Origin of the sequence: Winogradskyella aquimaris (assembly GCF_042676105.1) — a bacterium.
Taxonomy (GTDB): Bacteria; Bacteroidota; Bacteroidia; order Flavobacteriales; family Flavobacteriaceae; genus Winogradskyella; species Winogradskyella aquimaris.
In genome coordinates, this window is record NZ_JBHTJQ010000009.1 from 115343 (window position 1) to 173013 (window position 57671).

At 34.7% G+C, this 57671-nt stretch carries 54 protein-coding genes and 1 tRNA gene (2 of these 55 running past the window's edge); 26 read left to right on the forward strand and 29 right to left on the reverse strand.

Translation table 11 applies throughout. The features are described from left to right. The 3 genes from ACFQ1K_RS07405 to bshC form a co-directional block, all read right to left on the reverse strand. Positions 1-1708, reverse strand: partial view of a LysM peptidoglycan-binding domain-containing protein gene (locus ACFQ1K_RS07405; protein WP_320555582.1) — the 5' portion only. It extends 197 nt beyond the left edge of the window; the window shows 1708 of its 1905 coding nt (coding positions 1-1708); the start codon lies at positions 1706-1708; its stop codon lies beyond the left edge, outside the window. A gap of 58 nt (positions 1709-1766) precedes the next feature. Beyond that, positions 1767-3302, reverse strand: coding sequence for a glutamine-hydrolyzing GMP synthase (gene guaA, locus ACFQ1K_RS07410; RefSeq protein WP_320555583.1), 1536 nt, complete (start codon positions 3300-3302; stop codon positions 1767-1769). An 85-nt stretch (positions 3303-3387) separates the two neighbouring features. After that, positions 3388-4986, reverse strand: coding sequence for a bacillithiol biosynthesis cysteine-adding enzyme BshC (gene bshC, locus ACFQ1K_RS07415; protein ID WP_320555584.1), 1599 nt, complete (start codon positions 4984-4986; stop codon positions 3388-3390). Positions 4987-5127: 141 nt separating this feature from the next. Here bshC and ACFQ1K_RS07420 point away from each other — a divergent pair, with 141 nt between their 5' ends. Genes ACFQ1K_RS07420 through ACFQ1K_RS07430 form a run of 3 tightly spaced genes read left to right on the forward strand, consistent with a single transcriptional unit; the run spans position 5128 to position 10856 of the window. Beyond that, on the forward strand, positions 5128-7608 hold the full coding sequence (locus tag ACFQ1K_RS07420; RefSeq protein WP_320555585.1) for a M14 family metallopeptidase: 2481 nt from the start codon (positions 5128-5130) through the stop codon (positions 7606-7608). A gap of 21 nt (positions 7609-7629) precedes the next feature. Continuing rightward, positions 7630-10473: a M16 family metallopeptidase gene (locus ACFQ1K_RS07425; RefSeq protein WP_320555586.1), complete on the forward strand. Its 2844-nt coding sequence runs from the start codon at positions 7630-7632 to the stop codon at positions 10471-10473. Positions 10474-10484: 11 nt separating this feature from the next. Beyond that, complete coding sequence (locus ACFQ1K_RS07430) at positions 10485-10856, forward strand: VOC family protein (protein WP_320555587.1); 372 nt, start codon at positions 10485-10487, stop codon at positions 10854-10856. A gap of 14 nt (positions 10857-10870) precedes the next feature. On the opposite strand, the gene rimO is transcribed toward ACFQ1K_RS07430, so the two are convergent. Further along, the gene (gene rimO, locus ACFQ1K_RS07435) at positions 10871-12178 is read right to left on the reverse strand and encodes a 30S ribosomal protein S12 methylthiotransferase RimO (protein WP_320555588.1); all 1308 of its coding nucleotides are present in this window, start codon (positions 12176-12178) and stop codon (positions 10871-10873) included. Positions 12179-12282: 104 nt separating this feature from the next. On the opposite strand from rimO, the gene ACFQ1K_RS07440 reads away from it, so the two are divergent. Beyond that, positions 12283-13362: a serine hydrolase domain-containing protein gene (locus tag ACFQ1K_RS07440; protein ID WP_320555589.1), complete on the forward strand. Its 1080-nt coding sequence runs from the start codon at positions 12283-12285 to the stop codon at positions 13360-13362. Here ACFQ1K_RS07440 and ACFQ1K_RS07445 read toward each other — a convergent pair. The 6 genes from ACFQ1K_RS07445 to ACFQ1K_RS07470 all read right to left on the reverse strand — a co-directional run bounded on the left by ACFQ1K_RS07445 (position 13359) and on the right by ACFQ1K_RS07470 (position 18257). Continuing rightward, a complete protein-coding gene (locus tag ACFQ1K_RS07445; protein ID WP_320555590.1) occupies positions 13359-15044 on the reverse strand; it encodes an amidase family protein in 1686 nt (561 codons plus the stop codon). The genes ACFQ1K_RS07440 and ACFQ1K_RS07445 overlap by 4 nt on opposite strands. Positions 15045-15176: 132 nt before the next feature. Beyond that, positions 15177-16151 (reverse strand): signal recognition particle-docking protein FtsY, encoded by a 975-nt coding sequence (gene ftsY / locus ACFQ1K_RS07450; protein ID WP_320555591.1) that lies wholly within the window; start codon positions 16149-16151, stop codon positions 15177-15179. Between the two features lie 141 nt (positions 16152-16292). After that, on the reverse strand, positions 16293-16445 hold the full coding sequence (locus tag ACFQ1K_RS07455) for a DUF4295 domain-containing protein (RefSeq protein WP_115817435.1): 153 nt from the start codon (positions 16443-16445) through the stop codon (positions 16293-16295). Between the two features lie 6 nt (positions 16446-16451). Continuing rightward, entirely contained in the window at positions 16452-16634 is a 183-nt protein-coding gene (gene rpmG / locus ACFQ1K_RS07460; protein ID WP_320555592.1) for a 50S ribosomal protein L33, read from the reverse strand. Between the two features lie 23 nt (positions 16635-16657). Further along, entirely contained in the window at positions 16658-16894 is a 237-nt protein-coding gene (gene rpmB, locus ACFQ1K_RS07465; protein ID WP_320555593.1) for a 50S ribosomal protein L28, read from the reverse strand. A gap of 115 nt (positions 16895-17009) precedes the next feature. Beyond that, positions 17010-18257 carry a competence/damage-inducible protein A gene (locus ACFQ1K_RS07470; RefSeq protein WP_320555594.1) on the reverse strand — a complete coding sequence of 416 codons (1248 nt, stop codon included), beginning with the start codon at positions 18255-18257 and terminating at the stop codon, positions 17010-17012. Between the two features lie 95 nt (positions 18258-18352). On the opposite strand from ACFQ1K_RS07470, the gene ACFQ1K_RS07475 reads away from it, so the two are divergent. Further along, entirely contained in the window at positions 18353-19387 is a 1035-nt protein-coding gene (locus tag ACFQ1K_RS07475) for an acetamidase/formamidase family protein (RefSeq protein WP_320555595.1), read from the forward strand. Here ACFQ1K_RS07475 and ACFQ1K_RS07480 read toward each other — a convergent pair. Genes ACFQ1K_RS07480 through ACFQ1K_RS07490 form a run of 3 tightly spaced genes read right to left on the reverse strand, consistent with a single transcriptional unit; the run spans position 19382 to position 21111 of the window. Beyond that, positions 19382-19723, reverse strand: a complete 342-nt coding sequence (locus ACFQ1K_RS07480; RefSeq protein ID WP_320555596.1) for an Hpt domain-containing protein — start codon at positions 19721-19723, stop codon at positions 19382-19384. The two genes, ACFQ1K_RS07475 and ACFQ1K_RS07480, sit on opposite strands and share 6 nt — an antisense overlap. Next, on the reverse strand, positions 19724-20335 hold the full coding sequence (locus tag ACFQ1K_RS07485; RefSeq protein WP_320555597.1) for a fumarylacetoacetate hydrolase family protein: 612 nt from the start codon (positions 20333-20335) through the stop codon (positions 19724-19726). Further along, on the reverse strand, positions 20335-21111 hold the full coding sequence (locus tag ACFQ1K_RS07490) for a 3'-5' exonuclease (RefSeq protein ID WP_320555598.1): 777 nt from the start codon (positions 21109-21111) through the stop codon (positions 20335-20337). The genes ACFQ1K_RS07485 and ACFQ1K_RS07490 overlap by 1 nt, the downstream gene beginning before the upstream one ends. A gap of 110 nt (positions 21112-21221) precedes the next feature. Between ACFQ1K_RS07490 and ACFQ1K_RS07495 the strand changes: the two genes are divergently transcribed. After that, a complete protein-coding gene (locus ACFQ1K_RS07495; RefSeq protein WP_320555599.1) occupies positions 21222-22301 on the forward strand; it encodes an NADH:flavin oxidoreductase in 1080 nt (359 codons plus the stop codon). A gap of 56 nt (positions 22302-22357) precedes the next feature. Here ACFQ1K_RS07495 and ACFQ1K_RS07500 read toward each other — a convergent pair whose 3' ends face one another. From ACFQ1K_RS07500 to ACFQ1K_RS07515, 4 genes are all read right to left on the reverse strand, one after another. Then, positions 22358-23704, reverse strand: a complete 1347-nt coding sequence (locus ACFQ1K_RS07500; RefSeq protein ID WP_320555600.1) for a dihydrolipoamide acetyltransferase family protein — start codon at positions 23702-23704, stop codon at positions 22358-22360. An 86-nt stretch (positions 23705-23790) separates the two neighbouring features. Then, entirely contained in the window at positions 23791-24888 is a 1098-nt protein-coding gene (locus tag ACFQ1K_RS07505) for a glycosyltransferase family 2 protein (protein ID WP_320555601.1), read from the reverse strand. Positions 24889-24895: 7 nt separating this feature from the next. Further along, the gene (recR, locus tag ACFQ1K_RS07510; RefSeq protein WP_320555602.1) at positions 24896-25513 is read right to left on the reverse strand and encodes a recombination mediator RecR; all 618 of its coding nucleotides are present in this window, start codon (positions 25511-25513) and stop codon (positions 24896-24898) included. An 84-nt stretch (positions 25514-25597) separates the two neighbouring features. Further along, positions 25598-28132 carry a T9SS type A sorting domain-containing protein gene (locus tag ACFQ1K_RS07515; protein WP_320555603.1) on the reverse strand — a complete coding sequence of 845 codons (2535 nt, stop codon included), beginning with the start codon at positions 28130-28132 and terminating at the stop codon, positions 25598-25600. A gap of 76 nt (positions 28133-28208) precedes the next feature. Here ACFQ1K_RS07515 and ACFQ1K_RS07520 point away from each other — a divergent pair, with 76 nt between their 5' ends. The 3 genes from ACFQ1K_RS07520 (at position 28209) to ACFQ1K_RS07530 (ending at position 34358) form a co-directional block, all read left to right on the forward strand. After that, positions 28209-29666, forward strand: a complete 1458-nt coding sequence (locus tag ACFQ1K_RS07520) for a sodium:solute symporter (RefSeq protein WP_320555604.1) — start codon at positions 28209-28211, stop codon at positions 29664-29666. A 106-nt stretch (positions 29667-29772) separates the two neighbouring features. Beyond that, positions 29773-33018, forward strand: a complete 3246-nt coding sequence (locus ACFQ1K_RS07525; protein ID WP_320555605.1) for a VCBS repeat-containing protein — start codon at positions 29773-29775, stop codon at positions 33016-33018. Positions 33019-33026: 8 nt separating this feature from the next. Then, the gene (locus tag ACFQ1K_RS07530; RefSeq protein ID WP_320555606.1) at positions 33027-34358 is read left to right on the forward strand and encodes a vanadium-dependent haloperoxidase; all 1332 of its coding nucleotides are present in this window, start codon (positions 33027-33029) and stop codon (positions 34356-34358) included. Between the two features lie 3 nt (positions 34359-34361). On the opposite strand, the gene ACFQ1K_RS07535 is transcribed toward ACFQ1K_RS07530, so the two are convergent. Continuing rightward, on the reverse strand, positions 34362-34724 hold the full coding sequence (locus ACFQ1K_RS07535) for a CoA-binding protein (RefSeq protein ID WP_320555607.1): 363 nt from the start codon (positions 34722-34724) through the stop codon (positions 34362-34364). Positions 34725-34825: 101 nt separating this feature from the next. Here ACFQ1K_RS07535 and ACFQ1K_RS07540 point away from each other — a divergent pair, with 101 nt between their 5' ends. Beyond that, positions 34826-37285 carry a TonB-dependent receptor domain-containing protein gene (locus tag ACFQ1K_RS07540; RefSeq protein ID WP_320555608.1) on the forward strand — a complete coding sequence of 820 codons (2460 nt, stop codon included), beginning with the start codon at positions 34826-34828 and terminating at the stop codon, positions 37283-37285. Between the two features lie 461 nt (positions 37286-37746). On the opposite strand, the gene ACFQ1K_RS07545 is transcribed toward ACFQ1K_RS07540, so the two are convergent. Further along, positions 37747-38256: a hypothetical protein gene (locus ACFQ1K_RS07545; protein ID WP_320555609.1), complete on the reverse strand. Its 510-nt coding sequence runs from the start codon at positions 38254-38256 to the stop codon at positions 37747-37749. A gap of 310 nt (positions 38257-38566) precedes the next feature. After that, positions 38567-39577, reverse strand: coding sequence for a 3-oxoacyl-ACP synthase III family protein (locus tag ACFQ1K_RS07550; RefSeq protein WP_320555610.1), 1011 nt, complete (start codon positions 39575-39577; stop codon positions 38567-38569). Between the two features lie 205 nt (positions 39578-39782). Between ACFQ1K_RS07550 and htpG the strand changes: the two genes are divergently transcribed. Together htpG and ACFQ1K_RS07560 are read left to right on the forward strand one after the other, a co-directional pair. Then, positions 39783-41690, forward strand: coding sequence for a molecular chaperone HtpG (gene htpG / locus ACFQ1K_RS07555; protein WP_320555642.1), 1908 nt, complete (start codon positions 39783-39785; stop codon positions 41688-41690). Between the two features lie 199 nt (positions 41691-41889). Next, positions 41890-42465 (forward strand): Crp/Fnr family transcriptional regulator, encoded by a 576-nt coding sequence (locus tag ACFQ1K_RS07560; RefSeq protein ID WP_320555611.1) that lies wholly within the window; start codon positions 41890-41892, stop codon positions 42463-42465. A 219-nt stretch (positions 42466-42684) separates the two neighbouring features. Here the strand turns inward: ACFQ1K_RS07560 and ACFQ1K_RS07565 are convergent, their stop codons facing one another. From ACFQ1K_RS07565 to ACFQ1K_RS07575, 3 genes are read right to left on the reverse strand one after another with little or no spacing between them, the layout of a single operon-like run. Then, on the reverse strand, positions 42685-43854 hold the full coding sequence (locus ACFQ1K_RS07565; protein ID WP_320555612.1) for a hypothetical protein: 1170 nt from the start codon (positions 43852-43854) through the stop codon (positions 42685-42687). Beyond that, positions 43838-44350, reverse strand: coding sequence for a hypothetical protein (locus ACFQ1K_RS07570; protein ID WP_320555613.1), 513 nt, complete (start codon positions 44348-44350; stop codon positions 43838-43840). The genes ACFQ1K_RS07565 and ACFQ1K_RS07570 overlap by 17 nt, the downstream gene beginning before the upstream one ends. Then, entirely contained in the window at positions 44334-44897 is a 564-nt protein-coding gene (locus tag ACFQ1K_RS07575) for an RNA polymerase sigma factor (RefSeq protein WP_320555614.1), read from the reverse strand. The genes ACFQ1K_RS07570 and ACFQ1K_RS07575 overlap by 17 nt, the downstream gene beginning before the upstream one ends. Before the next feature lie 112 nt (positions 44898-45009). Here ACFQ1K_RS07575 and ACFQ1K_RS07580 point away from each other — a divergent pair, with 112 nt between their 5' ends. Then, positions 45010-46326, forward strand: a complete 1317-nt coding sequence (locus ACFQ1K_RS07580) for a hypothetical protein (RefSeq protein ID WP_320555615.1) — start codon at positions 45010-45012, stop codon at positions 46324-46326. Here the strand turns inward: ACFQ1K_RS07580 and ACFQ1K_RS07585 are convergent. Continuing rightward, positions 46323-46727, reverse strand: coding sequence for a hypothetical protein (locus ACFQ1K_RS07585; RefSeq protein ID WP_320555616.1), 405 nt, complete (start codon positions 46725-46727; stop codon positions 46323-46325). The genes ACFQ1K_RS07580 and ACFQ1K_RS07585 overlap by 4 nt on opposite strands. Next, a complete protein-coding gene (locus ACFQ1K_RS07590; RefSeq protein ID WP_320555617.1) occupies positions 46714-47298 on the reverse strand; it encodes an RNA polymerase sigma factor in 585 nt (194 codons plus the stop codon). The genes ACFQ1K_RS07585 and ACFQ1K_RS07590 overlap by 14 nt, the downstream gene beginning before the upstream one ends. A gap of 140 nt (positions 47299-47438) precedes the next feature. Between ACFQ1K_RS07590 and ACFQ1K_RS07595 the strand changes: the two genes are divergently transcribed. The 4 genes from ACFQ1K_RS07595 (at position 47439) to ACFQ1K_RS07610 (ending at position 49398) form a co-directional block, all read left to right on the forward strand. Further along, complete coding sequence (locus tag ACFQ1K_RS07595) at positions 47439-47783, forward strand: DUF6249 domain-containing protein (RefSeq protein WP_320555618.1); 345 nt, start codon at positions 47439-47441, stop codon at positions 47781-47783. A gap of 100 nt (positions 47784-47883) precedes the next feature. Next, on the forward strand, positions 47884-48870 hold the full coding sequence (locus tag ACFQ1K_RS07600; protein ID WP_320555619.1) for a hypothetical protein: 987 nt from the start codon (positions 47884-47886) through the stop codon (positions 48868-48870). Continuing rightward, positions 48863-49216 (forward strand): DoxX family protein, encoded by a 354-nt coding sequence (locus ACFQ1K_RS07605; protein ID WP_320555620.1) that lies wholly within the window; start codon positions 48863-48865, stop codon positions 49214-49216. Before ACFQ1K_RS07600 ends, ACFQ1K_RS07605 begins: the two co-directional genes overlap by 8 nt. 11 nt (positions 49217-49227) lie before the next feature. Beyond that, the gene (locus ACFQ1K_RS07610; protein ID WP_320555621.1) at positions 49228-49398 is read left to right on the forward strand and encodes a hypothetical protein; all 171 of its coding nucleotides are present in this window, start codon (positions 49228-49230) and stop codon (positions 49396-49398) included. Here the strand turns inward: ACFQ1K_RS07610 and ACFQ1K_RS07615 are convergent, their stop codons facing one another. Then, positions 49399-50079 (reverse strand): M15 family metallopeptidase, encoded by a 681-nt coding sequence (locus ACFQ1K_RS07615; protein WP_320555622.1) that lies wholly within the window; start codon positions 50077-50079, stop codon positions 49399-49401. Positions 50080-50111: 32 nt separating this feature from the next. Here ACFQ1K_RS07615 and ACFQ1K_RS07620 point away from each other — a divergent pair, with 32 nt between their 5' ends. From ACFQ1K_RS07620 to ACFQ1K_RS07660, 9 genes are all read left to right on the forward strand, one after another. Then, positions 50112-50714 carry an alpha-ketoglutarate-dependent dioxygenase AlkB family protein gene (locus ACFQ1K_RS07620; protein ID WP_320555623.1) on the forward strand — a complete coding sequence of 201 codons (603 nt, stop codon included), beginning with the start codon at positions 50112-50114 and terminating at the stop codon, positions 50712-50714. A gap of 405 nt (positions 50715-51119) precedes the next feature. Further along, positions 51120-52046 (forward strand): alpha/beta hydrolase, encoded by a 927-nt coding sequence (locus ACFQ1K_RS07625; protein WP_320555624.1) that lies wholly within the window; start codon positions 51120-51122, stop codon positions 52044-52046. A gap of 282 nt (positions 52047-52328) precedes the next feature. Further along, positions 52329-53189: an SPFH domain-containing protein gene (locus ACFQ1K_RS07630; RefSeq protein WP_320555625.1), complete on the forward strand. Its 861-nt coding sequence runs from the start codon at positions 52329-52331 to the stop codon at positions 53187-53189. 1 nt (position 53190) lies between these two features. Next, positions 53191-53373: a hypothetical protein gene (locus ACFQ1K_RS07635; RefSeq protein WP_320555626.1), complete on the forward strand. Its 183-nt coding sequence runs from the start codon at positions 53191-53193 to the stop codon at positions 53371-53373. Between the two features lie 2 nt (positions 53374-53375). Then, complete coding sequence (locus tag ACFQ1K_RS07640) at positions 53376-53534, forward strand: DUF4177 domain-containing protein (RefSeq protein ID WP_320555627.1); 159 nt, start codon at positions 53376-53378, stop codon at positions 53532-53534. Further along, positions 53534-54043 (forward strand): hypothetical protein, encoded by a 510-nt coding sequence (locus tag ACFQ1K_RS07645; RefSeq protein ID WP_320555628.1) that lies wholly within the window; start codon positions 53534-53536, stop codon positions 54041-54043. Before ACFQ1K_RS07640 ends, ACFQ1K_RS07645 begins: the two co-directional genes overlap by 1 nt. Further along, on the forward strand, positions 54036-54215 hold the full coding sequence (locus ACFQ1K_RS07650; protein WP_320555629.1) for an Arc family DNA-binding protein: 180 nt from the start codon (positions 54036-54038) through the stop codon (positions 54213-54215). Before ACFQ1K_RS07645 ends, ACFQ1K_RS07650 begins: the two co-directional genes overlap by 8 nt. A 62-nt stretch (positions 54216-54277) precedes the next feature. Beyond that, entirely contained in the window at positions 54278-55585 is a 1308-nt protein-coding gene (locus ACFQ1K_RS07655) for a DUF819 family protein (RefSeq protein ID WP_320555630.1), read from the forward strand. 21 nt (positions 55586-55606) lie between these two features. Further along, on the forward strand, positions 55607-56317 hold the full coding sequence (locus ACFQ1K_RS07660) for a DUF4369 domain-containing protein (RefSeq protein WP_320555631.1): 711 nt from the start codon (positions 55607-55609) through the stop codon (positions 56315-56317). Positions 56318-56378: 61 nt separating this feature from the next. Here the strand turns inward: ACFQ1K_RS07660 and ACFQ1K_RS07665 are convergent. The 3 genes from ACFQ1K_RS07665 to ACFQ1K_RS07675 all read right to left on the reverse strand — a co-directional run. After that, positions 56379-56452 (reverse strand) — tRNA-Thr (locus ACFQ1K_RS07665). A 47-nt stretch (positions 56453-56499) separates the two neighbouring features. Further along, a complete protein-coding gene (locus ACFQ1K_RS07670) occupies positions 56500-56769 on the reverse strand; it encodes a hypothetical protein (RefSeq protein WP_320555632.1) in 270 nt (89 codons plus the stop codon). A gap of 59 nt (positions 56770-56828) precedes the next feature. Continuing rightward, on the reverse strand, positions 56829-57671 hold the 3' portion of the coding sequence (locus tag ACFQ1K_RS07675; RefSeq protein ID WP_320555633.1) for a type I phosphomannose isomerase catalytic subunit. Its footprint extends 129 nt past the window's final position; the window shows 843 of its 972 coding nt (coding positions 130-972); its start codon lies off the right edge, out of view — the gene reads right to left on this strand; it ends in the stop codon at positions 56829-56831.

The window sequence follows — 57671 nt, forward strand, 5'->3', positions numbered from 1 at the left end:
TTGCAACATATTTACTGGGTGATACACCAAATTCTTTTTTGTAGGCCTTAACAAAACTATTAGACTTGTATTCATCAAAATCCTTATGTACTGAAGGATAATGAAATTTAAGATTCGATAAATTATTATTGTCTATGTCTTTGCCTTCAAAAGCCTTGTTTTTATCTAAAGTGACCAAAACAATCTCAATGTCTTCATTTACATTAGAATTAAGTAGACTTATAACGCTCGAAGCCATAGGGTTACTATCTGTTTCAAGAAAAACAATTGTTCTGCCAGCAGTAAACATATTCTCTAAACGCACAGGATAAATAAAATGGTCGTCCTTACCAGTTTTCTTATTAATCTCAGAATAAATCTGTACTGCACTTGGGAATTCTTTTTTTAGCATATTGCTCGTTGAACGATGCGCTTGATCCGCTATAATAATCACCTTGGATTTGAGACTATCTCGTTTTATAAATTCAATCATCGCTTTCTGCAACAATTTGTCTTCTGGGATCGTTTGAAAGACATTGGTATAAACTTCCTTTGGCTTATTTAATGCTGCTATTACCGGAACTCTATCTCGTTTTAAGCTATTGGCAACGCGATCAAAACTACTCTCCTCAATTGGACCAATGACCGCATCATAATCAGAAAAATCATAATCAGAAAGGATTTTATTGGTCGTTGAAGGTTGATATTGTGTATCAAACACTTTTAGGTCTGTTGAAATTCCAAGCTGTTTAGCTGAGTCTAAGGCCATTCTAACGCCAACATGAAAGTCTAAAACGGTTGACAACAATCTATTATTCTTGATTTCAGATTTTGTTTCTTCCACAGAGTCTAAATCAATTCTATTGAGGCGATATGGCAACAATAGGGCTAATTTTTTTGTGCTGAAGTTTTTGATTTTAGATTCCAGACGTGTTCTTTCCAAATCCTTAAGACTAGAAACTGTCTCTGCTGAAGCTGGAATCTTCAAAACCATACCCTCTTTTAATCCACTTTCTTTTAAACCTGGATTTAAGTCCTCTAACTCTTCCTGTGTAAGACCTGTTTTAACTTTTAATCTATAAAACCCTTCCTTAGGTAGTACTTCATAATAATTATATTGATCTTCTACAACCTTTTCATCCTTGTCTTCAATATTTGGGACATTAAGTTCATCCCCAGGTTGTAAAACCTCCTTCATATTTGGGTTTAAAGCCTCTAATTCTTTGACAGTAATTCCAAACTTATATGCAATACGCCATTTGCCTTCTTTAGGTTGAACCTTGTACTTTCTCACTGTATTTTTAAGGCTCACCTTATTGATAAAAGTCTTGTACTTAGGAATCCTTATTTTATCACCCCTCTTTAGATTTTCAGAATATAAAAAGCGATTGGCCTTTTTTATTTCATCTTCTGAAACATTATATTTTTTGGATAAACCATAAAGTGTTTCCTTACGTTTTACTTTATGGGTCTTGTAGCCTATTAACTCCTTCGACTCTTCATTAAAAGGCTCATTTTTAATTTTTGAGTTTGGAATAATTAAAATCGTATTTGGCTTAAAATCTGACTTTGCATCTGGGTTTAGAGCAAAAATATCAAAAGGAGTTACCAAATATTTCTTGGCAATACTCTCTATGGTTTCACCCTTTTTGATTTTGTGCTCAATGTAATTTTGAGCAGAAAGATTTAGACCTAAGGCAATTAATATGACGATTAATAATTTCTTCATTTATTCTGATTTAGCTTATCCCTAATTTGGAAACAAAATCAACTTTTACGTCACTATTTTATTCCCATTCTATCGTTGCAGGTGGCTTAGAACTGATATCATAAACAACTCTGTTAACACCTTTTACTTTATTTATAATCTCATTTGAGGTCCTCTGTAAAAACTCATAAGGTAAATTTACCCAATCTGCTGTCATCCCATCGGTACTTTCTACAGCTCTCAGCGCCACGCACTTTTCATAGGTGCGTTCATCTCCCATAACCCCAACACTATTAACCGGTAAAAGCATGGCACCTGCCTGCCATACCTTATCATATAAATTCCAAGAACGCAGATTATTTATAAAAATAGCATCGACCTCTTGTAATATACGAACTTTCTCACGAGTTAGATCTCCAAGAATCCTAATTGCCAATCCTGGCCCTGGAAATGGATGACGACCTAACAATTGTGAATCCATATTCATAGAAGCACCAACACGTCTTACCTCATCTTTAAATAAGGTTTTCAGTGGCTCTACAACCTTTAATTTCATAAAGTCAGGCAAACCACCTACATTATGATGGCTTTTTATAGTTGCACTTGGACCTCCAGTCGCTGATACACTCTCAATAACATCCGGATAAATAGTCCCTTGTGCTAACCATTTTACATCCTTTATGCGATGTGCTTCATCGTCAAAAACCTCAATGAACACACGACCAATGGTTTTTCGTTTTTCCTCTGGATCGCCTTTACCAGCTAAGGCATCCAAAAAGCGTGCCGAAGCATCTACTCCTTTAACGTTTAATCCCATACCTTCGTATTGATGTAGCACATCTTCGAACTCATTTTTACGAAGCAAACCGTTATTTACGAAGATGCAATAGAGGTTTTTGCCAATGGCTTTGTGCAGCAACATTGCAGCTACTGATGAATCCACACCACCTGACAAACCAAGTACCACTTTATCGTTACCAAGCTTTTCCTTAAGCTCTTCTACAGTTTCTTCTACAAAAGCATTTGGTGTCCAGTCCTGATTGACTTTAGCAATCTTTACCAAAAAGTTTTGGAGCAATTGGTGACCGTCCGTAGTGTGATAAACCTCTGGATGAAATTGAATGGCATATGTATCTTCACCTTCAATTTTATACGCAGCATTTTCAACATCTTCTGTACTTGCTAACAAAACTCCACCTTGCGGTAATTTCTTAATGGTATCACTGTGACTCATCCAAACCTGACTACCCTTATGAATATTTTCAAAGAAGTCTTCATTAGCTTTTATAAAACCAAGGTGAGCTCTGCCATACTCTCTTGTACTTGATTCGGCTACTTGGCCACCCGAAAAATGTGCTAAATATTGGGCGCCATAGCACACAGCTAACATAGGTTTTTTCCCTCTAATATTTGATAAGTCTAGATGAAGCACATCTTCACCTCTTACCGAATTTGGACTACCTGATAAGATAACAGCTTTAAAACTGTCTGAGTCTGCTGGAATTTTGTTGAATGGATGTATTTCGCAATAGATGTTTAACTCTCTGACACGTCTAGCAATCAGCTGCGTGTACTGCGATCCGAAATCTAAAATAAGGACTTTGTTGTGTTGCATGTGCAAAAATAATAAATGCGCTCACATTAGGATTTAGGTTTTTAAGATTTTTGCAAAAATTATTAACCATTAACCGTATGTTCCATTACATGGTGATTACCATGAACTCCTTTTTTAACGGTTGAAGTAATTTCTTCAATTCAGGGATCAAATCATCACCAAAATCCAAATAGAGTTCAGAGAAATTAGTATTACGTTCTTGTAGACTTTGTCCAGGAAATAATTGCTCTTGTAATTCCGTACAACGTTCTATCTGATCTTTTAGCTTTCGCTTTTGGGCTTTAAGCAATCGCTTTTCTAAATGCTTCAAACCCTTAATTTGTTTCACTTCCTGCGCTTTAACGGCACCTAGGAACGATTTGTCTGTTTGCTCGGCTAATTGATATAAAGCTTGAAATTGCTGTGTTAAAAAGGCTATTTGATCTGAAAAATCAATATCAATATTAGAAATCTGTCGTACTTTTTTATTGATAAACGTATTTCGATTCAAAAATAAATCTGAGTTAGAAATATTAAGTTTATCTAGCTTCTCTGCTTGTTTTTTAGTTTTTACTAAAGCAGAGTTCCTAAGCAATAGCATAGGAAACGTCACACCTTGAGCCTGAAAATTGGATTTTAACTGTAACCAGTAAATCATCTCTCCACCTCCGCCAATATAACATAGGTTTGGTAAAACAACCTCTTGATATAACGGTCTTATAATTACGTTAGGAGAAAAACGTTCTGGATGCTCATGTAAATGAGTTGAAAGTTCGTCTTTATTCCAAGTTATCTCGGTATCTAAAACTTTATAACTGTCATTTTCAAATACGATGCGCCCTCGCAAACCTTTATGAATATAAAAGAGGTTGATTTCCCTAGGATTCACTTGAATTTTCAATCCTAAATCTTCCAAGGTCTTATTGGTTTCCGATACAGTTTTAAAAGCGGTTTGTTCAACGAGCTCCTTTTGCATCTGAGGAATAAACAAACGCTTCAATGCGCTATGGTCTGCATCAATAATGACCAGTCCAAATTCCCCAAATAATTCATTTGCGAAGTATCGTGTAGCATCCGCTAAATTTGTATGATTGAGATAAGCTTTTTTAAACCATTCCTTTAACTGTTCTGCAAATTTTCCAGAACCAAATTCTGCAGCAACCACTTCGTATACATCTTCTAATCCATCTGTGTTAAAATGACCAACGGCACCGGTTTGACTCGAATTCCATTGAATTTTTTTCCCTTTAAAATTGAAATAATTAATCTCATCAAAATCATGGTCTTCTGAAGCCATCCAATACACCGGCACAAAATTGTAATCAGGATACTCAGATTTTAACTGCTCCGTTAAATTAATGGTTGAAATGATTTTATATAAGAAATATAAAGGTCCTGTAAACAAGTTTAATTGGTGACCTGTAGTAATGGTAAACGTGTTTTCAGATTTTAAACTCTCAATGTTATTTAAGGTTATTTCTGAAGTTTTATAATTGGTATATTGGTTTGTCAATGTCTCAAAAAGTACCTTTCGACTGTGCTCAAGGTGACCACTTTTTGATTTTTCTTCAATCTGAGCCTTAAAATTTTCTAATGTTGGAAAACGATTATAAAGCGCTTTTAACTCAGGATTTTGGTCTAGATAATCGCAAATAAAATCAGAAAAATAGTTAGTAGCTCTATAGGGAATACAGTCAGTTGGCATATTAATACGTTATCAAGGTATAAATATAAGGTAAGTGTAAATTCTAATTCCTAATTTTTAGTTAATTCAAAATATCATTCGCCAAAATATAAAATTCAGTCTTTATATTTACTAGATTGTAAAACAAAACCAACCAAACCCATGCGATATTTATTTTGCACCATTTTATTTGTCTTCTGTTCTTTATTCACCGTTGAAAGTCAAGACCTTCAATCGCCAAGTGCTTTTTTAGGGTACGACATTGGCACCCAGTTCAGTCGCCATCATCAGGTGGTTGATTATTTTAAAACCATTGCCAATGCAGTTCCCGATCAGGTAAAGCTAGAACAATATGGCACCACTAATGAACGAAGAGGACTTTATTTGGCCTTCGTCTCTTCCGAAGACAATATTAAGAATCTCGAAACCATAAGAGAAAACAATTTGAAAAACACTGGCCTTTTAGAAGGAAGTCCCTCAAATACTGATGTAGCTATTGTTTGGTTGAGTTATAATGTTCATGGCAATGAGGCTTCTAGTTCTGAAGCTGCAATGCTCACCTTATACAAACTCCTTACAGAACGCAAGGATTTGTTAGAAAATACAGTGGTTATAATCGATCCTTGCATCAACCCTGATGGTCGTGACCGCTACATTAATTGGTACAATGAGACCGCTAGTCAACCCTATGACATTGATCAACAAGCGAGTGAACACCATGAGCCCTGGCCAGGTGGTAGACCAAATCATTACTTGTTTGATTTAAATAGAGACTGGGCTTGGGCTACACAAGTTGAAACACAACAACGCTTGAAAGTATACAATAAATGGATGCCACATATTCATGTCGATTTTCATGAACAAGGACCAAACGAACCGTATTATTTTGCTCCTGCCGCAGAACCGTTTCATGAAATCATAAGTGATTGGCAACGCGATTTTCAGACACAAATAGGAATAAATCACGCTAAGTATTTTGATGCTGAAGGCTGGTTGTTCTTTACTAGAGAACGTTTTGATTTATTTTATCCAAGTTATGGTGACACCTACCCTACATACATGGGAGCTATTGGTATGACGTACGAACAAGGCGGTCATGGCATGTCAGGTTTGGGAATTTTAAATGATGAAGGCCACGTACTCACCTTGGTAGAACGATTGACACACCATACGGCTACTGGACTTTCTACGGTTGAAATAGCTTCGCGAAATGCGAAACAGCTCAATACTGAATTTGCTAAATTCTTTGATAATGGCAACCTAAAATATAAGAGCTATGTTGTAAAGGGTAATCAAGATAAATTAAATAGTCTTAAAGAATTATTGAGCAAACACGGTATTAAATTTGAAAATGCCAACTCAGGAAAAGTTTCTGGCTATGATTATGCTTCAGGAAAACAAGGAAGTATGTCAGTTGATACCAATTCAATCGTAATTCACACCAATCAACCAAAAGGCAAAATGGTTAAAGTTTTGTTTGAACCTAACGCCAAATTAAACGACTCACTAACTTACGATATTACTGCTTGGTCTTTACCTTACGCCTACGGTTTAGATGCTGTTGCTAGTTCATCTAAAGTCAGTAGCACGAAATCTTACGAAGGTAAAATGCCTACTGTGCTTTCAGAAGCTTATGGTTATGTAAGCAAATGGAACTCCCTAAAAGATGCACAGTTTTTAGCAGATTTACTAAAGCATGACGTCAAGGTAAGATTTACTGAAAAACCGTTTCAGTCTAATGGAGAACAATTTGATCGAGGCTCTTTGATTATAACCAAAGGCGATAATAAACATCTTACTGATTTCATTGGTACCTTGAATCAACTCAAACAGAAGCATAAACAAAATTTATCAAAGATTAACTCAGGGTTCTCCCAAACGACACCAGATATTGGCTCACCTGATATTAAATTAATCAACAAACAAAAAGTAGCGGTATTGTCTGGAGAAGGTACATCTTCTTTAAGTTATGGTGAAATTTGGCATTTCTTTGAGAAACAACTACACTATCCACTCACCTCAATTAATACAGATGATTTAAGCAGAACCAACCTTAGCAAATACCATGTTCTTATCATTCCAAATGGCTATTATGGCAGCGTACTTAATGATGACACAATGAAAAAAATTAAGGATTGGGTACAAGCTGGCGGTAAAGTTATTGCCATTGATGGAGCGCTAAGAAGTTTTGCTGGTAAAGATGGGTTTAGTTTAAAGTATAAATCTTCAGATAATAGCAATTCCAGTGATAACTTAACACCTTATGCTGAGCGCGAACGCGAATACACCAACAGCCTTATTACTGGGGCAATATTTAAAACTAAAATAGACAACACACACCCTATGGCTTTTGGTTACAATAAAGACTATTTTACCCTAAAACTGGGCAGTTCTGCTTATGATTTATTGGATAGTGGCTACAACGTTGGACATTTAGCCGACACTAAAGTATATTCTGGTTTTGCTGGTAAAAATGCTTTACCCAATTTAGAAAATACCTTGGTTTTTGGTGAAGAGCGCAAAGGCAGTGGGAGTTTTATCTATTTTGTAGACAACACCTTATTTAGAAGTTTTTGGGAAAACGGAAAATTATTCTTAGTAAACTCCGTTTTCTTCGTAAATAATAATGCATACGAATTATAATATCACCAATCAAAATAAAATATGAAATCCATTAAAGAATTAGTTCTAAGTCTCTTTGTTTTAATCTCATTTACAGCATGTGAAGAAAATGAGACCAAAGAAACCACACAAGAGTTTAAAGTTGATTTTGAAAAATTTACTTTAGATAATGGCTTACAAGTCATACTTCACGTCGACCGATCGGATCCTGTTGCTGCAGTAGCATTAACAGCCCATGTAGGTTCTGCAAGAGAAAAGGAAGGCCGTACCGGTTTTGCTCATCTATTTGAACATTTGTTATTTTTAGAATCCGAAAATTTAGGCAAAGGTGGACTCGATCAAATGAGTGCGCGTATCGGTGGTTCTGGTGCTAATGGGTCTACGAGTAGAGACAGAACGAATTACTTTCAAACCGTACCCAAAGATGCCTTAGAAAAAATGATTTGGGCAGAAGCCGATAAACTGGGGTTCTTTATCAATACAGTAACCGAACCGGTTTTGGCAAAAGAAAAACAAGTGGTTAAAAATGAAAAACGCCAACGTGTAGATAATCAACCTTACGGTCATAATTTTGCTGTAATCAACAGCAATTTATATCCTGAAGGCCATCCGTACAGTTGGGAAGTTATTGGCTCACTTGAAGACCTACAAAACGCTACTTTAGATGACGTCAAAGAGTTTTTTAATCGTTGGTATGTTCCTAATAATGTTACTTTAACCATTGCTGGTGATATTGATGTAGAACAAACCAAAGCCTGGGTAAAAAAGTACTTTGACGAAATTCCAAAAGGTGAAGACATCCCTAATCTAGAAAAACAACCTGTCACCTTAAAATCAACAAAACGTTTGTTCTACGAGGACAACTTTGCAAGAGCACCACGATTGACGATGGCTTGGCCAGGTGTACCACAATATCATGAAGACTCCTATGCCTTGAGTGTACTTACAGAGTATCTAGCAAATGGCAAAAAAGCTCCCTTAAACAAAGTACTTATTGATGACGAAAAGCTTAGCGATAATGTCTCTTTTTATCAATACAACTCCGAATTAGCCGGTCAATTAATGCTTACTGTTACCGCATTTGATCAAACTAACTTAAACACTGTGGCTTCGTCTATTGAAAACGGTCTGAAGGATTTTGAACAAAATGGTATCACAGAAAAGGATCTTAATCGTATTAAAGCCAAACAGGAAACCGATTTTTACCAAGGCTTATCCAGTGTTCTAGGTAAAGGATTCCAATTGGCACAATACGAAATATTTGCAGGTGATCCAGGTTTTATCAATCAAGATGTAAAAAATATTCTAGCTGTAACACCAGATGATGTAATGCGGGTGTATAACACTTACATCAAGGATAAAAATTTTGTTGCAACCAGCTTTGTACCTCAGGGACAAAAGAATTTGATTTTAGACAATTCAATATTAGCTGATATTGAAGAAGAAAAAATTGTTGAAGGAGCAGAAGAAACATTCGATCCGAGTGTTGCCGCCACTTATGAAAAAACACCGAGCAGTTTTGATAGAAGTATTGAACCTCCATATGGTGAAAGTCCTGAACTGAATATTCCTAAGGTATGGAAAAAACAACTGGACTCCGGAATCAAAGTTTACGGTATAGAAAACAATGAAGTGCCATTGGTGCAATTTGAGATACAAATTTCTGGTGGTTTATTATTAGAAAACAAAGACAAAGTTGGGGTTTCAAACCTTTTAGCAGAACTTATGACTAAGGGTACAAAAACTAAAACACCTGAAGAATTAGAGAATGCTATTGAAAGTATTGGTGCAAGTATCAATGCCTATGCATCAGAAGACAACATTACTATTTCGGGTACCACACTATCTAAACACTTCGATAAAACTATGGATCTGGTGACTGAAATTCTTTTAGAACCACGTTGGGACGAATCAGAATTTGAACTCTTAAAGCAAAGTACCATAAGTGGTATTCAGCGCAGTAAAGCTAACCCAAACAGCATTGCTTCAAACGAATTTTCAAAATTACTATATGGTGAAAACAATATTCTTGCCTACAATAACAGAGGTACCGAGAAATCTGTGAAGCATATTGAGTTAATAGATTTAAAGGATTACTATAAGAATAATCTATCAGCTCAGCTTACCAACTTTCATGTTGTTGGCGACATAACCGAAAAAAATGTTGTACAGGCCTTGGACCAACTCAATGAACAATGGCAGTCTGTAGATGTAAATATTCCTGAATTACCATTGCCGTTGTATCCTGAAAAATCAACAGTATACTTTTACGATGTTCCAGGTGCGAAGCAATCAGTCATTCGCTTTGGTTACCCTGCGTTGAAAGCAACGGATAACGATTATTATCCTGCCACAGTCATGAATTATCGCCTGGGTGGTGGTGGTTTTGCCTCTCAGTTAACTCAAGAATTACGGGAAGGAAAAGGCTATACTTATGGTATTCGATCGCGATTTTCTGGATCGCAACATCTTGGAGAATTCTCCATTAGCAGTGGCATTAGGACGAACGTGACTTTTGAAGCTTCTAACTTAATAAAACAAATTCTCGAAAATTATGGTAGAAATTATAGTGAAGAAGATTTAGAGGTTACTAAAGGCTATACTATTAAAAGTACCGCAAGAGCATTTGAGACCTTAGGAGCTAAATTAAATATGCTAAGCAATATCAGTAATTATGGTTTAGCTGACGATTATGCCAAACAAAGAGAAGCTGTAGTTAAAAATTTGACGATTGAAGATGTTAAAGCTTTAATTGAAAACTATATAAAACCTAATCAAATGATTTATCTGATTGTTGGAGATGCAGAAACGCAATTAGATCAACTAGTGGAATTAGGATTTGGTAAGCCTGTGTTATTGAATCCCAATCATGAAAACTTGGATTAAAATATTTGAATATGAAACTAGGAGCATTTTCGGTAAGTCTAGCTGTAAAAGACCTTACAGCTTCAAAAACATTTTACGAAACCTTAGGTTTTAAAGTCTTTGCTGGAGATTTAGACAAAAACTACCTCATCATGAAAAACGAATCCACATTAATTGGATTGTTTCAAGGTATGTTTGAAAATAACATCCTAACCTTTAATCCCGGTTGGGATCAAGATGCTAAGACTCTAGATAACTTTGATGATGTAAGAGCCATTCAAAAGCATTTAAAATCGAAAGGTGTAACCTTTGCAAGTGAAATTGATGCTCCAGAATCAGGACCAGCAAGTTTTGTCGTTTTAGACCCAGATGGAAATGCTATATTGGTAGATCAGCATGTGTAGCAAGTAGGCTTTAATCAAGATAGTTTGACCTGTGCATATAAATCAAAATCTTCTGCCTCAGTGATAATTACATTAGCAAACTCTCCTGTTTTTAAATAATATTTTGAAGCATCAATCAATACCTCATTATCAACATCTGGCGAATCAAACTCAGTACGTCCCACAAAGTAATTACCCTCTTTCCTATCGATAACCACTTTAAACTCCTGTCCTATTTTGGCTTGGTTCAGTTCCCAAGAAATTTGGGACTGGATTTCCATAATCTCATTAGCGCGTTGGAGTTTTACCTCTTCTGGTACATCATCCTCAAGGTTGTAAGCATGTGTATTTTCTTCATGGGAATAAGTGAAACAGCCCAGACGCTCAAAGCGCATAGCTTTAACCCATTGTTTTAGGGTTTCAAAATCATCTTCAGTTTCACCAGGATAGCCAACAATCAATGTAGTTCTTATAGCCATTTCTGAAACCTTAGCTCTAAATTCTTTTAGCAACTTTGTTGTTTTCTCTTTAGTGGTACCACGACGCATACTCTTCAAAATAGAATCTGAAATGTGCTGTAATGGAATGTCTAAATAATTGCAAATTTTAGGTTCTCGTTTCATCACATCCAAAACATCCATAGGGAAACCTGTAGGAAATGCATAGTGTAAACGAATCCATTCGATACCTTCAACCTTTACTAAATTTTCAAGCAGTTCTGCAAGGTTTCGTTTTTTATATAAATCTAATCCATAATAGGTTAGATCTTGTGCAATTAGAATTAATTCCTTAACACCGTTGGCTGCTAAATTTTCAGCTTCAACCACCAAATCTTCAATTGGCGTACTCCTGTGTTTACCGCGCATCAAGGGAATAGCGCAAAAGCTACAAGGCCTATCACAACCTTCAGCTATCTTTAAATAGGCGTAATTTTTAGGAGTGGTTGTCAAGCGTTCGCCTATCAGTTCATGTTTATAATCGGCACCTAAAGCTTTTAAGAGACTTGGCAATTCTGTCGTACCAAAATATTGATCTACATTAGGTATTTCCTTTTGTAAATCTGGCTTGTAGCGCTCACTCAAACAACCTGTTACAAACACCTTGTCTACTTCACCATCCTCTTTCTTCTGCATGTAGTGTAAAATAGTATTGACGCTTTCTTCCTTGGCATTGTTAATAAATCCGCAGGTGTTTATTACTACAACATTCCCTTCCTCTTCATGTACAACGTCCTTACCACTAGCTTTAAGTTGTCCCATCAACACTTCACTATCGTACACATTTTTACTGCAACCAAGCGTTACAACATTAATTCTATTTCTTTTTAGTGTTTTAGTTCTCATAAGCATCTTCCACCAAAATGGAAATCTATTTAAATCAGTGGGCAAAGATACAACGGAAATTAAACCTTTTGTATATTTAGTAAGTCATATATAAAAACTTAACCATGAAATTACCAAATATGGCACTGATAGTATTAAGTGCATTGCTGGTTTTCTCTTGCTCTAAGGATAACGATGCCCCTAATAATCCGAATCCTCAAGACGAAAACATTTATTATCCTCCCTTAAATTCTGATATATGGGAAACCAAATCTATTGAAACGTTAAATTGGAATGAAACACAATTACAACCCTTATTAGACTTTTTAGAAGAAAAAAACACTAAGAGTTTTATGATCCTTCATAACGGAAAAATAGTGGTTGAACATTATATGAACGGACATGACAGCAATGCTGTTTGGTATTGGGCAAGTGCAGGTAAAACACTAACAACGGCTTTGTCGGGCATCGCACAAGATGAAGGTTACTTGAATATAGAAAATAAAGTATCCGATTATTTAGGTACTGGCTGGACAAGTGCCGACCTCGACAAAGAAAACCTCATTACCTGTAAGCATTTATTATCCATGTCTTCTGGTTTAGACGATACTTTAGGTGATGATGTTTCGCCTACAAACCTTCAATATATTGCAGATGCTGGAACACGTTGGGCTTATCACAACGTTTATGTCAAAATGCAAGATGTTGTTGCCCAAGCCACAAACCAAAGTTGGGAAAATTACTTTATATCAAAACTCAAGAACCCAATAGGTATGAATGGCAGTTGGATAGGATTAGGCGATTTAAGCGTGTATTGGAGCAACACAAGAAGTATGGCGCGGTTTGGCTTATTAACATTGGCTAATGGCAACTGGCAGGGTCAGCAAATTATATCTGAAAACTATCTTAATGATGCCCTAAACACCTCTCAAAATCTCAATCAGTCTTATGGATATATGTGGTGGTTAAATGGAAAGTCTTCTTTTAGATTACCACAAACCCAAATTCAATTTCCGGGTGAACTTATACCTAATGCACCAGATGATATGTTCGCAGCTTTAGGTAAGAATGACCAAAAAATATATGTTGTTCCGAGTCTTAAACTTGTTATTGTTAGAATGGGTGAAACAGCAGATGATGAAAATTTTGCACTTTCAAATTTTGACAATGACTTATGGGAAAAAATTAATGACCTAATAAATTAATTATAGTTCTCTGGTGCTACCCGTTCTTTAGAAGCTTGCTCATACACATAAGCCCACTCTAATAATTGTTTTTCCTGGAGACGTTTTCCAATAAATGTTAGACCTTTTGGTACACCCTTATCCGTATAACCCATTGGTACTGTAATTGCAGGATATTCTGCCACTGCTGCATATGCTGCATGGTTGTTGTTAATTGACAAAAAGCCATCCAAATTGAATTGCTGCATAGGTACATCAAAGTAGGACTTCCCGTTTGTGTTCAGGGTATCTTTAATGCGTTCCAAGTAATCAGCATCTCCGTTATCACCAACAATACCTTTAAACAAATCTTGTCCATAAGGCATATTGATTAGGGAATCCTTTAAGTTATATTCCATAACATCCTCAATTGTTCTTATTGAAATATTATCGTTAGCATAGGCATCCATATAGGCAGGTAAATCTTTTTTCATATCTAGATTAAGTAGACTTATAAAATTCGGTAAACCAATTTGTTGCTCTTCTATCTCAATAATTTCTGCTCCTTGTTGTTTTAGAACATCTAAAGCTTTTACAAACAAAGTATCCTCCATCATACGTTTTGGTGCACCAAAACGCTTACCCTGAAGACTCGCATTTTTTAAATCTTTTGTATAAAACCCAGATTCCCACATAATCATAAAAGATTTAGAATCGGATTGATCTTCACCAAAAATAGCATCTAAAACTATAGCATTATCCATTACCGTTCTGGTGATTGGACCCGCAGTATCTAAAGTTGAAGAAATAGGTACAATTCCACTACGACTCACCAAACCGACAGTAGGTTTTAACCCAACAACTGAATTCTGACTCGCAGGTGATAAAATAGAACCAGCGGTTTCGCTACCAATTGTAGCAGCAGCAAAATTAGCAGAAGCCGCTACTCCGCTACCGGAACTCGAGCCGCCCGTATCGATGATTCTTCGTCCGTAGGGATTTAAGGTCTGACCACCAATAGCCGAATAGCCACTCGGGCACTCACCACAAAAGAAATACGCCCACTCACTCAAATTGGCTTTCCCTAAGATTAAAGCACCTTTAGATTTTAATTTTTGAACAATGAAGGCATCCTCGGTAACATTTTCTTTCAATGCCACAGCACCAGCAGTTGTAGCCATACCAGATGCATTGACGTTGTCTTTGAGAAGAATTGGCATGCCAAATACTGAATAGACTAAGTTTTGTGTGTTACCGTAAATTTTCAAAGCCTCATCTTTGGCTTTTGCTTCATTTAAAACTTCTGGATTAATTGAAATTACTGAATTTAGTGACAACGAATTTTCTCTATCAAACTTTCTAATGCGATACAAGTAGAATTTTGTTAAGGCTTCGTAAGTAAAATTACCATCAGAAATATGCTTCTGAAGTGTCGGAATATCCTGCTCTAAAATTAATGGCTTTAAACGATTATAGTCAGACTCTTTAAAATCTTCCATTTGTGGATTAATCTCAGCCCAAATATCTGCCTTCATTAGGATTTTAGAATCTAGAACCTTAAACTCTGTAAAATCCTTGGTTGAAATTGCATCTAACTCCGATTGCTCTTCCGCTGTAGTTTCAACAGTTTCTGATTCTGAAATTGGCTCTCGCGCTTCACGAGATTTATTGTCTTTACACGAAAAAACAAAAAGGAAAATTAATAAAAAAAGAATGTAGCGCATGGTTAGTTTTTTTTTTATAAAAATACGAAAACCATGAATAAAAAAAACCTCATAAGTTTTTGATACTTGTGAGGTCTATACATTTAAAAAAAAAGAAATACTGAAACAAGTTCAGCATGACAAACTCTATTATTATTTAAAAAACGAATCTACAAACTCATACTTATTAAATACCTGCAGATCTTCAATACCCTCACCAACACCAATATACTTTACAGGAATTTTAAACTGATCGCTAATACCAATAACTACACCGCCTTTTGCCGTACCATCTAATTTAGTTACCGCCAAAGACGTTACTTCGGTTGCAGCAGTAAATTGTTTGGCCTGTTCAAATGCGTTTTGTCCTGTAGAGCCGTCTAAAACCAAAAGGACATCATGTGGAGCATCTCCAACCACTTTTTGCATAACGCGCTTTACTTTAGAAAGCTCATTCATTAAGTTCACTTTATTATGTAAACGTCCTGCAGTATCGATAATAATAACATCTGCATCTTGATTAACTCCCGATTGTAAGGCATCAAAAGCTACAGATGCAGGATCGCTCCCCATTTCTTGTCTTATCATTGGAACATCTACTCTATCTGCCCAAACCTGTAATTGATCTATTGCTGCAGCCCTGAACGTATCTGCTGCACCTAATACTACTTTTAAACCTTTCTTCTTAAATTGATAAGCCAACTTACCAATAGTTGTGGTTTTTCCCACACCGTTAACACCAACGACCATTAATACATACGGTGTTTTTTTACCATTATCTTGTTCTGGCAGATTAGGTATGGTATAATCAGTTTCTTCACCAGAATTCGTTTCCGACAACAAACCAGCAATTTCTTCTCGTAATATCTGATTAAGTTCTGAAGTTCCTAGATATTTGTCTCTAGCGACACGCTCTTCAATTCGCTCTATGACCTTTAATGTGGTGTTGACACCTACATCACTCGTTACCAAAACTTCTTCTAGGTTATCTAGTACATCATCATCAACTTTAGACTTACCGGCAACCGCTTTATTTAACTTACTAAAAAAGGAAGTTTTGGATTTTTCTAAACCTTTATCCAGGGTTTCCTTCTTTTCTGAAGAAAAGATTTTTTTAAAAAAACTCATGTACTTTTTATTTACTTTGCTCACTGCAACAACCTTGCCCTTCCTAATGTACTGCTAAGTTGTCAGATGGTCTCAAATATAGCCATAAAAAAACTGCTTTCAAATGAAAGCAGTTTGTTAAATCTCTATATCTATTTAAGATTATTTCTTGTTTAAAAAGTCATCGACAAATTCTGGTGCCATAACTGATTCCACAAACATGTATGCACCAGTTTTTGGTGATTTCACCATTTTTATAGCTTTTGTCAATCTTTTTGATCCTGTCTGTAAAGACGCTACTGATTTCTTTGCCATGATTTATTATTTTATCTCTTTATGAACTGTCATACGCTTAAGTATAGGATTAAATTTTTTAATCTCCATACGCTCTGGCGTATTCTTCTTATTCTTAGTTGTAATATATCTTGAAGTTCCTGGCATACCAGAAGCTTTGTGCTCTGTGCACTCTAAGATAACTTGTATTCTATTTCCTTTCTTTGCCATTGTAAATTGACTTTAGCGTATGCTTATTTATAAAATCCTTTTGCTCTAGCTTCTTTCAATGCTGCAGTAATACCAATTTTATTAATGGTTTTTAAAGCAGATGTAGAAACTTTCAATGTTACCCACTTATCTTCCTCAGGAATATAAAAACGCTTCTTGATCAAGTTTGCATCAAACTTGCGTTTTGTTTTATTCATAGCATGGGAAACATTGTTTCCAACCATTGCTTTTTTCCCAGTAAGTTCACAAACTCTTGACATTGTATTCTTTCTTTAGGTCTATTAATTTTTCCTGTCTTTTTCTAATCCAATAAAGGGATATTTTCAAACAGGGTGCAAATTTAGTAAAACTTTATGTTTCAACAAATATAATATTCTACTTTTTCAAAATTTCTTTTTGAAGCATCTCAAAAGCCTTGTTTGTGGCTTTCATTATGACTTTTCCTCTATGGTTGCCAAAATTAAAAACATTAGCCACAACACCTAACTCAGAGGCAATAGCAATCCAGACCGTTCCTACCTCAGCATCTGAATCTCCTTTTGTTGGACCCGCATTTCCTGTGGTACTTATCCCGTAATCAGCATTAAACAATTGACGCACATTAACGGCCATAGCTTCGGCAACTTCTTTACTCACTACAGATTTAGTTTCAATATCCTTCTTTGAAACCTTAAGAATATTTATTTTGGATTCTGTAGCATAGCTTACGATACTACCCTTAAAGTATTTTGAAGCTCCGGCATTTGCAGTAATTGCATTTGCGATTTGACCACCAGTACAACTTTCAGCAATTGAAATTGTTTTCCCTAAATGGGTTAATTGCTTTCCAATGATAGCTTCTAATGATAAATCGTCTTCAAAGCCAACAAAAATATCTTCGATTTGAGGCAACAGTAATTGTATTTGTTTTTCTAACTCTGCCTCAACAATATTTTTGTCCATAGCTTTTCCTGACAAACGCAAACGCACTTTACCCAAGTTTGGTAAATACGCCAATTTTATAAATTTAGGTAAGGCGTCTTCCCATGCCTCAATTCTGTTGGCAATGGCACTTTCACCCAAACCATAGGTTAATAAGGTTTTATGCTTTATATATGGGAATTTAAATTTTGACCGAAGCGCAGGCAGTACTTCATTTTTTATGAGAGCCTTCATTTCATAAGGCACACCTGGAAGTGAGACAAAAACTTTTCCGTTTTTCTCTAACCACATTCCTGGAGCCGTACCATATTCATTTTTAAGTACTTTTGCTTTGGACGGTACTAAAGCTTGCTGTCGATTTAAATCCGATATCGGTGTACTGATATATTTAGAAAACAAATGCTCTACATGTACGAGAACATCTTTATTTTCAACCAAGGTATCATTAAAATATTCACAAATCGTATATTTTGTTATGTCGTCCTTAGTAGGTCCTAAGCCACCGGTAATTATGATTATATCGGCATTTTCTTCAGCTTCTTTTAATGCTTTAAGAATATGTGCTTTATCATCTTGTACAGATGTGATCTGATAGACCGATATACCTATTTTATTAAATTCTTTACCTAAGAAAGCTGAGTTGGTATCTACAATTTGACCGATAAGAATTTCGTCACCAATAGTTATAATTTCTGCTGTCAATAGTTGATTCCTTTTAAATTAACCCGACAAAGGTAAGGCTATTGAAAAGTTAATTCATTAATTTTAAAGAACCTTTAATAAAAACCCAACAAATAATGACTTCAAAAAATATTCTAATCACCATTCTTTATGTTGCCTTTTGCCTCAATTTGTATCAATGTAATGACAACAAGAATACTGTTGTTACTAATTCCCAACCACTAACTAAACAAATAACACCTCAATATTCATTAACTAAGGATCAAACCCATAATAAATTCAGTAGTACAATACCACCTATTCTCAAGGTCAAATCAGGTGCTATCATTGAGGCATATACCGAAGATGCAAGTGATGAACAATTTAAGTTAAATTCAGGTCTTGAAGACCTTAGAACATTAGATTTTGAGCCCATACACCCTTTAACAGGACCTGTATTTGTTGAAGGTGCAGAACCTGGTGACGTACTAAAGGTTAAGTTGCACGAAATTGAGGTGGGAGATTGGGGATGGAATGCGATTTATCCTGGCTTTAGTTTTGTGGCCGATTCAATAAAAGGAGAATATTTAAGAATTTATGATCTAAAGGACAATAAAACAACAGTACGTTTTAATGATTCCATTCATTTAAAACTTAATCCGTTTCCAGGGGTAATGGGAGTGGCACCAGCAACACCTGAGCTCTTAAGCACAATTCCACCGCGTGCAAATGGTGGAAATATGGATGATCCTAATATGACAGTTGGAACAACAATATATTTCCCTGTTTTTGTTAAGGGAGGTTTATTTTCCATAGGTGATGGACATGCTTTACAAGGTCTCGGCGAAGTATGTGGCACTGCTATTGAGGTTCCTTTAAGGGTCGTTTACGAAATTGAGTTGATAAAGGATAAATCAATAAAAGAACCACAATACGAGACTGAGGACTACTATGCCACCACAGGTTTTGGTACTTCTATAGATATGGCAGCAAAAAAAGCAACACTTTATATGATAGAGTATTTAATGAAAGAGCATAAATTAAGTGAAAACGAAGCTTATGCCTTATGCTCATTAGCTGGTGATCTTAAAATAGCTGAAACTGTTGATTTACCACATATGCTAGTTACCATGCATATATCCAAGGACGTTCTCGGGATAAAGAGATTATAAATTAAAATCAGCCTTAATCTCCTCCGCTGCGTTTTCTACAGCCGTGAGTACTTTTTGAAGCTGAGCATCAATATTTTTGTCTGCTTGCTCAAATTTTCCCCAATCCTGAACTTCAATTAACTCATCATAAACCCCAAGATCGAATAGCTCTATAGTTGGTTTCATTTTGTGCGCTGCCTGATAGGTTTCATAAAAATCTCCCTCTGGAACAGCCTTCCTCAAACGCTCCGCATCTTCTGGAACCTCTTCAATAAAGGCTGCGGCTAAAGCCATAACAAAGTCTTCATCATTATCAGCCATTTCGCGTACACGGTCTAGTTTATAATATTTTGCCATTTATTTTATTTTGATTGAAAACAGTTCTTGGTCTTCAATATATCCTTTTAATTCATCGTTTGCAAAAACCTTACCAACACCAGATGGTGTTCCGGTAAAGATAATATCTCCAATTTTTAAAGTGAAATATTTTGACACATATTCTATAAGCTCATCAATCTTCCAAAGCATTAACTCTGTGTTACCTGATTGTACAACTTCATTATTTTTCTTTAAACTAAAATTGATATTATCTACATTTTTGAAACTTGATTTTGGAAGCCACTTTCCAATGACAGCAGCACCGTCAAAGGCTTTTGCTTTTTCCCATGGCAACCCTTTAGCTTTTAGCTGCGCTTGTAAATCTCTTGCGGTAAAGTCAATTCCCAAGCCAATTTCATCGTAATATTTATGAGCAAATTTTTTATCGATGTACTTCCCGACCTTTTTAATTTTTACCAAAACTTCAACTTCGTGATGGACTTCATCCGTAAAATCTGGAATAAAAAAAGGCTGTTTCTTCAGTAAAATAGAGGTGTCTGGTTTTAAAAATACTACAGGATCTGTAGGCTTTTCGTTTTCCAACTCTTTAATGTGCTCTGTGTAATTACGCCCTATACAGATAAGTTTCATTAGCTCAATTTATTATTAAACTGACGTAGCTTTATGGCGGTTAATACCTTTTTAGTATATAACGGAAAATCTGCATTTAGCAACCAACCAAAATATCCTGGTTCTTGCTCCATAACATCTACAACGCGTTTCCCTTTATGTTTACCAAAAGAAAAACATTCTTCGCCCTCTTTATTAAAAATTAAAAATCCTGCGAAATCTGCAAACTTTTTACGCGAACTGAATTCTGCCAGAAACCTCGTGTCGTTTTCTAGTGCTTCATATCTGGCCAACTGTGCTTTTAGCACCTCATATGTGGCTTTCGTGTCTGCCTCTGCACTATGCGCATCATCTAAACTTTTGTCGCAATAAAATTTATAGGCTGCACTTAAGGTACGCTGCTCCATTTTATGGAAAATTGTCTGTACGTCTACAGCTAACCGATTTTTCATATCAAAATCAATCTCAGCACGTAACATTTCTTCTGCCAATAACGGTATGTCAAATCGGTTGGAGTTAAACCCACCTAAATCAGAATCCTTAATCAGATTATGAACTTCTTTGGATATTTCTTTAAATGTTGGTGCATCTGCCACATCAGCATCTGAAATTCCATGGACCTTTGTTACTTCTGGTGGAATGGGAATGGTAGGGTTAACCAATTTGGTATAGGTTTCCTCCTTCCCATTGGGATGTACTTTTAATATTGAGATTTCAACTATTCTGTCTTTTGAGATATTTATCCCTGTTGTTTCTAAATCAAAAAAACAGATTGGTTTGTTTAAATTGAGTTGCATTAGTCCTTAATTTTTGCAAATGTAGTGCATTTCTATTAGTATATCCTCTCCGTTAATTTGATAATGACTTGAAAAAAACCGAATTTAGTTTTTGAATTTAAACAACATTAATGAATACCATAACAGATCAACCCGTCACATTTACATCTGGTGCACTTATGCCCAACCGATTTATGTTAGCACCGTTAACAAACCAACAAAGTCATGAAAACGGCAAGTTATCTGAAGAGGAATTTAGGTGGTTAACCTTAAGAGCTAAAGGTGGATTTGGACTCGTAATGACCTGTGCCTCTCATGTTCAGAAAATTGGGAAAGGCTTTTCTGGTCAGCTAGGTATCTTTTCAGATGATCTAATGGATGGGCATAAAAGATTAGCAGCAGAAATAAAATCTTATGGTAGTTTAGCGGTAATACAGCTACACCATGCAGGAATGCGCTCTCCCTTTGAGGTTATAAAAGAAAAAGCAGTCTGTCCATCTGAAAGCAAAAAACATAATGCTAGAGCATTAAACCTATCTGAAATTACCAAATTAAAAGAGGACTTCATAAGAGCTGCCGTAAGAGCACAAAAATGCGGTTATGACGGCGTTGAAGTACATGGTGCGCATGGTTATATCTTGACACAATTTCTAAGTTCTGAAATAAACAAAAGACAAGATGAGTATGGTGGTGCTTTAGAAAACAGAGCACGTCTTATTTTTGAAATCCTACATGGCATTAGGGCTAAATGTGGTCCAAACTTTTTAGTTGGAATCAGGTTATCTCCAGAACGCTTTGGAATGAAACTTTCTGAAATAAAAGTCTTATGCCAACAACTCATAGATGATGGAAAAATTGACTTTTTAGATCTCTCACTTTGGGACTGTTTTAAAACACCTGTAGAATATCCTGAAAGTGACATGACTCTTTTAGAACACGTACTTCAACTTAACTACAAGAATGTGAAGCTAACCGTCGCCGGTAATATAAGAACTGGACATGATGTGCAAAGAGTTATTGATGCTGGTGTTGATTTTGTTACCATAGGTAGGTCTGGTATTCTTCATCATGACTTTCCTAAAAAAGTAATCGCCAATCTCAATTTTCAACCGATTAATAATCCCGTTTCGAGAGCTTACTTAAAATCTCAGGGCTTGAGTGAAACATTTATCGATTACATGCAGCGTTGGGAAGGTTTTGTTGAAAAATAAAAAACAAAAGGCACGATTCATAAACCGTGCCTTTTACTGTTATTACATGGACTTTTCTATATTTCTCTATTGGTATCCCAGGCTTCTAAATAATCTTTAACAGCCTTAACAAACTGGCCACCCAACGCGCCATTAACCACACGGTGGTCATAAGAATGTGACATAAACATTTTGTAACGGATACCTATAAAATCCCCTTGAGGTGTTTCAATCACTGCTGGTACTTTTCGTATGGCTCCAAGTGCCAGAATACCCACCTGAGGTTGATTAATTATAGGTGTACCCATAATACTTCCAAAGGTACCCACATTAGTAACCGTGTACGTACCACCTTGGATATCGTCTGGATTTAAATTATTTTCCCTTGCTCTATTGGCCAGATCATTTACCTTTTTGGCCATACCTAAAAGGTTTAATTGATCTGCATCCTTTATAACAGGAACGATAAGGTTACCATCAGGAAGTGCAGCCGCCATTCCTAAATTGATATGCTTCTTTTTGATGATTTTGTCGCCTTGAACCGAAATATTCATCATTGGGAAGTCTCTTAAAGCCTTCGCAACAGCTTCCATGAATATTGGTGTAAAGGTCAGATTTTCACCCTCTCTCTTTTTAAAATTAGCTTTGTGCTTATTTCTCCAGTCCCAGATTTCGGTAACATCAGCTTCAATAAATGATTGTACATGCGCCGAAGTTTGAACCGAATCAATCATATGTTTAGAGATGAGCTTACCCATTCTCGTCATTTCTATAATCTCATCGTCTCCAGAGGATACTACTGGCTTAGGAGTTGGCGTTTGTGGTGTTTTTTGTTCAGCAGCCGGCTCAACCTTGGATTCTGCTTTTACTTCTTCGGTTGCCTTTGGTTGTTTATCAACTATAGGTGCTGAGCTACGTGACTGTAAATAAGATTTAATATCATTTTTAGTTACACGTCCATCTTTACCAGTTCCTGGTATTGCATCTAGCTCTGCTTGAGAAATCCCTTCTTCTTTAGCAATATTTTTAACTAAAGGAGAATAAAAACGGTCACCAGAAGAAATTACTGGCTGTGCAGTTTCTTTTGCAGCCACCACGGTTTGTGCGACTTCTGCTGCAGCTTTAGGAACTTCTTGTTGTGTAGTCTCAGCCGCTGGTGCTTTTACCTCAATAGAACTACCTCCTTCAGTTTCAATAATAGCAATAGTTTGGCCAACCTGTACTACGTCATCCACATCAAATAGTTTTTCGACCAATACACCATCAACTTCACTAGGTACTTCACTATCTACCTTATCGGTTGCTATTTCTAAAACAGCTTCATCAGCTTCAATAGTGTCGCCAACATCTTTAAGCCATGAGGTAATGGTTGCTTCTGCAACACTTTCACCCATTTTAGGTAACTTAAGTTCAAACTTTGCCATATCTATAATTTGAAGGTCTTTATTTTAAAATCGAATGCAAAATTAACAAAAAACAGTCTGTTTTGATGATTTTTGTTCAATAAAAATTAGAATGATATTACTTCACCTTTGCCAACGCTACTATCACTTCCAAGCATAAAATTACTACTTTTTAACCATATGCGATAAGTGTTTTGTCTTGAAGTATTAGAACTTTTGATATAATCTATTGAGGTTTTGTAACCCAAAGAATTCGCATCTAAAACAATCTGTGTATGACTTGGTATCTCTTTTAAACTTGAAGAAAAACTAACTGTACCGTCTAACTTATGTTTAAGTTGCTCATCTACAGGTTGCGAAATTACCAAAGTTTCATTTATGGTTAATTCTTCCGACTCCTCCACAAGACTTCTTTTAGAAGCTAGGCTTAGTACGATTTTCACTAAAGCAGAAACAACAGCATTACTCTTAAAATGTTTTTTGTAGAAAATTTCCATAGCACCATAAAAACGTTTTGCGTAGATTTTGTCCTTTAGGGTACTTTCTCCTTTAAAATGAATGATAGAAGTCTCACCGAAGTAATAATTACTATAACCTGCTTTTAATACTTTATAGGATAAATCAACATCTTCACCATACATAAAATAGTCTTCATCAAAACCATTAACTTCATTATAAACAGCCCGTTTTAAAACCATAAATGCACCTACAAGTATATCGGTCTTGCCTATTTGATTTGGGTTTAAATTATTGTTGTAATAATTTTTTGAGTTTCCTATCAATTTTTGAAGTGCCACTTTTGGTGTTGGAATATGACGTTTACTTTCGGGAAGAAACTTACCTGTTCCATCTATGAGCTGACAACCAACAATTCCTAGGTTTGACTGTGTTTCAGAAAAACTTAAGATTTTAGAAAATGTATCTTCAGCCACAACTGTATCTGGATTTAGAATACACAAGTATTCTCCTTTTGCGTGTTTAACACCAATATTATTACCTTGAGAAAAGCCATAATTATTTTTATTCTCTATAAGTGTCACCGAGGGAAAAAGTTGTTTTACCATGGCAACACTATCATCTGATGAACAATTATCAACGACTATAATCTCCGATTCTATATTATTTAATGCAACTTCAACACTTCTTAGGCAGAGCTCTAAAAAGTAGCGAACATTATAGTTAAGTATGACTACGGAAAGCTTCAATTTGGATTTACGATTTTAAAGAAGCTTCAAAAGGTACACGATCAATAATACTTCTACCAAGAGTAATCTCGTCTGTATATTCCAATTCATTACCAGCAGCAACACCTCTTGCAATGGTAGAGGTTTTAATATTATAATCTTGAATTTGTCTAAACACATAAAAATTAGTGGTATCACCTTCCATCGTTGGGCTCATCGCAAAAATGAGTTCCTTTACCTTTCCTGATTTTACCTTTTCTACCAAAGAAGCAATGTTTAAATCTTGTGGTCCTATTCCATCCATAGGTGATATTTTTCCACCCAACACATGATACAATCCTCTAAAGGAACTTGTATTTTCTATTGCCATAACATCCCTAATATCTTCAACAACACAAATCAGTTCCTCGTTACGATTTGGATTTTCACAAATCTCACAAAGTTCTTTATCACTAATATTGTGACAAGATTTGCAGAAATTTATTTCTGATCGAACTTTAGATAATGCCTCTGATAACTGAATGGTTTGATGTGCAGGCTGCCTTAATAAATGTAGCACCAAACGCAATGCCGTTCGTTTACCAACGCCAGGCAACTGCGACATTTCATTCACCGCATTTTCCAAAAGTTTAGAAGAAAATTCCATAGGGATAAAGGTACAGATTTTAGAACTAAAAAATGCCAAATTGTTAACATACTACAATTGGGCATTTGATGAAAAACTGTATGCTTATTTTATAATTAACTTTTTAGTTATTTCACCTTTAGCACTATTCAACTTTACAAAGTAAATACCCGGATTAAATGATGACAAATCGATTCTAAACTCATTCATTAAATTAACTTTCTTTCCGTAAAAAACGATTTTCCCTTGAGTATCATACACCCTTATGCTTACATCTTCTGGCTTATCCCACTTTAAGGTAACCTGGTCCTTAGTTGGGTTTGGATACATAAGCAAATCGCTAACTTCGAAATCTTTAACACTTAATGAAGCATCATACACGTTGGATCTCCATAAGCCTCTTCCATAAGTTGCTGCATACAACATATTGTCTGCAGTATTAATCTCTAACTCATTAATTCTAACATTTGGCAATCCATTACTAAACGCCACCCATCTATTTCTTGTATTGTCTGTGTAAAACACACCATAATTCATCCCAACATATAGGCCATCATCACCATTGTCTTGCCAGGCAAGCGCTTGAGCCACAAAATTAGGTAAGTTGAGACGGTAAGACGTCCATGTAAGTCCAGCATCAGAACTCACATAAACTTTTTCGATATCTGTTGTTGCTACAGCAATTTTAGACGGATCCGTTGGGTGAATGGCTATTTCATTAATTCTTGAATTACCTGTTAAACCGAGTGGTGCTATAGACCAGTTAATTCCACCATCTAAAGTATATCTCAAGATTCCATTTATAGCAACATAAATAATCTGACTATTGGTTGGTGCAATCTTCATATGATCAATATTCCCAAAGTTTGGTGAAATTGAAGTCCACGAATTCCCTGCATCTAGTGATTTATAAACTTCATCAAACGCAACATATACTGTATTTTGAACGATTGGATCTTGTTCAAAAGGTACGACCCAATTCCAGCCTGAAGTTCCACCTTTACCATCAGGTTGGGTAAGGTTAGAAACATTACTACCAGCGAAATTGTATTGGGTACTGTACAAGCTTCCAAACTGTGTTGTACCAATCATAATAGAAGCATCATTCTTATCTACAAAGCCTTCCATTCCGTCAGCACCAAGCCAATCGGTCCAATTACCATCTTCTCTCAGTGCAGATGTACCATTGTCCTGCGAGCCACCAGTAACAATTACCGGATCGGTTTGACTAACACCAATTTTGTAGAATTGTCTTATACCCATACCTGGTGTCAAATCCGTGTAATAAGAAGAACTGACATTTACAGGGTCATCCGCCCTAAAAATTCCGCCATCCGTACCAACATATAATTTTACATCCGAACCTACACCAGCGAATTGCATGATGTCTACATCTGCATGACAATACCCTATACCTAAACCATTGGCTGTACCTGGCACCCACTGAGAAGTGATAGTAAAACTAACACCTCCGTTGATAGAACGCCAAGTATTAATACCCGCAATATGAACATCATTAATATCGTTAGGGTTTACTGTAATATCCATATCTCTTGGTGCCTGCCCTAAGGCATCGTTACCATTGGTATCATAACCAAAAAAGTTTTGTGAATGAGTACGTTTTAAAAACGTATTACCGCTATCATTTGACACATAAAATCCGCCGAAAACCCCTCCATTGGCTTCAACAACATAAACCGTATTAGGGTTATTAGGAGAAACTCCTATCATTTTAGGGCCACTAGAAAACTGATTGGCTCCAGCACCAGTTATTTGCGTAAAGCTGTTTCCACCATCGGTAGAAACATAAAACTCATTTCCTGAGGCATATACTACATTGGAGTTGTTTGGTTTAAACTCAAAATCATACCCTGTATTTGGTGAAACAACATATATAGAACTCCAGGTTAAACCACCGTCCGTTGATTTAAATAAGCCATTTCCCTGGACACTAGCGTATAATTTTTGAGGATTTGAAGGGTCTACTAAAATTTTGTTTACCAGCCCTCCTAATAGATTGGCATGAAGCGACCAGGTTGACCCTCCATTGGTAGATTTAAAAATAATACCACCTGTAGAGCCCCAATAATATGTATTACTATTGCTAGGATCAATGGTTAAAGCATATACATCTATATTTGAAAGATTGTCTGACAATACTGTCCATGTTGATCCTCCATCTAGACTTTTCCATACCCCACCAGTTTCACTACCTGCAATGATATGGTTTAAATTAGAATCATCAATGGCTAAAGACGTGATTCTACCTACTCCTGGATTCCATCCAGAAGTCGCATCCCAATAGGTTGGTCCCATTTCTTCCCAAGTGCCCACCGTCGTTCTAGCTGCTAAACCTTCACTGATGAAGTTAACATTAAAATTTTCCAATTCGTTATAGTAAAATTCTGGAGATTTTAATTTACCTGTTTCGTCCATGGCACGTTCTGCAAAATATTGCCATCGCTTAAAAATTTTAAAACCAGTACCTCTGCCCCTGCCAACAGAATCAAAATGTTGTTCGGCAACTTGAGAGATATAATCAACCGTGTGATTACCCTCAATAATCAATTGCCTGTAATCTTGACCAGAAGCGTTAAAAATGAAGAGTCCAAACGCAACCAGTAAAATTGTCTTTTTCATAAAAAAATGGATTTTAAATAGCTATTTTTTCCAAATGTACTATTTTTCATAAAATTTTTAGTTAAGAAATTCTTCTATGAGCTCTACATCCATTTTAATTTTGATTGCAGGTTATTTTGCAATCTTAGTTTTAATTTCGCTTTTAACGGGAAAGGATGACAGTAATGATGTGTTTTTTAAAGCTAAGCGACAATCTCCCTGGTATGTTGTTGCCTTTGGGATGATTGGTGCATCACTATCTGGAGTTACCTTCATTTCAGTACCAGGAATGGTTGGTGGTGAACAATTTGCTTACATGCAGGGTGTTTTCGGTTTTTTTGTGGGTTATATTTTTATACTTACTGTCCTTATTCCACTGTATTACAGACTTAATGTAACATCCATATACCAATATTTAGAACAAAGATTTGGATTTATCAGCTATAAAACTGGTGCTTTTTTCTTTTTGCTTTCAAGGGTTACTGGTGCATCATTTAGACTGTTCCTTGTAGCGTTAGCAATGCAGTATATAGTTTTTGAAACTATTGGAATTCCTTTTTGGTTAACCGTTGTAATTTCCATTTTACTCATTTGGCTATATACCAATAGAGGTGGTATTAAAACCATCGTTTGGACGGATACTTTACAAACACTTGCCATGCTAGTTTCTGTAGTTGTTGCCATCGTTTTAATTAATGAAGAACTAAATTGGTCTTATTTAGATTTTTTGAACTCTGAAAGTTTTAAACAAAAGGGTAAAATATTCTTCTTTGACGACCCAATGGCTAAAGTATACTTCTGGAAATATTTTATTGGAGGTATCTTTATTGCCATTGCCATGACAGGTTTGGATCAAGACATGATGCAAAAAAACCTAACTTGTAAAAATCCAAGGGATGCCAAAAAAAATATGCTATCTATGGCATCTTTGCTTGTTGTCGTAAACTTTATTTTTCTATCATTAGGCGCCTTACTTTTTATCTATGCGGAAAAATTTAATCTTTCTATTCCAGAATTAGATGGACGGACAAGAACAGATTTGTTATTTCCTGAAATAGCCATGAATCAAAATTTAGGAATCGGATTATCCATTACGTTTTTAATCGGGTTGATTGCAGCAGCGTACTCCAGTGCAGATAGTGCATTAACCTCACTGACTACATCGTTTAGTGTAGACTTTTTAAATATTGAAAAAAGACCTGAAGCTGAGCAAAAACCACTTAGAAAAAAAGTGCATATCGGTGTTTCCATTTTATTAGTTTTAGTTGTCATCATCTTCAATATGCTGGAAGGCAATGTCGTGAGCAACCTATTTAAATTTGCAACCTTTACTTATGGGCCATTGCTTGGCCTTTTCACTTTTGGAATATTGACAAAGTACAAAGTTAAAGACAAGTTTGTATGGGTCGTTGCTCTATTGTCTATAAGCTTAACCTTTATCATCTCATCACTACCGCAAGAGGTTATTGGGACTTATGTGTTTAACTGGGAGATTCTTCCTCTCAATGGATTGATTACATTCTTCGGTTTATGGTGCATAAAAACAAAAACATAAAGCTTTACTTCATTATTTAACAGGTAGATAATTTTCCCTCTTCGAGTTTGTTAACGTTTTGTTAAATAATTCTTATTTTTGTTACATTGACTAACCGTAACCCTTAATGAAAAGCATTTACACAGCCCTTTTGGCTCTGTTATTGGTATTAAATTGTAGCAAAGAACAAGCTAATGACAATAGTAACCCTTCGTATCTTCTATCGCAATTAACAAAAGAAGATACAGGTATAGATTTTGTGAATTTAGTAAGTGAGGATCCTCAGCATAATATCATAACTTACATCTATTATTATAATGGTGGAGGCGTTGCTGCTGGCGATATTAATAATGACGGACTTCCAGACCTTTATTTTGTTGCAAATAGTGGCGAGAATAAGCTCTATCTCAACAAGGGAAACCTTAATTTTGAAGACATCACCAAAAAGGCCAATGTTGCTGGAAAAGCAAGCTGGCAAACGGGTGTAACTATGGTAGACATCAATAGCGATGGCTATTTGGACATCTATATTTGTGCAGTGTCAGAGTTATTGGATTTTGAAGGTCATAACGAACTTTACATTAATAATGGAGATGGCACCTTCACAGAAAAAGCTAAAGACTACGGATTAGATTTTAAAGGCCACTCTACACAAGCCTATTTCTTTGACTATGATAAAGATGACGATCTTGACCTTTATTTGGTTAACCATGCTGTGCATACCACCTTATCTCATGGCAGGGCAGATATGCGCAACAAGCGAGAACCATTGGTAGGAGATGTCCTTTTAAGAAATGACAACGGAATATTTAATGATGTCAGCCAACAAGCTAATATATACGGAGGCGCTAACGGTTATGGTCTTAGTGCCGCTATAGCAGATTTTAATAATGACGGTTGGGATGACCTCTATATTTGTAACGATTTCCACGAGGACGATTATTATTATATCAATAACCAAGATGGAACCTTTACCGAACAATTAGAAGGCAGTTTTACAACCATTAGTCGTTTTTCAATGGGTAGTGATGCCGCAGACATCAATGGTGATGGATTCCAAGATTTGATGACCTTAGATATGCTGCCTTTTGATGAGCAAACCATTAAGGAAACGGAAGGTGACGATTCTATGTTTAATCTTCAAACACGTTTGAACAAACTCGGTTATAAAGATCAATACTCGCGCAATATGCTTCAGATAAACACCTCTGGGCATTATTTTACTGAAACAGCTTTTATGAATGGCGTTGCTGATACAGACTGGAGTTGGTCTCCATTATTTGCAGATTTCAATAATGATGGGCATCAGGATTTATTTATTTCAAACGGCATTCTTAGACGGCCTAACGGTTTAGATTTTAAGAAATACATCTCTAGTGCCTTTAAAGGTCGTTCTGAGGCAGAGGGTTTAGAATGGCTATACAATTCAGTAAATGAAATGGGCAGCGGAAAAGTTCCTAACCAAATCTACGAAGGTAATTCTAAAACATTTGAAAACCTCACTGGCGAATGGATAGAAAATCAGCCTAATCTTTCTAATGGTGCTATTTATGTTGATTTAGACTTGGATGGAGATTTAGATCTAGTCACAAATAACTTTGGAGAAATCGCCGGCATCTATAAAAATAACACTGATAATTCCGCGAATTATATTACAATAGACCTTGAATATAGAAATGCTAACCTAGAAGGTATCGGATCAAAAGCCATAGTTTTTACCAATGGAAAATCGCAATTAAAACAAGTTTTTAAATCAAGAGGATTTTTATCATCTCTAGAAAGTAGACTTCATTTTGGATTGGACTCTGTAAAATCTATAGACTCGATACAGGTGATATGGCCTAATAACGAAGTTATTACCTTAAAAAATATTGACATTAACAAAACACTTGAGGTTGTATATACACCAACCAATACGTTTTATGATTATGAAAATAGACCTACACCAACAAAACTTTTCGAGAAAGCATTTTTAATTGATTATGTACACAAAGAAGACCGCTTTAATGATTTTGCTGAGGAAAAACTGATTCCTTACAAAATCTCTATGCATGACCCAGCAGTAGCAAAAGGGGATGTGGATGGTAATGGCTATGATGATATTTTTATTGGAAATGCTTCGGGAAAACCTGCTGTTTTATATCTTAATTCTGGTAAAGACTTTACACCATCAATCCAAAAGGTTTTCAAAGAGGACTCACCATTTGAAGATAATGACGCTACGTTCTTTGATGCTGATAACGATGGTGATTTAGATTTGTATGTCGCTTCGGGTGTGCATGAATCCAAAAACGAAGAATTACAAGTTGATCGTTTATACATCAACTCCAATGGCACGTATACGAGATCTGAAAACAGTATTCCTAAAAACAGCCTAGTCACATCAACTATTACGGCAAATGACTTTGATGGAGATGGCGATGTAGATCTTTTTGTTGGAAATCTAGCCGATGTTAAGGACTTTGGCCAACCAGTCTCATCTTACATGCTCATTAACGATGGACTTGGTAATTTTTCAAAGGATCCTAATTTTAAGATTACTGCAAAAGTCACCCATGCTGAATGGCAAGATGTTAATGGAGATAACTTAAAGGATTTAATAATTGCTACAGACTGGAATGCCCCTTTAATTTACTTTAATAACAATGGAAGCCTTAAACAAATGGATGTACCCGAAAACATCAATGGTTTATGGCAAACGATTACAACTTACGACATTGATAGTGATGGTGATAAAGATATTTTGCTAGGTAATTGGGGCACGAATACAAAATTCAGTCTCAATTTTGATGGACCGCTAATGATGTATCATAATGACTTTGATAATAATGGAACATTTGAAACACTTTTAACTTACAACAACGAAGGAAAATACTATCCACTTAATTCTAAAGATGAACTCGCTGCCCAGATGAATGTTGTAAACAAGGTTTTCACAGACCATAAAAGTTATGCTGGCAAAACCCTAATTGATATCGTTGGTAATGACTATTTAGAAAATTCAACACAATACAAAGCGGATATTTTAGCCTCTGGGTACCTAAGGAATGATAATGGTAATTTCAAACAGTTTATCGCTTTACCTGATGCCTTTCAACTTGCTCCAATTAATACCTTTTCCAAAATTGATATCAATGGGCAACAACATCTATTGGTAGGTGGTAATTCTTATAAAGTTAATACCTATCATGGCTCATACACGGCATTAAAAGGACTTTTAGTAAAAGATCTGTTTAACTTTAATAATGTATCAGAATTAGGTATGGATCCGTTTAATCGTCAGGTAAAACAAATAGAGACCCTTAAAATGAAAAATAAAAACTTGGTCTTAATCGTTACCAACAATGATACCTTGAAAATATATTCGTATTAAATTAATTCATGAAGATAAAAGCGTACATAATTATTTTTGGTTTACTAACCTTCTCATGGTCTTGTCAAGAAGAAACTAAGCCTATAGATATTTCTTCAGAAGATTACCACCAAATGGTGGATAAGGTCACAGAAGTTATGGTACATGATATTTTCTCACCTCCTGTGGCGAGCAGAATATATGTCTATCCTAACATTGCAGCCTATGAAACTTTAAATCAAAACAGTAAATCTTATAAGTCTTTAGCCAATCAACTCAACGGGTTAAAAGATATAACACCAGAAAAAGTCAATATTAATAAAAACTTAAGGTTAGCGGCGCTTATAGCATACCTAAACGTGGCCAAAGAACTGGTTTTTTCAAAAGAAAAAATCACATCCTACAGAGATAGTTTGTATGCGATATGGGAGACAAATAATCTTGCTGAATATAACAATGCCAAAGGTTATGGCTTGGCAATATCTGAACAGATTATTAATTGGATGCAGGATGACCAGTATGCCGAAACACGCACCATGCCAGACTATAATATCTACACTGACGATCCATCGCAGTGGGAACCTACTCCACCTGCCTATATGAAGGGCATTGAACCACATTGGAATAAACTAAGACCTTTTGTACTCGATTCCGCTTCCCAATTTAAACCTGTGCCTCACCCTAAATTTTCGTTACAAGAAGACTCTGAGTTTTATAAAGAATTAATGGAAGTTTACAACATCACCAATGCAATCCGAAAAAAAGGAGACGATTGTGAAGAAATTGAAATTGCAAGATTTTGGGATTGCAATCCTTTCGTCTCAGTAAACAAAGGGCATTTCATGTTTGCCGAAAAGAAAATTACACCAGGAGCGCATTGGATCGGTATATGCAAAATTGCTTGTCAACAAACTAATGCTGATTTTGAAAAAACGGTTTATGCCTACACCAAAACATCCATTGCCATTGCTGATGCCTTTATTAGTTGTTGGGATGAAAAATACCGTAGCAATCTTATAAGACCAGAAACACTGATTAATAAGTATATTGATACCGAGTGGACACCGATTCTACAAACGCCACCTTTCCCAGAATATACGAGTGGTCATTCTGTAGTTTCAGGAGCTTCATCCGAGGTACTGACAGAAATTTTTAGTGATAATTTTGTATTTGATGACACCACCGAGCTTCCCTACGGACTGCCAATGCGGAGTTTTAAATCCTTTAGGCTGGCAGCGAAAGAAGCCGCAACCAGCAGACTTTATGGTAGTATTCATTATAGAGCAGCCATTGATGTTGGCTTAGAGCAAGGAATTAAACTAGGGTACTTAGTAAATAACAATCTCTCTTTTCTAAAATAAGAGCTAATATTGGTCTGTAGCAAGCAACACTAGTGTACAAGCTGCTTCAAACTGAATGTTATTTTCTCTTAAAATTTTATAAAATTCCGTATTCTCCGTACCTGGATTAAAAATAACTCGTTTAGGATTTAAACTTAGAATGTAATCGTAATATGTTTTTTGGTGTTTTGGACTTAAATATAATGTTACGGTATCTACATCTTTATAAGGAAGCAGTTCAGTATCTATTTTAACACCATTGACTTCACCTTCCTTTAAACCAAAAGCTAAAACCCTTTGATTGGCTTGTAGCAATCTATTGATAGCAATATTAGAATAACGGTTTGTTTTTAATGAGGCTCCTAGAACCAAAGTTGTTTTACTCATATGTTAAAAAGGTGTTAAGAATACATGTTACAGTAACAAGTTGTAAAAATAGTCGTCTATATGTAAACAAACTTTCAATCAATCAATAATTCAATCAAAAAATGAAGCAGTTCTTATTATTGCTCATTATGGTTTCATCAGCCATTTTGAGTGCACAACCTAATTCCAACACAGATATTAGAAACGGATCAATCTCGGGACGCGTTCTAGATAAAGCACTTAACGAACCCTTACCTTATGTAAATATTGTCATTAAAGATGCCTCAGAAAAGGTAATTACCGGCGGCATTACTGACAGTGAAGGAAATTTTACTATCGAAAAAGTTCCTGAAGGTTCAATTAAAGTAGAAATCACCTTTATTGGCTATAAAACCATCTTAAAACAGGAAACTGTTGGAAAAAGCAGTTTCAAAATAAACTTAGGAGACATTCTTTTAGAAGAAGACTCAGCCAGTCTAGATGAGGTTACTGTCGTTGCCGAAACCTCAACCATTCAGCAAAAAGTAGATCGAAAAGTAATTACTATTGGTAAGGACTTGACTACTTCTGGACCTACAGCGAGTGATATCATGACCAATTTACCGTCCGTAAATGTAGATCAGCAAACGGGTGATATAAGCCTTCGTGGTAACCAAAATGTTCAGGTCATGGTAGATGGTAAACTTACCAATATTTCACCAGCGCAGTTATTACGTCAGATTCCTTCAACTTCTATCAAACAAATTGAATTGATTACCAATCCGTCCGCCAAATACAACCCAGATGGCCTAAGTGGTATTATAAATATAATACTGCATAAAAATGTAAATGTGGGCTTTAACGGAAACCTTACGCTTGGTTTAGCTTATCAAGAAACACCAAAATTCAATAGTTCTATAGACATGAACTACCGTAATGGAAAGCTTAACTTTTTTGGTAACTACGGGAACAACATCAATAGAAATGAAAACTACGGAAACATTAACCGTACTAACGATGGTTCCATTCAATTATTCAATTTTTTAAGTCGTGGGACATCGCATTTGTATAAAGTAGGATTTGATTATTACATCAATGAAAAAAATACGATTTCACTCTTCACCAATCAAAACATTTTTGATGGTGACACTTTTGGAACGACTGCCATTCGTTTTGTTGATGCGTCAAACAATGAGTTTCAGAACAATTTCAACGAAAATGAAAACAATTCGCAACAATACAACTTTAACTATAAGTTAGATTTTGACAAAGAAGGGCATAACATAGAACTCGAGGTTGACCACAATATTTTTGAAGGAGAGTCTTTTAGCGATAATAACTTTGTATTGCAAACAGACTTTATTGAAGATAATCTGATAGACCGCACACGTACAACTATTAATTTAGACTATGTAAATCCATTATCCGAAAAATCAAAACTAGAACTTGGCTTACAAGCACGTTTATTTGATAATGAAATAAACTATTTTTCGGATGCGAGGTTAAGAGACCAAAATGGCAACCCATTTCCTGCTGATATCAATTTTGATTATGCTAGGAACATCTATTCTGCCTACGCAAATTACAATAAGTCTTTCGAAAAATGGTCGGTGCAACTCGGTTTGCGAGCTGAAACCGTTAATGTTGAATCTGAAGCTTTACAAACCAACTTAAGTGATAATAGCAATCTATTTATTCCTTTCGAAAACGACTATACCGAATTTTACCCATCTGCTTTTGTGACCTATAACGCATCCGAAAAAAACACATTTCAGTTTAGTTACAGCAGACGTATTGACCGACCAGGAATTGGACAGGTTAATCCTTTGCCAGAATGGAATACCCCTTTAATCTCGTCGTTTGGAAATCAGGAACTGCTTCCACAGTTCACCAATTCCTTCGAACTTAACTATACCCGAAATTTAGAAAAGGGCAGCATTACAGGAGGTGTTTTTTACCGAATTATAAATGATGAAATTAACCGAGCGGTTTTTATAGATCCTGCAGATTTAAATCGTATCATTTTAACGTTTGATAATTTTGATAACACTTCAGCCTATGGTATCGAGGTGAATGGTAGCTATAGGTTTTTTAAATGGTGGAACGTCAACGGTAGTTTTGATTTATTCGGACAAACCCAAAGAAGTATCACAGAGCGTTTAGACGTCCCAACGGATGTGGCAACCATCAACGATATCATCAGAGAAGAGGTTAAAGTGGATAACGTTACATGGAATTTTAGAGTCTTCAATAATTTTAAAGTAAATGAGGACTTATCCTTTTCTTTATTTGGTCTTTATCGCGGTAAAAATAAAGGAGTACAGTTTACGCAAGATGTGTTTGCTTTTGTTAATGTTGGGATGCGCTATAATTTCCTAGAAGATAACAGAGCGACCTTTAGTCTCAATTTTAACGACATTTTTAATACGATGCAGTTTAAGTTTGAAGGAGACAGACCTTTTCCTCAGTATGGAGATTTTAACTGGGAAAGCCGTACCATTTTTGCTGGACTATCGTATCGCTTTGGCGGAGGTAAGTATAGAGCCAAATCTAGAAAACGTAGAGATAATGATGTAAAATCTGACGGAGGCAGCTTTATATAAAAATTAACAGAGTTGACTGTCACATTAGACATTATAAAACGTCTATATAATATAGTATATCATATTTAATAGTTGGCATAAATAGTTGATGGTTAGTGTTATTGTTTAACTATTAAATGAAAAAACCCTGACAGCAAATTGCTGATCAGGGTTTTTGTTAAATGTGCGTTAAAAACGTTAATGTTTGAAATAAAATAGAACTTTTTACGTCTATGTAGTTGAGATAAGTTTTAAGTAATCTTTATTGTAAGATTTTTGATTTTATAATATAGTGTTAGTTAAAGTTGGTTAATAGCTAAAAAGCCCAGATACCTTAAGGTTTTCTGGGCTTTTTTAGTATAGTTTTTGCTGCCTTAAATTCCAGATTATATATTTTTCTATTAATGCTGATTCACTTATAAAATTTCGATTTAGAAAATCTAATGGCAGTATTTCAAAAAGTGTTTTGTTTATTTCCAAGTTTAAAATTGGCGTTGGTTCCTTAACATTTTTTTTTGTTCCAATAACCAAGGTTGTCTGACAGGGTTAGGATAATAACCATTAATCACTCTAATGTTATTTTTCTCAAATATTGTAAGTTGAATGTAGTTCGAGTAATCAGGCGGGTTATAACTATAGTTATTGGTAAACACTTTTCGAATAAATTTATTGAAAGACTTTATTGACTGTATAGATTTATATAATGATTCAATATCTTCAATAGAATTAAATCTTTTTTTGAAATACCAGTCAATATCATGAAATTTTGCTATTTCTAAAATTCTCTTTTTATTAACTAATTCTTTAAATCTAAGACTGTCTATTTCATAATTGTTATTAGGAAATGAGTCTAAATGACTAATCAGTTGGTAAATCAATTCAGGATTTAGTTCTGATTTTAACTTTGGGTTACTTTTCTTTTTTTTTCCATTTTTTTGACTTGCTGAAGTAGGTGTAATCTTCTCTTGTGTAATGAGAATAATGATAATCACTCAAAAGTGATTTTTTTATTACTAGCGAATCTTTGATTCCCTTTGCCTTACTTTTAGAAATCGAATAAGTGGAGATTAAGGATACAATAGTTAGACTATCTACTTTATTAAACTCAACAATTTTTGATTGACTGTAAAGATTGCCTGAGAGTAGGATAAATAATAAAAGATAGATTTTCAAAATTAGAGCTAACTGGTTATATGTGGTTAAATATAATTATTATACGAGCTGATTATAAGGATAAGAACAGCTAAAATTCTCTTTTTGTTAAAATTAATTCAAAAAAAAACCTGCTTTCGCAGGATTTTTTTACCATTTTATAATTGCACTCCCCCAAGTAAAACCACTTCCAAAAGCGGCTAACACCACGGTATCACCCTCTTTTATTTTACCCTCTTCCCAGGCTTCTGTCAACGCAATGGGTATAGATGCTGCTGTGGTGTTTCCATAGCGCATAATGTTATTATAGACCTGGTCGTCACTTAAGCCAAACTTCTTCTGTATAAACTGTGAGATTCTCAAATTGGCCTGGTGTGGTATCAACATATCTATGTCCTCTTTTTTGAGCTTGTTTGTGGTTAATCCTTCAATGATTGCTTCACTAAAACGTACAACAGCATGTTTAAATACAAACTGTCCATTCATATAAGGATAATAAGACACATCATCCGGATCGTTTTCTTCCATGATAGCATCTACCCAACGTCCTGTACTTGGGCCTTCTAAAGCCAATTCTTTGGCATACTTACCTTCGGAATGCAAATGGGTTGATAAAATACCTTTAGTATTATCTTCTTCTCTACTTAAAACAGCAGCACCTGCCCCATCGCCAAAAATAACCGTAACACCACGACCACGAGTTGAGCGCTCCAAACCACCTGAATGGTTTTCGCTACCAATTACCAACACATTCTTGTACATCCCAGTTTTTATAAATTGATCTGCGACGGATAAGCCATAAATAAAACCAGAACATTGATTGCGTACATCCAAGGCACCAATAGTATCCATTTCTAAAAGTTCTTGTACACGCACCCCTCCACCAGGAAAATACATATCAGGGCTCAGGGTTGCAAAAACAATAAAATCGATATCGTCTTTGGTTAGTCCTGCCCTTTCAATCGCAATTTTGGCAGCCTTTGCTCCCATTATCGATGTAGTATCATCACTTGTCTTTGGGTCGATCCAACGACGTTCTTTAATACCAGTGCGCTCCTGTATCCATTCATCACTGGTATCCATCCACTGTTTTAAATCATTATTGGTCACCACGTTCTCTGGAACGTATTTTCCTAAACCTGTTATTCTCGAATTGTACATGCTTATATCATAGATTAGAAATACAAATTTAATCCATTTTCAGGTCAAACTAACATGTATTCGTTATGCGTGCATAATACTTAAAATTATGTCATCTTGTCACAAATACCCAATTGGTATTTTATTTGAAACATAGGACTTTGAATATAAATAAATAATTAACAAGATTCCTACTTTCACAGGAATGACAAAACAACATAGAAAAATGACAAAAGGAAGTATTAATGTATCGGTAGAGAATATCTTTCCGTTAATTAAAAAGTTCTTGTACTCTGATCACGAAATCTTTTTACGTGAGTTAATCAGTAACGCTACGGATGCCACTTTAAAACTAAAGCATTTGACTACCATTGGCGAGTCTAAAGTAGACTATGGTGCACCAAAAATTGAGGTTAAAATTGATAAGGAAGGAAAAAAACTTCATATCATAGACCAAGGCATTGGTATGACAGCCGAGGAAGTAGAAAAGTACATTAACGAAGTAGCATTCTCAGGTGCCGAAGAGTTTTTAAACAAATATGAAGATTCGGCTAAAGATGCAGGCATTATCGGTCACTTTGGTTTAGGGTTCTACTCAGCCTTTATGGTTGCCGATAAGGTAGAGATCATTACAAAGTCACATACAGATGCCCCTGCTGTGCATTGGACTTGTGATGGTTCACCAGAATTCACCCTAGAAGAAGCCGACAAAAAAGATAGAGGAACAGAAATTATTTTGCACATTTCTGAAGGCGAGGAAGAGTTTTTGGAAGATGGAAGAATTCGTGAGCTTTTGACTAAGTACAACAAGTTCATGCCTATTCCAATAAAATTTGGAACGAAGGAAATCAATGATCCTGACTTTACACCTAAAACCACAAAGGATAAAGATGGTAAAGAAACTACTGAACCACATAAAAAAATTACAGTAGACGATATTATAAATAATCCTAACCCTGCTTGGACCAAACAACCTGCAGATTTAGAGGATAAAGATTATAAGAGTTTCTATAGAGAACTGTATCCTATGCAGTTTGAAGAGCCACTTTTCCACATTCATCTTAACGTAGATTACCCATTTAATCTTACCGGAATATTGTATTTCCCTAAGATGACCAATGATCTTAACATTCAAAAAGACAAGATTCAATTGTACCAAAATCAGGTCTTTGTTACGGATAATGTTGAAGGAATTGTACCAGAGTTCTTAACCATGCTAAGAGGTGTTATCGACTCACCAGACATTCCGTTAAACGTATCACGTAGTTACTTACAAGCCGATGGAGCTGTTAAGAAAATATCCTCCTATATTACACGCAAGGTAGCAGACAAATTAAAATCGCTTTTCAACAACAACCGTGAAGATTTCGAAAAGAAATGGGACGACATTAAAATTGTTATTGAATACGGAATGCTTTCCGAAGAGAAATTCTTTGAAAAAGCAGACGCGTTTGCCTTATACCCAACGGTTGACGGTAAATATTACACCTTTGAAGAATTGACCAATGCTATAAAGGCTAAGCAAACCGATAAGGATGACAAGATGGTGATTCTTTATGCATCTAATAAAGACGAGCAACACAGCTACATTCAAGCTGCAAAAGACAAAGGCTATGAAGTATTGTTGTTAGATTCTCCTATCGTTAGCCACCTAATGCAAAAACTGGAAACCTCAAAAGAAAACATCTCTTTTGCACGTGTGGATGCCGATCATATTGACAATCTCATTAAAAAAGAGGACACTGCAATTTCTAAGTTGTCTGATGAGGAAAAAACAAAATTAGACGAGCTTTTAAAAGAAGTAGTGCCATCAGAAAAATTCATGGTGCAACTAGAAGCTATGGATAGCAATGCGTCTCCGTTTATGATTACGCAACCAGAGTTCATGCGCAGAATGAAGGAAATGCAACAGACAGGTGGTGGCATGTTTGGTATGGGCAATATGCCAGAAATGTATAATTTGGTAGTAAATACCAATCACGATTTGGTGAATGAAATTTTAAACACCAAAACACGTAAAAAACAAGAACGCTTAATTAATCAAAGTTTAGACTTGGCACGTTTGTCTCAAGGCCTATTGAAAGGTGAAGAATTAACAAACTTTATCAAGCGCAGTTACGAGATGATTAAGTAATCTTGATTTATCATACTTTACCCTGTCTGGTCATAGTCAGGGGTTTCAAAATCTCTTATAATGCAAAACCACTTAGAATATTCTAAGTGGTTTTTTTCTTATAAAACTAACTTTTAACCTTTTTTTAGTTACAACTGTCGAATTTTCCTTTCAATTAGTTCTTAATTTTTTTAATTTCATTCTTTCCAACCTTAAAACAGTGCGATCAGACAATTCTAAGATCAAAACCATTTTTAAAGAGCTTGATTTTACTAATGATGAATTAAAGCTCATTGAGTCCGTGTTCCATAAAGAGATTATCAAAAAAGGGGAAATTCTTATTCATCCAGGCGATACGGTTGATGCACAATACTACATTTTGGATGGATGCCTGCGAGCTTTTCATTTAGATAATCAGGGAAAAGAATATACCATTCAATTTGGCATAGCAGATTGGTGGATGAGCGATTTTACCGCCTTCTTTTCCGAAGACAAAGCCATATTAACCGTTGAAGCAATTACTGATTCTATAATTTATAGAATTAACAAAAAGGACAAGGAGTATTTATATAGTGAAATACCTAAAATAGACTGCTTCTTCAGAATTAAACTTGAACGTGCCTTTGCTGCATTTCAAAAGAGAATTTTAACTGGCATCTCAAAACCTGCTAAAGAACGTTATCTCGATTTTATGGCTACCTATCCTAAAATTGAAACTTATTTAAAGAATTACCACATTGCTTCTTATTTAGGCATAACCACAGAAAGCCTCAGCAGAATAAGGAAAGAGTTATAGCTTAAGTAGTATTTCTTAACATACATCAATTTTTAATTGCCATAATACTATTAAGTTTGCACGACCTTAATAGCATTAATTAAGTTACCCTAAGGATTAATAGCCAAAAAGCGCAAGTTGTTTAAACTTGCGCTTTTTTTATTCTTTTTCTAATAATGAGTATTATTTTAATTAAAGCTTTAGAGCATATTACTCTATAATTTCAAAAAAAAATAAATGCTAATTAAGGGAATGAGAATAAGATACGATTATGCCATGAACAATATCAAAGAAGATCTGGCCTTCTGACTTTTTATCTTTATCAGCTTCCTTTACCATCATAGTTTGTTTTTCACCTTTGGAAGTAGGCTGCATATTGACTTCGAACTTGTTTTTACCAAAAAGATTTTTGGTATTATGACCAACAACCTTAAGACTGTAATTTTGTGTTGGATAAAAAAAATGAACCTTTGAATATTCAGAATAAAGACTAAATCGTTCAAAATTATTAGACCAATTGTAGAAGAAATATTCACTGTTAAAATCCGTGATTGTGGTCTCTTTTTGTATTTCCCCTATTTCAATTTTAGAAAATTCAGAATTAATTTTAATGTCTTTTAGACTTCCTATTTTACCATTTTTAATATTCTTTAGATTATAACTACCTCCTATTATTGCCTCAGCTTCAAAATTGGCATTATCTATTTTCACTAGGTTGTAAGCATTTGTCATTGCCTTTGCCTTAATAGTTCCTTGCTGTGAAGTTATAGACACCTCATTACGTAAATCGTTTCTAAAGTAAATACCTGAATTCCTAGCATTGATGTTTAATTTAACTGTAGATGGGATTTTAATTAAAAACTTGCTACGTAAAATGTCTACATTTTCTTTAGATATGTTAGATAAATTTCCGTCTTTATCAACTTTCTTAAACTTACCTTTAACATATTCTATTGGGTTTCTGGTCCAATTCGTCTTGTTATTTTTTCTAATTTGAGCTAACAAGGAATCTTTAGATTTTCGAATTACGGAATCCTTTTTTGAACTAAAAAAATCATCTTCAAACGAAATCCCGTAGTCTCCTTTAAATTCGTAGGTTACAAAAGTCACTTGCTGTTTACTAGTGGCATTTAGTGTTACAATATTATCATAACTCGTTACTTCTGCCTTAATTCCGTCTATTTTGTCCTGAATTTCTTTTTTGGAATAACCATGAAATTCCATCACATATTCAAAATGTATCTGATTGTCCGAAGATTCCTCTATCGCTACATAAATATTTTCAAAATTTAAGATTACAGATGTATTCTTATCTACATCTATATGTTTTTGGAGTATGCGACGTGTTTGTGAATAGCTCATTGCTGATGTGATGAGTATCAGCACTAAGATTTTAAATTGATTTTTCATGTTGTTCGTTTTTTTGATTCAATATTTTAATGTGCTCTTGTATATCTTTTAGTATTTGAAGTCGTGTCTGTAAATTCTCTACTAATGCTTCTACAACCTGTATGTTATTGACATCTCCCTTAAATTGCTCTGCAATTAGTTGGTAATCCTTATCCAAATCATCTAATCTTTTTCGGAAGCGAACAACCAAAACCTCATCATCGGCAATGGCGATAAAATTATCCCATTCGGTATTAATCTCTTTAAGATAATCGGCCTCTAATGCTTCTACTTGTGCTATTATTGGCGATACTTCTTCAGTTGGTTTTTTGTAGAGTACAGTGAAACCAAGAGTTAGTGCTACTATAACTACAGCAACAACATTTAACCATTTTTGACCAACTTTTTTAGATTGATTTTGTGCTTTTAACTTATCTAAAAATTCCTTTCTATGATTTGCTGGAGGTGTTTTTAAATCCTCTTGGTCTTTAAAAAATTCTCTAATATCTTGCTTCATTATACTTCTGTTTTAAGAGTTCCTGTAATTTTAATTTCCCACGTCTTAAATGTGTCCTAGAGGTTTTTATGGGTATATCTAAAATCTCTGAAATTTCGGTGTGGTCGTAACCTTCAATTAAGTAAAGCTTTATAACTATTTTATGTTTTTCGTTCAGCTGCGCTATGGCATTTAGAATGTCCTTTTTGGTTAGTGAACTGTCAAAACGCCAATCATTATTATCAATTATTTGCAATTCTGAAACCTCAACTCCAGAGAATTCAATTTTCCTCTTCTTTAAAACATCTAAACACTGATTGATTACAATACGTTTTAACCAAGCTCCAAAAGTTGCCTCTGGTTTATAATCTTCAAGATTTACAAATGCTTTTAAAAAGCCTTCTTGCGTGGCGTCTTTTGCATCTTCTTCATTATTAAGATACCTATAAGCTACTGTAAACATAGCGTTGCAATATTGATCATACAATTGCATTTGCGCCATTTGGTTACCATTTCTACAGGCTGTTATTAAAGTTTCTAGTTGTGCTTGCATTAAGTTGGTTGGCATCTTTATTTTTAAAAACGATGAAAAGTGATTAGGGTTTCAAATTTGGATTAAAAAAATTAAAATTAACTGAATATAGTTAACTTTAGACTTAATTAACACCAACGTAATAACCATGAGTCAAGATTATAACAATCCTGCATTTAAAAAATTACTTCAAAAATTACAGGAAGAAAGCTGGCAGTTAGAGTTACTTATTTCTGGTTTTGCAATATTTGGCTTGTTTACTGCTTTCCCATATTTGAACATTGAAGTCAAAGCTGCTCAGAATGATGGTAAAATTTATTCATGGATTGTACTATCTGTAGTATTGGTATCTTGTGCCATTTTAATTTTCAACTTATTGCTTCATGTGGTATTGCGTGGTCTTTGGATTGGTGCTCTGGGATTACGCTATGTTTCTGGAGATATTGACTATGAGGCTTTAAATTACAGTCCAAAATTCACCAATTACCTAAAAAAGAAAGTTGGTTCCTTTGATCGCTACATCGCCAGGTTAGAGAATTATTGCAGCATTATTTTTGCTATTTCCTTTCTTTTAATTTTTTATGTCCTTGCCTTTACTTTTACTATTATTTCTATTGTTTTAGTCGCCAAATTATTGTTGGATAACGATAGTATCAACGATTCTCTTGGCAAATGGATTGGTATACCTCTTATTGTATTTATTGTTATTGGAATGTTTTTCACATTCATTGATTTTTTAACCCAAGGTTGGCTAAAAAAGAAGAAATGGCTCAGTAAACTATACTTTCCAATCTATTGGGTATTTAGTCGAATCACGTTAGCGTTTTTATACCGACCATTAGTGTACAATTTTTTAGACAACAAGTTTGGTAGACGGATTAGTTTGGCACTTGTCCCAATCTATGTATTAATTCTTGTTGGCACGAGCCTACGTTATAATACCTCAAATTATTTCAATTCAGACATCAACTCAAACAGTTTTATAGCAGATAATAGCAATTATGAAGATTTACTAAGTGATGATGACTTTATTGAAGATGTTGCAATCTCTTCTAAAGTTATTACCAACAACTTCATGAAAGTGTTTTTGGTTTTTAATGACGATTTTGATGATTACATTTTTGCATTCAATAAAGGCCTAAAACCTGAAAAGGAACTGAGAGGTTTGGATAGTGATATTGTTATTGTTAATGATATGTCTTGGAACAAAAGAGATAGTTTGAGAAAAACTTATATAGAGACCTTGAAAGAGGTTTTTACCATTAAAATTGACTCTATTGAATTTAACAACGACTATGTTTTTGGTCAGGGTAAAAAACAGCAGACAGGCTTTGAAACCTATGTTGGCCTTAAAAATTTTAATGAAGGGAAACATATACTGAGCATAATAAGAAAACGAATAAGAAAACAAGATACACAGCGATTAGTATATGCTAAGATTCCCTTTTGGTATTTCCCAGATTAATACGATAGTTTTTGATTGAAATACTGCTTTAATAATGGCACTTGAATAGCAACCATCAGAGCCAAAAACACTGTAGCATACATTAATGTACTTGAAAAACTGAAGGATATATTGCTAAGGAAGTCAAAAGAAACATCAGGTATATTGTAACGTTCAGAGAGGCTTGCTGTATCACTAGGTCTATTAAAAACAATATTAGCTATTAATGCCATAAAACCACCAGCCAATAACCACCATACATATTTAGGAATTAACGGTTTATAAACAATTGCCTTTGTTTTAGGAAGTGATTCGATTTTAGAGATGACCTCATCCGTAAAATGTTCTGGTGCCTTTTCTAAACTATCATAAGCCATAAGTTTATTCACTAAATCCTCTATTCTTTTATCATCCTTTTCCATAACTTATATTATTTTGTGGTTGTAGATATTGTTCTAAAATCGTTGCCAACTTTTTACGAGCTCTAAATAATTTGACCTTAACCGTGTTAGTTTCAATATTTATAATTTTGGAGATCTCTTCTAAAGAGAGTTCTTCAAAATAAAACAAGGTCAATAACGCACTACTATCTTCAGGCAACTTATTAATACAATTTTTTATTAATGTGTTTTTTTCTTCCTTAATAATATTATCTAATGCATTATCTATAGTATCTAATTTATTAAATGTAAACTCATCTATTGTAACATTATTAAGATGTTTCTTGTTCTTTTTGATTCTATCTAAACAAGTGTTGTAGGCCACTCTGTAAATCCATGTAGAGAATTTAGAATCTCCTTTAAAATTCTCTAATGACTTAAACACCTTAATAAATGTATCTTGAGCCACCTCCTCAGCCTCTTCCCTGTTTTTAAGCATTCTTATAGCTAAAGTGTACACCAAATCCTTGTACTTATCTACTAATTGCGCATAAGCCCTGGTATTGCCATTTTTAATAGCTTCAATTAATATGTTCTCGTCGTTGGTGGTCATTTTGTATTTAAGACGACCACATTTTTGTAAAGGTTACAAACCGAGTAAAAAAATATTTTCTAAAAAAGTGTAACCTAAAAACTTAATGTGTCGTCATAAGCTAAAAACAATTAAAATTAATCAATTAAAAAACAAACACTATGGACGCAGAAATATTAATACCAATTAGTTTTTTCGCAGCAATTTTTGGAATGGTTTATCTATACTTTTCCACCCGAAACAAAGAGCGCTTAGCTTTAATAGAAAAAGGAGCCGATGCCAGTATTTTTAATTTAGGGAAACGCTCAGGATCTTCATGGAAAGTAATAGTCATTAACCTAGCCTTTCTTTTAATGGGTATTGGTTTAGGTCTATTTATTGCAAATCTTCTAGAAACAACAACCAATTTAGATGAGGATGTAATCTACCCTGCAATGACCTTTCTCATGGCTGGTGTTGGTCTTTACGTTGGTTTTACACAAACCAAAAAAGCAGTGGAAGACTAACTACAACACATAATCAATCAAAACTAAAAACGTCTCATCTTATGAGGCGTTTTTTAGTTTTATTTGCCTTGCTTAATTTATTTCAGCATCTTTAACATCTATGAGTTCTAAATTATTTATAACCTTATTATTTATCACTTTTGGATGGGCCAAATCTACTGCCCAAATTAAAGTGCTAGACAGTGTTTCCAAAAGTCCCATAAGTTATGCCACGGTATCCTTTGGAAGTGGACAAGGAATATTTGCCGATGATGACGGTGTGTTTTTCTTCACCAAAAAATTATATCCAGACGTCGATTCCCTATTTATTTCGGCTATTGGTTTTAGAAATCTAAAAATTGCCACATACAATTTACCCAACCAACTGTTCTTACAACCACAAGTAGATGCTTTAGATGAGGTTGTTTTAAGTACCAAGCTGAATAGAAAATTTAAGATAGAAATTTCAAAGCCCTATCTCGATGATGACTATTATAACTGTTGGTTACCAACTATAGAATCTGAAATAGCCGTATATTTTGAAAAAACTTCAGATAAGGATCAAAAATTAGAAAGTGTTAGTTTTCCTATTGCACTAGAGTCTAAGGATTGGAATAAACGTAAACGTGCCAATAGCCAAAAAAAGAAATTTTCAACCCTATTTAAGGTGCAGTTTTATGTTAACGATAAAGGGGTACCAGGAAAAGTGTTAACCTATGAAACTATTGTCTTTAGAGCCACTGAAAAAGATGGTGATGTTTATAATCTCGATGTTAGCGGCTATAACCTTTATATTCCAAAGGATGGTTTTTTTGTATCTATACAGGTCATGGGATATACCAATAAGGAAGGAAAACTTCTACCAAATAAAAAATACAAGGAAATAAAAACAAAGAACGAAACTGTAAAAATCCCTACTAATTTTAGACCACTCTTACCCTTTACAGATAAAGTTGAAGGCAAAAACACATTTATAAAACGTATTTTTATTAACGGAAATAATTGGGTGAAATTTGATAAAGGCAATGGTTTTAAATCTAGTCTTTTAGACAAAAATCTCTTTAATTATGGTATTGGGATAACGTATAAAACATTTAAGGATGAGTAACCTGTTAGGACTATATATTATGGCTGGTATGTATATTTTGGCTGGTCTTATGCATTTTATAAAACCAAAAATGTATATGCGCATTATGCCAAGCTATTTACCAAATCACAAATTTTTGGTATTACTAAGTGGTATTGTAGAAATTGTTTTGGGTGTAGCTCTATTATTTCCTGAAACAAAGGCTTTTGCCATTTATGGCATTATTGCCATGTTAGTAATTTTTCTTTTAGTGCATTTTTATATGTTATCTGGAGAAAAAGCTTCTGCTGGTATCCCAAAATGGATATTGATTTTAAGAATTCCGCTTCAATTTTTATTGATGTATTGGGCATACATTTATATTTAATTTTAAAGCATATGAAAGATAAAACTGGATTAATAATTGCTCTTGTTGGTATTGCGATACTTGCTGGCACCATCATTTATCAAGCCAAAACTGAGAATTCTGCGCTCGCGTTTGTAGTACTTGGTCTATTGGTAAACATTGTAGGTGTCATCATTCACTTAAAGAGAAACTCAAAAAAGTAATTACTCCACCTCAAAATCAAAATATGTGTTTGGGTAAGGCTCACCACGCAATGTAAAATGCCACCATTCCTTAGGATAATTCCTAAAATTATGTTTTAGCATCACGTTTTGTAGTAATTGGCGATTCTTCTTTTGTGCTTCAGTAATGCCGTCATAATCTACCCAAGACTCTTCACCAAAAAAATCATAAGGACTTCCCATATCTAAAGGTTTACCAGTGTTGCCATCAATAATAGTGAGATCAACGGTACTTCCTCTACTATGGCCAGAGCGTGAAGCAATATATTCTTCCCTAAATAAATTTCGTTTATGCACATCTGGATAAAAGAGAGCCTTGTTAATGGTATCATTAAGATCCTTTGCCCAACGCATAAAGTGATTCACTGCACGCTGTGGTCGATAACCATCATAAACTTTTAAGCATAAATTCTTTTTCTGCAACTCATCTTGAACTTGTTTTAACTGTTTAGCCGCTGCATTGGTTAGTATTAAATGATTAGACTTATAACCATCAATGGTATCTCCAACAAAGTTATTTGTGGTGTAATACCTTAACTCTACATCCAAGTCTGGTATCAATGTCTTAACATAAACAAAGTCTTTTGGCAATTCTTGATTAGGAAAAAAGGCTAAACCAAGAAAACCCAGAGTAATTATATAGATGAGAATTTTATATTTCATATTGAAGTACTAATTTAGAGAAAAATTATGCTATGGACTTGTTTTCGAGCGAGAAACAACATCTGATTTTACCTAATGCTGAGTTGATTTATGTACCTGACTTTTTTAAAATTCAAGAAGCCAACTACTATTTTAATGCTATAAACAAACAAACACAATGGCAACACGATGACATAACCGTCTTCGGAAAAACCTATAAACAACCTAGATTAACAGCTCTTTTTGGTGATACCAACCAACCTTATAGTTACTCAAATATTACTATGTACCCCAAGGCCTTTACACCCATTTTAAACGTAATCAAAGAAAAGGTTGAAGATTTCTCAAATGAGAAATTCAATACACTTTTGATTAATCTCTACCGTGATGGAAATGATAGTAACGGTTGGCATGCCGACAATGAAAAAGAATTAGGGATTAATCCCGTTATTGCATCCATAAGTTTAGGAGAGGAACGACCATTTCAATTTAAACATAGAACATTAAAAACCGAAAAACATAAGATTAACTTGAAACATGGCAGTTTATTATTAATGAAAGGTGAAATGCAGCATTTTTGGTTACATCAAATTGCAAAAACAAAACGTAAAATTCAACCTCGAATAAATTTAACCTTTCGAAAATTATTTAAATGAAAAGGAGTAATAGAAGAAAACAGATGTAAAACAAAAAACCGGGTTCCCTCAAACCCGGTTTTTCTAATTTGCTTTTTTATTATGTAAGTAGATTTAGGGTCTCTAAGTCAACATAACATAACGCAAATATTAATTAATTAATCCATTGAACTAAAAACTAAATTTTAGTACACTTCAAATATATAATTAGATTTTAATTTTATCGCTTAAAAACACTATTAATCGATGTAATACATTTAATTTTAACATTTAAGGATGAAAATATGCATTTCATCGATAAAATACACTTCACAATATAGAATTATTTTACCAAAATTTCACAATAAAATGCATCCAAAAAAAGTTGAATTATTAAAATTTAAAATTATTATACGTTAACTTTACCTTAAATAAAATTGTAATTCAATGAAGTACCTTTTAGTAATTTTAAGTGCTCTGATTTTTAATTTTTCATTTTGTCAAGACAATTTATTTACAGAAGAGGAGATTTCTGTTTCATCCTTAATTGATGGCACTCTGTTGACTCCAAATACCAATGAAAAACAGATATTGGTAATCATCATAGCCGGTTCTGGACCAACGGATAGAAATGGCAATCAGAATTTTATGAAGAACAATTCCCTTAAAAAATTAGCAGAAGAATTGGCTAATGAGGGTATTGCTACCTATAGATACGATAAACGAATTGTAAAACAAATACGTCAAGGTAATATTGATAAAAACGTAATGTTTGACGATTTTGTGAGTGATGCGGTAGAGGTTATCACCTATTTCAAAGAAAAGGAGGCACACTCAAAAATCTATATTGTTGGCCATAGCCAAGGAAGCTTAGTGGGTATGCTCGCAGTTAAAGACCTAGCTGATGGATTTATTTCGTTGGCGGGCGCTGGCCAAAACATTGGAGATGTCATTGTAGATCAAGTTACAAATATGGCTCCTAAACTTGGAGAAGAAGCTCAAAAAGTGGTAGATAAACTTAAAAATGGAGAAACAACATCGGAGTTCCCTCCTATGCTGGCATCTGTTTTTAATATAGATATTCAACCTTTTATGATCAATTGGATGCAATATAATCCTACCGAAGTTATTCGTAAGTTAAACATTCCTATACTCATTGTTAATGGCACCAAAGATCTTCAAGTTTCTGAAGAAGAAGCCCAACTATTAAAAGACGCTAATGAAAATGCTGAACTAAAAATTATTGAAAACATGAATCATGTGCTCTTCGAAATTGAAGGTGATGATCTAGAAAATTCAAAATCATATAACGAAGCATCTCGCGAAATCTCTTTAGAGCTTATCGAAAGTATCACCAAGTTTATTAAGAATTAAAATTTAATATAACATAATTAAAAAAGCATCTCGTACGAGATGCTTTTTTACTAACTAACCAACCAAAATGTAATGTCGCGATGTTGTAGTGTTGTTACGATTGTAACGATCGCTGTAACCATTACAACAACTATATTTCAAATCGCGTGCCAAACTCTATTTTTTATTTTTTTTCATAAAACTGTAACAATTATTTGGAACTAGACACATATAGTGTATATCTTTATGATATCATTTTAATATCATATTGAATAAAATGATTAACCAATTAAATTTTTAATTATGAAAGAAGAAAAAATCATCGTTCCTGCTAATGGCTACTTTATGCTATTTGTATTTTTAGTTCTGTTTTTTGGAAGTATTGCCACTATTGTTGCATTAAAAACTCCATGGCCCATAATCACTATTGTCTTATCATTAGTTATGGCATTTGGTTTTGTGATGGTACAGCCTAACGGATCGCGCGTATTATTACTATTTGGAAAGTATGTAGGCACTATCAAAAAGAATGGTTTTTATTGGGTCAATCCATTTTACACCAAGAAAAAAATCTCATTAAGAGCTAGTAACTTTGATAGCGAACGCTTAAAGGTAAACGACAAACTTGGTAACCCAGTAATGATTAGTACTATATTGGTATGGCGCGTACAGAATACCTACAAGGCTGCTTTTGATGTAGATAATTACGAAAATTTTGTTCGTGTACAAACAGATGCCGCTGTTCGTAAGCTCGCTAGCATGTATCCTTATGATAATTTTGCTGATGAAGGCCATGATGAAGACATAACGTTGCGCTCAAGTGTTAATGAAGTAAGTGAAGCTTTAGAAAAAGAAATCGATGAGCGTTTATCTATTGCAGGTATTGAAGTACTTGAAGCACGTATAGGTTACTTAGCTTACGCGCAGGAAATCGCAAACGCCATGTTAAAACGTCAGCAAGCTACCGCTATCGTTGCTGCAAGACATAAAATTGTAGAAGGTGCCGTGAGTATGGTAGAAATGGCCATCCAAGAGCTTAACAAAAATGAAATTGTAGAATTAGATGAGGAGCGTAAAGCAGCTATGGTGAGCAATCTTATGGTTGTACTTTGTGGTGATAAAGAAGCTGCTCCTGTGGTTAATACAGGAACTTTAAGTCATTAATATGAATAAAAATCAAATATTTAGTATTGCTATTGGAAGTACCTTTGGTTCAAGTATAGGAATAACCGTTGGAGCCATTGCAGGTAATGTAGCTATGGGAGTCGTATATGGCTCAATTATTGGAATAGTAGGAGGCATCATCATAGCATATGTAATTTTCAATGAAAATAAAAGTGAAAAATAAAGATGAAAGAGTATAAAGTCATACAACCTAAGTTAGGTTTTAGAAATCGATTTCAGCAATTTGAAGACCTGTTGAATCAGCATGCCAGAGAAGGCTGGAGCGTGAAGTTTATTGGACAAGGATGGGCAAGTGTTGTCTTAGAACGTGATAAAAATAGATAATGCGAATTTTTAAAGAAGAACAGCGTTTTAATCAAACCTGGATAATTGTATTAATGGTTATTAGTACGATTATGCCACTGGCCATTCTATTGCATACCCATATTAACAATCCTGAAAGTTTTTCTGGTTTGGAGTTTGCCATAGCAATAATGATTATCATTCTTGCTTCAAGCATGATTTTTTTCCTTAAGATGAACACCAGAATCGATGACAAAGGGATTTATTATAAATTTTTTCCTTTTCATTTTAAATATAGACTCATAAAGTGGGGAGAAATATCCGAAGTTTATGTTAGAAAGTATGATGCCATAACAGAGTATGGAGGTTGGGGACTAAAAGGTGGTGCAATTTGGAAAAAATCAAATGGAAAAGCTATAAATGTATCTGGCGATATTGGGATTCAACTGACATTGAAAAATGGTAAGAAACTATTGTTAGGCACCCAAAAATCAGAAGAAGCCAAACGCATATTAGAAACCTACAAATCAAAAATCAATACAAATGTCTAAGAAGAAAGCTTTTGCTTTACGGATAAATGAAGAAATGTTGAAAGCGATTGAAAAATGGGCTGCTGATGAGTTTCGAAGTACCAATGGCCAAATAGAATGGATGCTCATGCAGTATTTAAAAGAATATAACAGGCAACCCAAACCTAAAACAAACAAAAATGATGAAAAGTGACTTTAATAGTCACTTTTTTATTGCTCTTTATTTTGGTATTTTGCGCCCTTAATGATCAACTTATGGACACTGCACCTATTTTTACACAGGATACCATTGTTTTTGGGCTATTAATGTTAATGCTGGGATTTGTTTTTTATACATCCTCAAGCGAAAACAAGTTTTGGAAAAAATTCTACAAATATATACCTGCCCTTCTCATGGCGTATATGATGCCTGCCGCATTAACCACTTTTGGTTTAATAGCACCTGAGTGGGAAACTGTGAATGTAAATGGTGAGGTTGTTAAGCATCAATCACAAGTATACTACATTGCAAGTCGATTTTTGCTCCCAGCGGCACTGGTACTTATGACTATTAGTATTGACTTAAAAGCAGTCTTTAATTTAGGCTGGAAGGCTTTAGCCATGTTTGGTACTGGTACCATTGGTATTATCATTGGTGGTCCTATTGCGATTTTTTTAATTGCATTAATTTCGCCAGAAACTGTTGGAGGTGCTGGTGCTGATGCGGTTTGGAGAGGGTTGGCAACACTTGCTGGAAGTTGGATTGGTGGTGGTGCTAATCAGGCAGCAATGTTAGAAATATATGAATACAATACCGCAAACTATGCCGGTATGGTCATTGTTGACATTGTCGTGGCCAATATTTGGATGGCTATTCTTTTACTTGGTATTGGCAAACAAGAAAAGATTGACAGATGGCTCAAAGCGGATAATAGCGCTATTGATACCTTAAAGGAAAAAGTATCTAGCTACGCAGAAAGCATTTCGAAAAATCCAACCTTGACTGACTTTATGGTCATCTTAGGTATAGCATTTACTGTTGTTGGATTTTCGCATTTTGGGGCAAATGAAATTTCTGAATTTCTTAAAACCAACATTGAAGCCGTTAGTGATAAAAAATCAGCTTGGTCATCATTCGGATCCCAATTTTTCTGGATGATAACCATCGCAACCATTTTAGGTATCATTTTGTCTTTTACCCGTTTAAAGAAATACGAAGGAGCTGGTGCAAGTAAAATTGGAAGTGTATTTATTTATATCCTCGTCGCTTCTATAGGGATGAAGATGGACCTAACGAAAATAGTAGATAACCCAGGATTAATCATAGTTGGCTTAGTTTGGATGGCTATCCATGTCGCACTGTTGTTTTTGGTCGCTAAATTAATTAGAGCTCCTTATTTCTTTCTTGCCGTAGGAAGTAAAGCAAATATAGGTGGCGCAGCCTCAGCACCTGTTGTTGCCGCAGCATTTCATCCCTCCTTAGCAACTGTTGGTGTTCTATTAGCTGTTTTTGGCTATGTAGTAGGAACCTATGGTGCGATGTTGACAGCCGAATTAATGCGAATGATTGCACCAATAACATAATAACAAACTTTTTTATATTCCATGACAAACTTTTACAAAACACTCAGTGTTTCGCTTTTATTACTTTTTACAGTGTCTTGTAGCAAAGACGTTGATACTAATTTTACATTAAAGGGACGTATAAAAGGCCTTAAAAAAGGAGTGGTTTATCTTCAAAAGGAAGGTGACTCCACCATTATAGATTTAGACTCGATGATTATTACCGGTGAACCTGAGTTTAACTTAAAGACCAACCTAGAAGAACCTTTATTACTTTATTTAAAATTATTTAAAAATGATGGAGAAGAGCATTATATTCCATTTTTTGCAGATAAAGGGGTAACCGAAATATACACGACATTAGATAATTTTAATTTTGACGCGGAAATTAAAGGATCTAAACAACAAGATCTATTGAACGAATACACTAAAGTCATGTCTAGCTTTAACAATAAGAATTTAGATATTATTAAAGCCAATTTCTTAGCGCAAAAGGATAAGGATAGTCTAGCAATGGACTCGTTGAATATAGCATCTGAAACTTTAGTAAAACGCAAGTATTCTTATACCATTCAATTTGCCTTAAATCATAGAGATAATATTATCGCACCTTATTTAGCATTATATGAAATACCCTCAGCAAATCCCGTTTATGTAGATTCTGTCTATAATGGTTTAACTGAGGAAATTAAAAATTCATTTTATGGTAAGAAACTCGGTGAAGTAATCAAGAACAGAAATACAAAAGAATAGCTTGATTCATCCATAAAATTAAAAAAGCTCTGATTTAATAAAAATCAGAGCTTTTTTTAAGAGCCGATAGAGGGACTCGAACCCACGACCTGCTGATTACAAATCAGCTGCTCTAGCCAGCTGAGCTATATCGGCAAAAACGGAAGCAAAATTAAACGTTAAATTCAATTTTGCAAATCCTATTATTTTAATTTATTAATTCTTTCTATTAATGCTCTTCCCTTAGATTCAAGGTCTTTATTAATTGATTTGAAATGAGCTTTCGCATCTTCTATACTTCTATCATTTACGCGAGCAATCAATTCGTCAAATGATGCTATAGCTTCATCAATAATAGCATTACTTTCCTTCGTAGGCTTTTCTGCATTTTCCAATTCCCAGTAATAAACTGCTTCAATAATATCTCCAAAAACGTAATTGATATCCTTTTTTAAATCTCTTTTATTTGCCATAATAATCTATGTTTATTTGAATACAAATGTAGTAATTAGTTAATTTACTTTTTGAAGTTTTAGATATAAACTTCTAGAAGTTTTGCCTTATTAGTTTTAAGTGAATAATCTTTAATACAAGCAGGTATCAACATAGTTTCACCCTTTGAAATCAATTCTTTTGAATTCTCCATTACCACTTCAACTTCACCATCTATACATATATAAATAACAAAGGAATCGTGGTTATTTTTAACAGAAAAATCAGTATCTAAGTCTAAATAGTTAGTTGTAAAAAATGGACAACTTATCACCTTATTAGACTCATTTCTTCCTTTATTATAGGAAACTCTATAGTTATCCTTTAAGTCAAATTTAAAGGCGTCTAAAGCTATATCATTATGAAGTTCACGCTCATTACCCTTTTCATCCTTTCTGTCCCAATCGTATATGCGATATGTAATATCACTGGTCTGTTGAATTTCTGCTAACATTACACCACCACCGATGGCATGTACACGACCAGCTTCAATAAAATAAGTATCACCCTCTTTTACGTTATCAAAATTTAAAACTTCTGTCAGTGTCCTTTCTTCAAGATGCTTTAAATATGTCTCTTTATCCATTTCACGATTAAAACCTACTATGAGGTTTGCATCGTCATCGGCTTGCATGACATACCACATTTCGGTTTTTCCGAATGAATCATGTCTTTGCTTAGCCAAAGTATCATCTGGATGTAATTGGATGCTTAAATCTTCTTTAGCATCAATGAACTTGATCAATAATGGGAAATTACGGCCATATCTTTTATAGTTTTTTACACCTAAAAGGCTTGAGGTAGTCTCTTCTATAATTTCTTGAAGTGTCTTTCCTTTTAATGGTCCGTTAGCGACAATTGAAATATCACCTGGGACGGTACT

Coding starts and splice junctions, on each gene's coding strand:
- guaA (WP_320555583.1), bottom strand. CDS start 3,302: ATGCAACACAACAAAGTCCTTATTTTAGATTTCGGATCGCAGTACACG.
- bshC (WP_320555584.1), bottom strand. CDS start 4,986: ATGCCAACTGACTGTATTCCCTATAGAGCTACTAACTATTTTTCTGAT.
- ACFQ1K_RS07420 (WP_320555585.1), top strand. CDS start 5,128: ATGCGATATTTATTTTGCACCATTTTATTTGTCTTCTGTTCTTTATTC.
- ACFQ1K_RS07425 (WP_320555586.1), top strand. CDS start 7,630: ATGAAATCCATTAAAGAATTAGTTCTAAGTCTCTTTGTTTTAATCTCA.
- ACFQ1K_RS07430 (WP_320555587.1), top strand. CDS start 10,485: ATGAAACTAGGAGCATTTTCGGTAAGTCTAGCTGTAAAAGACCTTACA.
- rimO (WP_320555588.1), bottom strand. CDS start 12,178: ATGAGAACTAAAACACTAAAAAGAAATAGAATTAATGTTGTAACGCTT.
- ACFQ1K_RS07440 (WP_320555589.1), top strand. CDS start 12,283: ATGAAATTACCAAATATGGCACTGATAGTATTAAGTGCATTGCTGGTT.
- ACFQ1K_RS07445 (WP_320555590.1), bottom strand. CDS start 15,044: ATGCGCTACATTCTTTTTTTATTAATTTTCCTTTTTGTTTTTTCGTGT.
- ftsY (WP_320555591.1), bottom strand. CDS start 16,151: ATGAGTTTTTTTAAAAAAATCTTTTCTTCAGAAAAGAAGGAAACCCTG.
- ACFQ1K_RS07455 (WP_115817435.1), bottom strand. CDS start 16,445: ATGGCAAAGAAATCAGTAGCGTCTTTACAGACAGGATCAAAAAGATTG.
- rpmG (WP_320555592.1), bottom strand. CDS start 16,634: ATGGCAAAGAAAGGAAATAGAATACAAGTTATCTTAGAGTGCACAGAG.
- rpmB (WP_320555593.1), bottom strand. CDS start 16,894: ATGTCAAGAGTTTGTGAACTTACTGGGAAAAAAGCAATGGTTGGAAAC.
- ACFQ1K_RS07475 (WP_320555595.1), top strand. CDS start 18,353: ATGACTTCAAAAAATATTCTAATCACCATTCTTTATGTTGCCTTTTGC.
- ACFQ1K_RS07480 (WP_320555596.1), bottom strand. CDS start 19,723: ATGGCAAAATATTATAAACTAGACCGTGTACGCGAAATGGCTGATAAT.
- ACFQ1K_RS07485 (WP_320555597.1), bottom strand. CDS start 20,335: ATGAAACTTATCTGTATAGGGCGTAATTACACAGAGCACATTAAAGAG.
- ACFQ1K_RS07490 (WP_320555598.1), bottom strand. CDS start 21,111: ATGCAACTCAATTTAAACAAACCAATCTGTTTTTTTGATTTAGAAACA.
- ACFQ1K_RS07495 (WP_320555599.1), top strand. CDS start 21,222: ATGAATACCATAACAGATCAACCCGTCACATTTACATCTGGTGCACTT.
- ACFQ1K_RS07500 (WP_320555600.1), bottom strand. CDS start 23,704: ATGGCAAAGTTTGAACTTAAGTTACCTAAAATGGGTGAAAGTGTTGCA.
- recR (WP_320555602.1), bottom strand. CDS start 25,513: ATGGAATTTTCTTCTAAACTTTTGGAAAATGCGGTGAATGAAATGTCG.
- ACFQ1K_RS07515 (WP_320555603.1), bottom strand. CDS start 28,132: ATGAAAAAGACAATTTTACTGGTTGCGTTTGGACTCTTCATTTTTAAC.
- ACFQ1K_RS07520 (WP_320555604.1), top strand. CDS start 28,209: ATGAGCTCTACATCCATTTTAATTTTGATTGCAGGTTATTTTGCAATC.
- ACFQ1K_RS07525 (WP_320555605.1), top strand. CDS start 29,773: ATGAAAAGCATTTACACAGCCCTTTTGGCTCTGTTATTGGTATTAAAT.
- ACFQ1K_RS07530 (WP_320555606.1), top strand. CDS start 33,027: ATGAAGATAAAAGCGTACATAATTATTTTTGGTTTACTAACCTTCTCA.
- ACFQ1K_RS07535 (WP_320555607.1), bottom strand. CDS start 34,724: ATGAGTAAAACAACTTTGGTTCTAGGAGCCTCATTAAAAACAAACCGT.
- ACFQ1K_RS07540 (WP_320555608.1), top strand. CDS start 34,826: ATGAAGCAGTTCTTATTATTGCTCATTATGGTTTCATCAGCCATTTTG.
- ACFQ1K_RS07550 (WP_320555610.1), bottom strand. CDS start 39,577: ATGTACAATTCGAGAATAACAGGTTTAGGAAAATACGTTCCAGAGAAC.
- htpG (WP_320555642.1), top strand. CDS start 39,783: ATGACAAAAGGAAGTATTAATGTATCGGTAGAGAATATCTTTCCGTTA.
- ACFQ1K_RS07565 (WP_320555612.1), bottom strand. CDS start 43,854: ATGAAAAATCAATTTAAAATCTTAGTGCTGATACTCATCACATCAGCA.
- ACFQ1K_RS07570 (WP_320555613.1), bottom strand. CDS start 44,350: ATGAAGCAAGATATTAGAGAATTTTTTAAAGACCAAGAGGATTTAAAA.
- ACFQ1K_RS07575 (WP_320555614.1), bottom strand. CDS start 44,897: ATGCCAACCAACTTAATGCAAGCACAACTAGAAACTTTAATAACAGCC.
- ACFQ1K_RS07580 (WP_320555615.1), top strand. CDS start 45,010: ATGAGTCAAGATTATAACAATCCTGCATTTAAAAAATTACTTCAAAAA.
- ACFQ1K_RS07585 (WP_320555616.1), bottom strand. CDS start 46,727: ATGGAAAAGGATGATAAAAGAATAGAGGATTTAGTGAATAAACTTATG.
- ACFQ1K_RS07590 (WP_320555617.1), bottom strand. CDS start 47,298: ATGACCACCAACGACGAGAACATATTAATTGAAGCTATTAAAAATGGC.
- ACFQ1K_RS07595 (WP_320555618.1), top strand. CDS start 47,439: ATGGACGCAGAAATATTAATACCAATTAGTTTTTTCGCAGCAATTTTT.
- ACFQ1K_RS07600 (WP_320555619.1), top strand. CDS start 47,884: ATGAGTTCTAAATTATTTATAACCTTATTATTTATCACTTTTGGATGG.
- ACFQ1K_RS07605 (WP_320555620.1), top strand. CDS start 48,863: ATGAGTAACCTGTTAGGACTATATATTATGGCTGGTATGTATATTTTG.
- ACFQ1K_RS07610 (WP_320555621.1), top strand. CDS start 49,228: ATGAAAGATAAAACTGGATTAATAATTGCTCTTGTTGGTATTGCGATA.
- ACFQ1K_RS07615 (WP_320555622.1), bottom strand. CDS start 50,079: ATGAAATATAAAATTCTCATCTATATAATTACTCTGGGTTTTCTTGGT.
- ACFQ1K_RS07620 (WP_320555623.1), top strand. CDS start 50,112: ATGGACTTGTTTTCGAGCGAGAAACAACATCTGATTTTACCTAATGCT.
- ACFQ1K_RS07625 (WP_320555624.1), top strand. CDS start 51,120: ATGAAGTACCTTTTAGTAATTTTAAGTGCTCTGATTTTTAATTTTTCA.
- ACFQ1K_RS07630 (WP_320555625.1), top strand. CDS start 52,329: ATGAAAGAAGAAAAAATCATCGTTCCTGCTAATGGCTACTTTATGCTA.
- ACFQ1K_RS07635 (WP_320555626.1), top strand. CDS start 53,191: ATGAATAAAAATCAAATATTTAGTATTGCTATTGGAAGTACCTTTGGT.
- ACFQ1K_RS07640 (WP_320555627.1), top strand. CDS start 53,376: ATGAAAGAGTATAAAGTCATACAACCTAAGTTAGGTTTTAGAAATCGA.
- ACFQ1K_RS07645 (WP_320555628.1), top strand. CDS start 53,534: ATGCGAATTTTTAAAGAAGAACAGCGTTTTAATCAAACCTGGATAATT.
- ACFQ1K_RS07650 (WP_320555629.1), top strand. CDS start 54,036: ATGTCTAAGAAGAAAGCTTTTGCTTTACGGATAAATGAAGAAATGTTG.
- ACFQ1K_RS07655 (WP_320555630.1), top strand. CDS start 54,278: ATGGACACTGCACCTATTTTTACACAGGATACCATTGTTTTTGGGCTA.
- ACFQ1K_RS07660 (WP_320555631.1), top strand. CDS start 55,607: ATGACAAACTTTTACAAAACACTCAGTGTTTCGCTTTTATTACTTTTT.
- ACFQ1K_RS07670 (WP_320555632.1), bottom strand. CDS start 56,769: ATGGCAAATAAAAGAGATTTAAAAAAGGATATCAATTACGTTTTTGGA.